Genomic DNA, 57,671 nt, shown 5'->3' on the forward strand with positions numbered 1-57,671 from the left:
ACCTTTCGGGATGGGCATGTCAACCGATGGCACTGAGTGTCTGAAACGTGTCTGTGCTGAGAACCGACGTCGGCGACCTCGGCCCGGAACGCCGCCGGTGTCATGTCCGTGTGCTGCTGGAAGAACTTGGAGAAGTTCGCGGCGTCCGGGAAGCCGACGGCCGCGCCGACGCGGCCGATCGGGAGATCGGTGTGGGCCAGGAGCCGCTTGGCCTCCAGGACGACCCGTTTGTCGATGAAGCCCTTGGGGGTCTCGCCGGTGGCGGCGCGGACCGCGCGGACGAGGGTGCGGCGGGAGTAGCCGAGGGAGTCGGCGTAGGCGCTGACGCTGTGGTTGGTGGCGAACTGCTTCTCCACGGCGTCCCGGAAGAGGGTGAAGGTGGTGTCCGACTGACCGCCGGCCGCCCGGGCCGAACTCGCCGCCAGATGGGCGAGACGGAGCAGGAACGCCGTCAGACTGTGGCGCAGGACCGCCGTGTGAAGACTCAGCGGAAGGGTCGTGGTGTCCTCGTACTCGTATCGCAACTGCGTCAGGGCCGAGCGCAGGGCGGCCAGTTGGGCGTCGTCCGGGCGCAGCAGGGGCGGGAGGTCGTAGCGGTACAGGCCGGTCGCCTCCACCGTGGCACGCGGCAGGAAGCCCGGCTGCATGGTCAGCACGGTTCCGCGGTACTCGCTGGCATTCGGGAAACGGTGGACCTGGCCCGGGCGGATCCACAGCACGTCCCCCGCCCTCGCCTCGTACTCGGCGAAGTCGATCATGTGGCGGACGGGGCCGTCGTCGAAGAGCATCACGACATGGAAGTCGATGCGATGGACGCGGTGCAGCGGGGCATCCGCGTGCCAGGTGCGGCCGGCTCCCATCGGGCCGACCTGCATGCCGACCCCGCACACACTCAGCTCGACCGGGAAGGGGAACGTTCTGATCACGTCCACGCCCCCGTCACCGTCGCCGCCTTGGATGGTTCTGTCCGCCATGTCCCTCTCACGCCGCCCGGCTGGTGCTGTCGGTGTCCCACTTTCACCACAGGCTGGCACACGAGGACCTACCACCGTAAAAGTCAGACTTTTAAGTTTGAACGCGTCAGGCCAGAAACACCGCTGCGAGTGAGGACTTCCTGAAGATGAGCACGCAGACACCGGACAGCTTCGAATGGACCGAACTCGACCGACGCGCCGTCGACACCGCGCGACTGCTGGCCGCCGACGCCGTACAGAAGGTCGGCAACGGCCACCCGGGCACCGCGATGGCGCTCGCGCCGGCCGCCTACACGATCTTTCAGAAGGTGATGCGCCACGATCCCGCGGACCCCGAGTGGACCGGCCGGGACCGTTTCGTCCTCTCCCCCGGCCACACCTCGCTGACCCTCTACACCCAGCTGTTCCTCTCCGGCTACGAGCTGGAGCTCGATGACCTCAAGGCCTTCAGGACCCACGGGTCCAAGACGCCCGGTCACCCCGAGTACGGCCACACGGCGGGCGTGGAGACCACCACCGGCCCGCTCGGCCAGGGCGTCGCCAACGCCGTCGGCATGGCGATGGCCGCCCGCTACGAGCGCGGTCTGTTCGACCCGGAGGCCCCCGAGGGCACCTCCCCCTTCGACCACACCATCTGGGCGATCGTCTCCGACGGCGACCTGGAGGAGGGCGTCTCCGCCGAGGCCTCCTCCCTCGCCGGGCACCAGAAGCTCGGCAACCTGGTCTTCCTCTACGACGACAACCACATCTCCATCGAGGGCGACACCGCGACCGCCTTCTCCGAGGACGTCCTGAAGCGGTACGAGGCCTACGGCTGGCACACCCAGCGCGTCGAGCCCGCCGAGGACGGCGACATCGACGTACCGGCCCTGTACGCGGCGCTCAGGGCCGCCCAGGCCGAGACCGGCCGGCCCTCCATCATCGCGATGCGCACGATCATCGCCTGGCCCGCGCCGAACGCGCGCAACACCGAGGCCGCCCACGGCTCCGCGCTCGGCGCCGACGAGGTCGCCGCCACCAAGCGCGTCCTCGGCTTCGACCCCGAGCGGTCCTTCCAGGTCGACGCCGACGTCCTCGCCCACACCCGCGAGGCCCTCGACCGCGGCGCCGAGGCGCACGCGGCCTGGGACAAGCAGCTCGACAAGTGGCGCGGCGCCGACCCGGAGCGCGCCGAGCTGTTCGACCGGGTCGTGGCCGGCCGGCTGCCCGAGGGCTGGGAGGAGGCCCTGCCGGTCTTCGAGGAGGGCAAGTCGGTCGCCACCCGCGCCGCCTCCGGCAAGGTGCTGCAGTCGCTGGGTGCCGTGCTGCCCGAGCTGTGGGGCGGCTCCGCCGACCTGGCCGGCTCGAACAACACCACCATCGACAAGACCAGCTCCTTCCTGCCGAAGGGCAACCCGCTGCCCGGGGCCGACCCGTACGGCCGTACCGTCCACTTCGGCATCCGCGAGTTCTCCATGGCCGCGGAGATGAACGGGATCGCCCTGCACGGCAACACCCGCGTCTACGGCGGCACCTTCCTGGTGTTCTCCGACTACATGCGCAACGCGGTGCGGATGTCGGCGCTGATGCAGCTGCCGGTGACCTACGTCTGGACGCACGACTCCGTCGGTCTCGGCGAGGACGGCCCCACGCACCAGCCGGTCGAGCACCTGGCCGCGCTGCGCGCCATCCCCGGTCTGAACGTGGTCCGCCCGGCCGACGCCAACGAGACCGCCGTCGCCTGGGCCGAGATCCTGAGGCGGCACGCCACCGACCCGGCCCCGCACGGACTCGCGCTCACCCGTCAGGGCGTGCCGACGTACGCCCCCAATCCCGATGCGGCGAAGGGCGGTTACGTCCTGAGGGAGTCCTCGAAGGGGACCCCGGACGTGATCCTCATCGCCACCGGCTCCGAGGTGCAGCTCGCCGTCGCCGCGCGGGAGCAGCTGGAGGCCGAGGGGATCGGCACCCGCGTGGTGTCGATGCCGTCGGTGGAGTGGTTCGAGGAGCAGCCCCGCGAGTACCGCGAGAGCGTGCTTCTGCCGTCGGTGAAGGCCCGCGTCGCGGTCGAGGCGGGCATCGGCCTGACGTGGTACCGCTTCACGGGTGACGCGGGACGCATCGTCTCCCTGGAGCACTTCGGCGCCTCCGCCGACGCGAAGACCCTGTTCGCCGAGTTCGGCTTCACCCCCGAGAACGTCGCCGCCACGGCCCGGGCTGTGTTCAATTCAACGACAGGCCCCGCCGCCGCCCGCGGTTGATCCGATCGCCAGAAAGAAGATGATCAGTACCATGACCGAAGCAACCGCCACCGCGGGAGCACTCGAGCGCCTCACCGACGAAGGCGTCTCCATCTGGCTCGACGACCTCTCGCGCGGGCGCATCGAGACCGGCAACCTCGCCGAACTCGTCCGCGACAAGCACGTCGTCGGCGTCACCACCAACCCCTCCATCTTCCAGGCCGCCATCGGCTCCGGCGAGGGCTACGAGGAGCAGCTCGCCGACCTGGCCGTGCGCGGCGTGACGGTCGAAGAGGCCGTACGGATGATGACCACCGCCGACGTCCGCGCCGCCGCCGACGTCCTGCGGCCCGTGTACGACGCGACCGGCGGCCGGGACGGCCGGGTCTCCATCGAGGTCGACCCTCGTCTGGCCCACGACACCAGGGCCACCGTCGCCGAGGCCAAGCAGCTCTCCTGGCTCGTCGACCGGCCCAACGTCATGATCAAGATCCCGGCGACCCGGGCCGGCCTCCCGGCGATCACCGAGGTCATCGGCCTCGGCATCAGCGTCAACGTCACGCTGATCTTCTCCCTGGAGCGCTACCGCGAGGTGATGGACGCCTACCTCGCCGGCCTGGAGAAGGCGCAGGCCAGGGGCCTCGACCTCGCGGCCATCCACTCGGTCGCCTCCTTCTTCGTCTCCCGGGTCGACTCCGAGATCGACAAGCGGCTGACCGGCCTGAGCTCCCCCGAGGCGACCACCCTCAAGGGCCGGGCCGCGCTGGCGAACGCGCGGCTGGCGTACCAGGCTTATGAAGAGGTGTTCGGCTCCGCCGGCGACCCGTCCCGGTCGTCGGACCGCTGGACCGCCCTCGCCGGCGCCGGCGCCAACCGGCAGCGCCCGCTGTGGGCCTCGACCGGCGTGAAGGACCCCGCGTACAAGGACACCCTGTACGTGGACGAGCTGGTCGCCCCGGGCACCGTGAACACGATGCCGGAGGCCACCCTCGACGCCACCGCCGACCACGGCGGGATCACCGGTGACACGGTGACCGGCGGCTACGCGCAGGCGCGCGCCGACCTGGCCGCCGTGGAGGCCCTCGGGATCTCGTACGAGGAGGTCGTGCAGCAGCTCGAGGACGAGGGTGTCGCCAAGTTCGAGACGGCCTGGCAGGACCTGCTGGAGGCCGTCGCCAAGTCCCTGGACAGCAAGTCCCCGGACAGCGAGGGAGTGGACGCGGAATGACCGAGATCCCTGCCACCGTCGACTGGGAGAACCCGCTGCGCGACCCGCGCGACCGGCGCCTCCCCCGTATCGCCGGCCCCTCCGGCCTGGTCATCTTCGGCGTCACCGGTGACCTCTCCCGCAAGAAGCTGATGCCGGCCGTCTACGACCTGGCCAACCGCGGTCTGCTGCCGCCCGGCTTCTCGCTCGTCGGGTTCGCCCGCCGGGACTGGGAGGACGAGGACTTCGCGCAGATCGTGCACGACTCCGTGCGCGAGCACGCGCGCACCGAGTTCCGTGAGGAGGTCTGGCAGCAGCTCGCCGAGGGCATGCGGTTCATCCCCGGCGACTTCGACGACGACACCGCCTTCAAGCAGCTGAAGTCGGCCGTCGAGGAGCTGGACGCCTCCCGCGGCACCGGGGGCAACTTCGCCTTCTACCTCTCCGTGCCGCCGAAGTTCTTCCCGAAGGTCGTCCAGCAGCTGAAGAAGCACGGCCTGGCGAACGCGCCCGAGGGCTCCTGGCGGCGCGCGGTCATCGAGAAGCCGTTCGGCCGCGACCTCGCGAGCGCCCGTGAGCTGAACGCGGTCGTGCACGACGTCTTCGAGCCGGACCAGGTCTTCCGCATCGACCACTACCTCGGCAAGGAGACCGTCCAGAACATCCTGGCGCTCCGTTTCGCCAACGAGATGTACGAGCCGATCTGGAACCGGTCCTTCGTCGACCACGTCCAGATCACGATGGCCGAGGACATCGGCATCGGCGGCCGCGCCGGCTACTACGACGGCATCGGCTCGGCCCGTGACGTCATCCAGAACCACCTGCTGCAGCTGATGGCGCTGACCGCCATGGAGGAGCCGGCCGCCTTCGACGCCGAGTCGCTGCTCACCGAGAAGCTGAAGGTCCTCAAGGCCGTGAAGCTGCCGGACAACCTCGGCGCCCACACGGTGCGCGGACAGTACGCCGAGGCCTGGCAGGGCGGCGAGAAGGTGCGCGGCTACCTGGAGGAGGACGGCATCGACGCGTCCTCCACGACCGACACCTACGCGGCCGTCAAGCTGAACATCGACAACCGGCGCTGGGCGGGCGTGCCGTTCTACCTGCGCACCGGCAAGCGGCTGGGCCGCCGGGTCACCGAGATCGCGGTCGTCTTCCAGCGCGCCCCGCACTCGCCCTTCGACTCCACCGCCACCGAGGAGCTCGGCGAGAACGCGATCGTCATCCGCGTCCAGCCCGACGAGGGCATGACGGTCCGGTTCGGCTCCAAGGTCCCGGGCACCTCGATGGAGATCCGGGACGTGTCGATGGACTTCGCCTACGGCGAGTCCTTCACCGAGTCCAGCCCGGAGGCGTACGAGCGGCTCATCCTGGACGTACTGCTCGGCGACGCCAACCTTTTCCCCCGCCACCAGGAAGTGGAAGAGTCCTGGAAGATCCTCGACCCGATCGAGGAGTACTGGGCGAAGAACGGCAAGCCCGCGCAGTACGCCTCGGGGACCTGGGGACCCGAGGAAGCCGACGAGATGCTCGCACGAGACGGACGGAGCTGGCGCAGGCCATGAAGATCGACCTGACCGACACCACGGCAAGCAAGATCAACAAGGCGCTGGTGCAGGGTCGCCGCGCCATCGGTACGCCTGCCGTGGGCATGGTCCTGACGATGGTGATCGTCACGGACGAGGAGAACGCCTACGACGCGATCAAGGCGGCCGAGGAGGCCTCGCACGAGCACCCCTCGCGCACCCTGGTCGTCATCAGGCGGCAGGCCCGCACCCCGCGCGACCGCGTCGCCTCCAAGCTCGACGCCGAGGTGCGCGTGGGCTCCGACGCGGGCACCGGTGAGACGGTCGTGCTGCGCACCTACGGCGAGGTGTCCGACCACGCCGACTCGGTCGTGCTGCCGCTGCTGCTGCCGGACGCGCCCGTCGTGGTGTGGTGGCCGGTGGACGCGCCCGAGGTGCCCTCGAAGGACCCGCTGGGCGCACTGGCGCAGCGCAGGATCACCGACCTGTACGCCGTGGAGAACCCCCTCGAGGCACTGGAGACCCGGGTCCGCTCCTACGCGCCCGGCGACACCGACCTCGCCTGGACCCGGCTGACGCCCTGGCGCTCGATGCTGGCCGCCGCCCTGGACCAGGCACGGGCGCAGATCATCTCGGGCGCGGTGGAGGCCGAGGCCGAGAACCCCGCCGCCGAGCTGCTGGCGCGCTGGCTGGAGGCGCGGCTGAACGTGCGGATCGACCGTGTCGTCACGGCCGGCCCGGTCGTCACCGCCGTGCGCCTGGGCACCACCGACGGCGAGATCGTCATCGACCGCCCCGAGGGCCCGCTGGCCACGCTGTCCCTGCCGGGCCAGCCCTCCCGCACCCTCGCCCTGAAGGTCCGCACCACCTCCGAGCTCATCGCCGAGGAGCTGCGCCGCCTCGACGCCGACGAGATGTACGCGATCGCCCTGCGCGGCGAGAGCGCGAAGGAGACCGTCTGACATGGCCGACACCCCAAGCCTCACCCGGCGTCCCGAGTGGACCGCCCTGGAGGACCACCGCGCCCAGGGCGAACCCGGGCTGCGGGAGCTGTTCGACACCGACCCCGGGCGTGCGGAGCGGTACGTCGTACACGTGGGCGATCTGCGCATCGACTACTCCAAGCACCTGATCACCGACGAGACCCTGGCCCTGCTGCGGGAACTGGCCACCGCCACCGACGTGTTCGGGCTGCGGGACGCCATGTTCCGCGGCGAGAGGATCAACACCACGGAGAACCGCGCCGTGCTGCACACCGCGCTGCGCGCCCCGCGCGACGCGGTGGTCGAGGTCGACGGCGAGAACGTCGTGCCGAAGGTGCACGCCGTGCTGGACAAGATGACCGGCTTCGCCGAGCGGGTCCGCTCCGGCGAGTGGACCGGCCACACCGGCAAGCGGATCCGCAACGTCGTCAACATCGGCATCGGCGGCTCGGACCTCGGCCCCGCGATGGCGTACGAGGCCCTGCGGGCCTTCACGGCACGGGAGCTGACCTTCCGCTTCGTGTCGAACGTGGACGGCGCCGACCTGCACGAGGCGGTGCGCGACCTGGACCCGGCGGAGACGCTGTTCATCGTCGCCTCCAAGACGTTCACCACGATCGAGACGATCACCAACGCCACCTCGGCCCGTTCCTGGCTGCTGGAGGGCCCGGACGGTCTGGGCGACGACAAGGCGGTCGCGAAGCACTTCGTCGCCCTGTCGACGAACGCCGGGAAGGTCACCGAGTTCGGCATCGACCCGGACAACATGTTCGAGTTCTGGGACTGGGTCGGCGGCCGCTACTCCTACGACTCGGCGATCGGCCTCTCCCTGATGATCGCCATCGGCCCGGACCGCTTCCGCGAGATGCTGGACGGCTTCCGGATCGTCGACGAGCACTTCCGGAGCGCCCCTGCCGAGGCCAACGCCCCGCTGATCCTGGGCCTGTTGGGCATCTGGTACGGCAACTTCCACGACGCCCAGTCGCACGCCGTGCTGCCGTACTCGCACTACCTCTCCAAGTTCACGGCGTATCTGCAGCAGCTGGACATGGAGTCCAACGGCAAGTCGGTGCAGCGTGACGGGCGTCCGGTGGAGTGGCAGACCGGACCGGTGGTGTGGGGCACGCCCGGCACCAACGGGCAGCACGCCTACTACCAGTTGATCCACCAGGGCACCAAGCTGATCCCGGCGGACCTGATCGGCTTCGCCCGCCCGGTGGACGAGCTCAGCGCCGAACTCAAGGCGCAGCACGACCTGTTGATGGCCAACCTGTTCGCGCAGGGCCAGGCGCTCGCCTTCGGCAAGACCGCCGACGAGGTGCGCGCGGAGGGTGTGCCCGAGGAGCAGGTCGCGCACCGCACCTTCCGGGGCAACCACCCCACCACGACCATCCTGGCCCGCGAGCTGACCCCGTCGGTCCTCGGCCAGCTGATCGCCCTCTACGAGCACAAGGTGTTCGTCCAGGGCGCGATCTGGAACATCGACTCCTTCGACCAGTGGGGCGTCGAGCTCGGCAAGGTGCTCGCCAAGCGCGTCGAACCCGCCCTGACCCAGGGCGCGGACGTCCCCGGCCTCGATCCCTCCACCACCGCACTCGTGGCCGCCTACCGCGACCTGAAGGAAGGCAACTGACATGCAGATCGGACTGATCGGTCTCGGCAAGATGGGCGGCAACATGCGCGAGCGGATCCGCCGCGCCGGCCACACCGTCATCGGCTACGACCGCAACCCCGACCTCTCCGACGCGACGAGCCTCGCCGAACTGGTCGACAAGCTGGAAGCTCCGCGCGTGGTCTGGGTGATGGTCCCGGCCGGCGCCGCCACCCAGTCCGTCGTCGACGAGCTCGGCACCCTCCTCTCCCCCGGCGACACGGTCGTCGACGGCGGCAACTCCCGCTGGACGGACGACGAGAAGCACGCCGAGGAGCTGGGCGCCAAGGGCATCGGCTTCGTCGACGCGGGTGTCTCCGGCGGTGTGTGGGGCCTGCAGAACGGCTACGCGCTGATGGTCGGCGGCGACAAGGAGCACGTCGAGCGGCTCCACCCGATCTTCGAGGCGCTCAAGCCGGAGGGCCCGTACGGCTATGTCCACGCGGGCAAGGTCGGCGCCGGGCACTTCTCCAAGATGGTCCACAACGGCATCGAGTACGCCATGATGCAGGCCTACGCCGAGGGCTGGGAGCTGCTGGAGAAGGTCGCCTCGGTGGACAGCGTCCGCGAGGTCTTCCGGTCCTGGCAGGAGGGCACGGTCATCCGTTCCTGGCTGCTGGACCTGGCGGTCAACGCCCTCGACGAGGACGAGCACCTCGACAAGCTCAAGGGCTTCGCGCAGGACTCCGGTGAGGGCCGCTGGACGGTGGAGGCGGCCGTCGACAACGCCGTCCCGCTGCCGACGATCACGGCCTCGCTCTTCGCGCGGTTCGCCTCCCGCCAGGACGACTCCCCGCAGATGAAGATGGTCGCGGCGCTGCGCAACCAGTTCGGCGGCCACGCCGTCGAGTCGAAGGAGTAGTCCGGCCGTGGGGGACCTTCTCCTGGTCCGCCACGGCGAGACGGAGTGGAGCCTTTCGGGACAGCACACCAGCTTCACCGACCTGCCCCTCACCCAGCACGGTGAGGAGCAGGCCAAGTCCCTCGCTCCACTCCTCTCGCAGCGGACCTACGCACTCGCCCTGACCAGCCCGCTCGGCCGCGCGATACGCACCGCCGAACTCGCGGGCATCCCCTCGCCCGAGGTCGAACCCGACCTGCACGAGTGGGACTACGGCGCCTACGAGGGCGTCACCACCGTCGAGATCCACCGCACCCGCCCGCACTGGGACCTGTGGCTGCACGGTGTCCCACCCGGCCCCGACGGCCACCCGGGCGAGTCCCCGGCCGAGGTGGGCGACCGCGCCGACCGGGTGCTGGCCCGGGTGGACGCCGCCCTCGCCAACCGCTCGGGGGACGTGATCCTCGTCGCGCACGCCCACTTCCTGCGCGTCCTGACCGCCCGCCGACTGGGCCTGCCGCCCGCCGAGGGACGGCTGTTCCAGCTCTCCACGGGCACGGTCAGCCGCCTGTCGACCGAGCACGGCCGCCCGGTCGTCGCCGAGTGGAACACCCGGCCATAGCCCTCCCGGCCCGGACCACGCCCGCTCCGCGCTCGCTCGACACCGCAGACGAGCAGACGCGTCGGTGCCGTGGCCCGGGCCGCTGCCGTGTGCGGGCGTTAGAGTCCCGCCCTGTGGAGATCAACGAACTGACGCCGGCCGAGCGGCGGGTGTGGCGGGCGTTCGCCACGGGGAAAGCGGTCGACTTCGGTACGGGGGACGACGAGGGCCCGGCCGAGGGCGTGCGGTGGGGACCCGAACGGACGCTGCGGGCGGCCGTGTTGCGGGCCCTGCTGCTCAACGGGCCCGAGGAGCCGGGTGAGATAGCCGCGCTGAAGGTGGACGGCGCCCGGATCACCGGCGTCCTCGACCTGCGGTACGGCACGAGCGACCACGCGGTCCGGCTGAGCCACTGCCACTTCGAGAAGGTCCCGCAGCTGTACGGCGCGCGACTGCGCCAGCTCAACCTGAGCGACTCGGTGCTGCCCGGGCTGTCCGCGGCGACGGTCCGGGTCGAGGGGGTGCTACGGCTCACGGACTGCCGGTTCCTGGGGCCGGTACGGCTGGGCGGGGCGCACATAGCGGGGGCGCTGTTCGTCGACCGGGGCGCGTTCGAGGCGGCCGGCGCCGAGGAGCCGGTGCTGCAGCTCAACCAGGTGACGATCGGGGACGACCTGTGGGCACCGGGTCTGCGGGCACACGGTCAGGTCCGGCTCACCGGAGCATCCGTGTCCGGCGCGGTGAACCTCCGCGACACCGAGTTCGACCACCCCTCGGGCACCGCCCTCGACGCACAGAACCTCACGGTGGGCAGCGACGTCCGGGCCGCGTGCCTCACCGCGCACGGGCGGGTGGACTTCCGGGGCTCCCGCATCCCCGGCTGCCTCGATCTGCTGCACGCCCGCCTCTCCCGGCCGGGCGGGACGGCCCTGCGAGCCAGCAGCAGCGTGATCGGCGAACTCTGGCTGCGCGGCGGTGACCGTGTCGACGGCGCGCTGAACCTGCGCCGGTCCCACATCGAACTCCTCACCCTCGAACCGGCGATGCTGCCCGGCGAGGTGTACGTCAGCGAGCTGACCTACACGGCCCTCACCCCGCACGTGCCCGCCGAGCACCGCCTGCCCATGCTCGAGCGCGACGGCGACGGCTATGTCCCCTACGCCTACGAGCAGTTGTCGGCCGCCTACCGCCGGGTCGGCGACGACCACGCCGCCCGGCTCGTGCTGCTCGCCAAGCAGCGCCGTCTGCGCTCGACCCGCGCCTGGTACGGCCGCGTCTGGGGCTACGTCCAGGACGCCACCGTCGGCTACGGCTTCCACCCGCTGCGCGCCGCCGTCTGGCTGCTGTCGCTGCTGGCCGTCGGCTCGCTCGCGTACGCCCTGCACCACCCGCGCCCGCTCAAGGCGTCGGAGGCCCCGCACTTCAACCCCGTCTTCTACACCCTCGACCTGCTCCTGCCGGTGATCTCCTTCGGCCAGGAGGACGCCTTCGCGCCGAGCGGCTGGTACCAGTATCTCGCCTACGTCCTGATCATCACCGGATGGATCCTGGCCACCACGGTCGTCACCGGCGTCACCCGGACCGTCAGCCGCCAGTGAGACGGCGGGCGGCGTGCTGGGCGGCGAGGCGGACGGGGGCGTTCGAGGCGCCGTACCCGCGATACCCGCCGTCCCGCTGGACGAGTTCGAAGAAGACGCGGCCGACGGTCCTGGTGTAGCAGTGCCGGAACTCGCCGTGCGCGTCACGGTCGTAGAGGATGCCGAGTTCGCGGTAGGTCGCCAACTCGCCGTCGGTGAGGTCGAATCGGGCGGCGAGGTCGTCGTAGTGGTTCGCCGGTATCGGCAGCAGCGCGCCACCGGCCGCGCGGAACCGGCGCGCGGCGGCCACCACGTCGTCGGTGGCGAGGGCGATGTGCTGGGCGTGGACGGTGTCGTCGGCGGGCGCCGGGCCGACGGACAGGGCGATACGGACGCTTCCGTCGGCGGCGGCGACGGCGCGGCTGCGCAGCAGTCCGTACGGGTCGGCGACGTCCACGCTCTCCTGCGCGGCCAGGCCGAGCACGCTGCGGTGGAAGAGGGCGGCCTGGTCGAAGTGGTGCCAGGGCTGGACGAGGGCGAGATGGTCGACGCCGGTCACGGCCGTGCCGGGTCCGGCGCCGGGGACGTCCTCGAAGTCGGCGCGCCAGTTGGGGAGTTCGGGGTGGTCCGTCGCGCAGAAGAAGAGTTCCGTGCCGTCGGGCGCCGCCACGGCCTCCAGCGGGGCGTCCTCAGCCGCCCGCCGGCGGGGCAGCACCGGTGCCAGCAGCGCCTCGGCGCGACGGGCCGCTGCGGCCGGGTCCGGTGACTCCAGGCCGATCGCGGCGAGTGTGGTGCCGTCGCGGCGGGCGGCGGGCCCGGTGTTGACCAGGACACGGGCCTCGCCCTGCTGCCACAGGTCGACCGGCTTGCCCCGGTGCCGTGCCGTGCGGGCGAAGCCGAGGGCGCCCAGCACCTCGGCGACCGGCTCGGCGTCGGGGGTGACCAGCTCGGCGAAGGCGACGCCGGTGGGGACGACCGGGGCGGGCAGCTCGGCGAGGCCCACCGTCTCCTGCAGGACGAGGAGGGAGCGGTGCGCGTCCACGGCGGTCGGGCCGGCCTCCGCCTGGCGGAAGACGTCGTTGAAGACCTCGAGGGAGAGGGGTCCGGCGTATCCGGTGCGCAGCACGTGCCGTACCAGCCCGGCGACGTCGAAGCCGCCCTGGCCGGGAAAGCAGCGGTGGTGGCGGCTCCACTGCAGCACGTCCATGGCGAGCAGTGGGGCGTCCGCGAGCTGGAGGAAGAAGATCTTCTCGCCGGGGATGTCCTCGATGCCCTTGGGGTCGCTGCCGCGCGAGAGGATGTGGAAGCTGTCGAGACAGGTGCCGAGCGAGGGGTGGCCCGCCGTCTCGACGACGTGCCAGGCATGGTCGTACGTGCTGATGCGCCGTCCCCAGGCCAGCGCCTCATAGGCGACGCGGATGCCGAACTCCCTTGCCAGATCGGCGAGTCGGGACAGCTGCTCGGCGGCCAGGGCGTCGTCGTCGACGGCCGACGGGGAGACGCTGGAGCAGACGAGCACCGTGTCGGCGCCGAGGCGCCGCATCAGCTCGAACTTGTGGCGGGCGCGCCGCAGATTCCGCGTGAACTCCTCCTCGGGCACGGCCTCGATGTCCCGCAGGGGCTGGTAGAGGTCGATGCCGAGTCCGAGGTCGGCGCAGCGGGCCCGGATCTCCTCGGGGGCGAGGGGGCTGGCGAGCAGGTCGTTCTCGAAGATCTCGACCCCGTCGAAGCCGGCCCGGGAGGCGGCGGTGAGCTTCTCCGTGAGGGATCCGCTCAGAGAGACGGTGGCGATGGACGTACGCACCTTCGACTACCTCACTTCACTTCGGGGCGGTGACGGCGCCCGCCAGTTCCCCGATGTCCGAGAGCATCCGGGCCGCGTCGGGTTCCCGGCCGGTGAACAGGCGGAACGCGTCCGCTGCCTGGAAGGCGGCCATCCCGCCGCCGTCCAAGGTGGCGCACCCGACGGCACGGGCCGCGCGCAGCAGCTCGGTCTCCAGCGGCCGGTAGACCACCTCGGCGACCCACAGCCCGGGACGCAGCAGCTCCGCGGCGAAGGGCAGGCCCGGGTGCGCGGCCATCCCGGTCGGTGTGGCGTGGACGATGCCGTCGGCGCGGGAGAGCAGGTCGGCGAGCCGGTCCGGCGTGGCGGCGGCGGCCCGTCCCGCGCCGAAGTGCCGGTTCAGCCCCGCCGCCAGATCCACCGCCCGCTCGGCGAGCGCGTCGACGACGGTGACCCGACCGGCGCCGAGGGTGAGCGTGGCGTGCGCGACGGCCGCGCCCGCGCCGCCCGCGCCCAGCTGCACGACCCGCTCCAGCGGCACGTCGGGCAGACCGCGGGCGAAGGACGCGGCGAACCCGGTGACGTCGGTGTTGTGCCCGGTCGCCCGTCCGTCCTCGAAGACGACGGTGTTGACCGCGCCCAGCGCCTCGGCCTGCGGGGCGAGGGCGTCCAGGTGCCCGATGACCAGCTGCTTGCAGGGGTGGGTGATGTTCAGCCCGTCGAAGCCGAGGTCGCGGGCGGCGCGCACCAGGTCGCCCACGGACCCCTGGGGCAGGCCCAGCTCGTCGATGTCGATGAGCCGGTACACATAGCGCAGGCCCTGGCGGTCCGCCTCCCGCTCGTGCAGCGCCGGGCTCAGCGAGGGCCCGATGCCGGCGCCGATCAGTCCGACGAGAAACGAGTCCTTGGCCACACGGACCTCCTGAGCCGATGGTTAATGTACGAACCAGTACGTTAGCTATATCAGCCGCCCGGCGCCCAGGGAAGGTCCCGGCGCCGACCACCCGGGCGCCTTCTAGAATCTGCGGCACCGGTCCCACCTCCGAAGGAACCCGATGACCAGCGTCGACGAACCGGCACGACCCGGCGGACGGATCCGTGACGCCGCCCGCACCCAGGCCGAGATCCTCGACGTGGCCACCCAGGAGTTCGCCCGGGCCGGCTACGACGGCGCCCGCGTCGACGAGATCGCCGCCCGCACCCGCACCACCAAGCGAATGATCTACTACTACTTCGGCGGCAAGGAGCAGCTCTTCACCGCCGTCCTGGAGCGGGCGTACGGCGTGATCCGCGAGGCCGAGCAGGCCCTGGACGTCGAGCATCTGGACCCGGTGGCGGCCATCCGGCGGCTGGCCGAGCTCACCTTCGACCACCACGAGCAGCACCCGGACTTCATCCGGCTGGTCAGCATCGAGAACATCCACGGCGCCGAGCACATCGCGGCCTCCGGGAAACTCGGCAGGATCGGCTCCCCGGCGCTCGACGTGATCCGCCGCATCCTGGCCGCCGGGAAGGAGTCCGGGCTGTTCACGGCGGACGTCGACGCCGTCGACCTGCACGCGATGATCAGCTCCTTCTGCTTCTTCCGGGTCTCCAACCGGCACACCTTCGGCGCCCTCTTCGGCCGCGACCTGGTGGACCCGGCACAGCGCGAGCACTACCGCGCCATGCTGGGCGACATGGTGATCGCCTACCTGACCGCGGAGCGCACGGCGGACTGAGGGTCACGGAACGCGACCCCTTGACAGGCGGGAAACGCGAGCGCAACATCCCACCCACCGCTACTAACTATCCAGTGGGTTAATTAGCCGCCTGATCCGGCTCCCCGCTCGCCCTCCCTTCCCCCTGCCCTTCCCCTGTCCCCTTCCCCTCTCCGTCTCCCCTTCTCCATTCGCTCCGCTTACGTTGGAGCCCCCCGAAGGAGCAACGCCGTGTCCGTCCCCGCCGAAGCCGTCGGGCAACCGAAAAAGGCCGCAGCAGCAGCCTGGATCGGCAGCGCCCTGGAGTACTACGACTTCTTCATCTACGGCAGCGCCGCCGCGCTGATCTTCCCGAAGGTCTTCTTCGACGCGTCCGACCCGGCCGACGCGACCCTGCTGTCGCTGGCCACCTTCGGCGTCGCGTACGCCGCGCGGCCCGTCGGCGCGCTCTTCCTCGGTCACTTCGGTGACCGGGCGGGCCGCAAGAGGATCATGGTCTTCACGCTGATCCTCATGGGTCTGTCGACGTTCCTGATCGGCTGCCTGCCCACCCGCGCCCAGGTGGGCTCGCTCGCGCCGGTCCTACTGGTCCTGTGCCGCGTCCTGCAGGGCGTCTCCGCCGCCGGCGAGCAGGCCAGTGCCAACTCGATGACCCTGGAACACGCTCCGCCGCACCGGCGCGGCTTCTTCACCAGCTTCACCCTCAGCGGCACCCAGGGCGGCCAGCTCATCGCCACCCTGGTCTTCATCCCGGTCGCCGCCCTGCCCGAGGACCAGCTGCTGTCGTGGGGCTGGCGCGTCCCGTTCTGGGCGAGCGTCGCGGTCGCCGCCGTCGGGTACGTCATCCGGCGCCGCCTCGAGGAGACTCCGGTGTTCGCCCGGCAGGCGGCGACCGAGGGCGTCGTGAGGATGCCGCTGCTCGTACTGCTGCGGGAGCACTCGGGGGATGTCCTGCGGGTGATCGGGGGCGCGCTCATCGCCTCGGTCTCCACGATCTTCACGGTGTGGGCGCTGGCCTACGCCACCAGCGACTCCGTCGGCATGTCCCGCTCGTCCATGTTGTGGGTGGGGGCGCTCGCCAACGCGGCCGCGCTCGCCGCGATCCCGCTCTGGGCGCGGCTGTCGGACCGGATCGGCCGCCGCCCTGTGTTCCTGGTCGGCGCGGTGGGCAGCGCGGTCACCATGTTCCTGTACCTGTGGGCGATCTCCAGGGGCGACTACCCGCTGGTGCTGTTCCTGGGCATCGTCGCCTTCGGCGTCGTCTACAGCGCGGCGAACGGTGTCTGGCCGTCCTTCTACGGCGAGATGTTCTCCACTCGCGTCCGGCTGTCCGGCATGGCCGTCGGCACCCAGATCGGCTTCGCCGTCGCCGGTTTCGCGGTGACCTTCGCGGCGGAGATCGCGGGCCCGGACGGCACCGACTGGTCCTCGGTCGCCCTCTTCACCGCGGCCCTGTGCGTCCCGCCGGTCATCGCGGCCCTCTCGGCCCGGGAGACCCACAAGGTCCCGACGGAGCAGCTCGGCGAGCGCGCGGCCCGGTCGGCGTCACAGCCGGAGACGGTCACGGCCTGAGCCCGCCCCGCCGAAGCGCCGCATGCGCCGGGATGCGTTCCCGGCGCATGCGGCGCACTCCTGTCCGGTCCCGGTCACGCGTTGGACCAGCCCCGCTCGCACAGAACCAGCCGGTACCCGTCCGGATCCTCGACGGTCACTCCCCACCGGTTCCAGTACGGATTGGGCGAGGCCACCCGCTTGCCGCCGTGCGCCTCCAAGCGGTCCACCAACTCCTCCGGCACCGGCCCGTCGACGTAGACGACCAGCAGGTCCTCCTCGGTGGGCCGGGGTTCCACCGGCCGGGCGGGCTCGTGCACCAGCTCCAGGTGCCATCCCGCGTCCGGCCACCCGACCATCAGCAGGTCGTGCTCACCGGGTTCCGAGCCGCCCTCGGTCCGCCACACCACGCTCAGCCCGAGCCCCTCGACCCAGAACCGCTCGGCGGCCGCGAGATCCCTCGAGGGCCGGGCGACACGAACATGGCTGCGTCCGTCGACGGGCATCATGACCTCTTCCTGAGCTGCGCTGTCTTCTCCGGTGAGCCTAGGCAGCCAGTGCGCCCCGGACCATCGGTCGTCCGCCCTGCGCCCGGAGCCCTAGGACCGCGTGACCGTCTCAGCCCTGGTCGGCACGCATCGGGATGCCGTAACCCCCTCAGCCCTCGTCGGCGCGTTTCGGGATGCCGTACGCGCGGTCCACCTTCAGGCGCACCACCAGCCGGCCGTCGCGGACCATCGCGGCGCGGTAGTCGTCCCAGTCGGGGTGCTCGCCCAGGACGTCCCGGTAGAGCCGGATCAGCTCCTCGACTGTGTCGTCCTGGGGATCCTTCGCGACGGGCGAGAGCTCCGCGGTGCCCTCGACGACCGTGTAGGCCCAGCGGTCCGGGCTGGAGACGTGGTACGAGGCGCGCGGGTCCCGGCGCAGATTGCGGGTCTTGGCGCGGTCGTCCGTGACCGAGATCCGGACGATGCCCTCTTCCGGGTAGTAGTGGTGGCTGACGTTCGACAGCTGGGGGCGGCCGTCGCGCTTGAGAGTGACCAGCACTCCGCCTCGGTGTTCGGAGAGCAGCTCGAGCAGTGTGTCCTGAGTCATACCGCACTCAACCCGTCCGGCGGATGCCCGCATTCCCAAAACGCTCCCTTACGGAGATCAATCCCGGTCAACAGGGGGACCCGGCCCCTGTTCCTGCGCAACGATGAGTTCTGGGGCCGGTGTGACGCGACACGCCGCACCGGGCCTCGACGAGCGCATTCGGAGGAGAGCGATGGCACAGCTGCGACAAGAGGTGGACCCGGAAGAGGCCGGGCTGGACGTGAAGGCACTGGACCGCCTTGACCAGCATCTCGCCCACTTCGTCGACGAGGGACGCCTGCCCGGCTACCTGGTGGCCGTGGCCCGCTCCGGACGTGTCGCCCACCTCACCACCCACGGCCGGCGCGACGTCGCGGCCGGGCTGCCTGTCGAGCCGGACACGCTGTGGCGGATCTACTCCATGACCAAGCCGGTCACCACCGTCGCCGCGCTGATCCTCGTCGAGGAGGGCCGGCTCTCACTGGACGACCCGCTCGCCCGGTACCTGCCGGCCTTCGCCGAGCCGCGGGTGTACGAGAGCGGCTCCGGGGCCGATGTCCGCACCCGACCGGCGTCCGGGCCGATCCTGATCCGCCACCTGCTGACCCACACCGCGGGCCTGACCTTCGGCTTCTACCACTCCCACCCCGTCGACGCCCTGTACCGCGCGGCCGGCCTGGAGTCGTCGGTGGTGCCGGGCACGAACCTCGCCGAGACGGTCGACGTGTACGCGGGTCTGCCGCTGCAGTTCGAGCCGGGCACGGAGTGGAACTACTCGGTGGCCACCAATGTGCTCGGCAGGGTCGTCGAGGTGGTCTCGGGGCAGCCGCTCGACGCGTTCTTCGCGGGGCGCGTCCTCGGCCCGCTCGGCATGACCGACGCCGGATTCCACGTCACCGACGAACAGGCGCCGCGGCTCGCCGAGTTGTACGGCGAGACCGAGGGTTGCGGCATCGAGCCGGTCCCGGGGCTGCCGTTGCGCGGACGCCCGCGTCTGCTGTCCGGCAGCGGCGGCATGGTGGCCTCGGCGCACGACATGCACCGCTTCATGGAGTTCCTGCGCCGTCGCGGCGAACTCGACGGCGTCCGTCTGCTGAAAGCCGAGACGGTCGACCTGATGACCGAGAACCATCTGCCCGGCGGCGCCGACCTGCGCGCCTTCGGCAGCCGTCCGGTCCACGACGAGCCGAACAACGAGGGCGTCGGCTTCGGACTCGGTGTCTCCGTCGTCATCGACCCGGACCGCACCCCGACCCCGTCGAGCCTCGGCACCTACGGCTGGAGCGGCGCCGCGTCGACGACCTTCTGGGTCGATCCGCGCCGCGAACTGACGGTGCAGTTCATGACCCAGGTCCGGCCGAAGACCCCGCTGGGGGTCATCCCGGACCTCAGGCGCCTGGTGCACGAGGCGGTCACCGGCTGAGCCCGCCTACTGGTCGACGCGCAGGCTGAACTCCAGCCCTTCCTCGGCCAGTTCACCGAGCCACCGCTCGGACCGGGCGGCCGTCTCCGCCGCCCGGTTCAGGCCCGCGGGCAGGGTGTGGTCGAGGATGTGGCGGACGCCCAGGGCCAGGGGACGGGAGACGCAGCGGGCCATCGCGCTCTCCTGGGCGTCGCCGACCAGGTCGAGGAGGTAACTCCCCGACCAGCTCCGCCCCTGTCCCGCCCGCACGTCCAGTGACACGGCGAGCACCACCCGGTCCCGGTCGGCGTCCGTGGTCGGGTAACGGTCGGCCAACTCCCGTGCCAGCGCGGCGATACGGGCGTCGTCCCCGCCCTTCAGCTCCTCGAAGACCGTCTCCCAGGCCCGCAGCCAGCCCGCCGGCCGCAGCGTGCCGCGCACGAAGGAACGCGCCTGCCAGGCGGCCGGCAGCCCGTACTGCTCGACGAAGGGGACGCTGTCCCGGTTCGGGTACACCTCGAAGGTCTCGCCGTCCAGGACGTGCGGCCGGGTGACCTCCCAGGGCCGGTCGGCGGTGACGGCCACTCCGTCCTCGAGGTAACGCGCGGGCGAGCGCAGGGCGTTGAGGACGCCGGCGGGTGCCCAGCTGAAGCGGTACCTGAAGTCGTTCGGGACGGCGGGGATGCCGCCGCAGTAGGAGGTGAAGGCGTACGAGGCCGCCGTGGCGTCGCCGACGGCCTCACGGGCGCGGGCGACGAGGCTGTGGGCGAAGAGGTGGTCGATGCCGGGGTCGAGCCCGGCCTCCGTGAGGACGACCAGGCCGGCCTTCTCGGCCTGGGGGACCTGCTCCAGGACGGTGTCTGAGACATAGCTGGAGCAGGCGAAGTGGGCGCCGCCGGCCACGCAGGCCGCCAGGACGCCGGTGTGCTCGGGTGCGGGCAGCATCGACACGACGACGTCGCCGGGCGCCAGTTCGGCGGTGAGCGCGGGGAGCGTGTAGGCGCGGGGTTCGGCGCGTCCGGTGAGGCCCAGCCGGCCGAGGGCGTCGGCGGCGCGTTCCTCGGTGCGGTGCCACAGCCGTACGCGTGGGGCGCTGTCGCAGAGCCGGGCCAGACCGCTGCCCGTGGACAGTCCGGCGCCGATCCAGTGGACGGTGCCGCTCGCCATGACGCGGTCAGCCACGGAACTCCCCTTCATCGATGCCGAGTTCACGGCAGGCCTGGTGGAACCGCTCCAGACAGCGGCCCCACGGCCCGCCGGCCCCGAACTCCAGCAGCTGCATCACCAGCGCCGCGGAGAAGTCGGTGCTGGACTCGCGCGGGAGCAGGGAGGGCAGGTTGTCGATGGCGATGAGGTCGAGCGGGGGTTCCTTGCGCAGGCGTCGGGCCGGCTCCGTCCAGTCGGTGGTGCGGTCGTAGACCGGCAGGACGTTGAGGGGCGAGCCGACGTCGCAGGTGACGTCGCAGAGGGTGCGCAGGCGGCGGGCCGGGTCGTCGAGGTCCTGCTCGCGCACGAAGGGCGGGACGGGGCTGGTGGCGAGGACGCAGTTCACCATGACGTCGTGGGCGAGCAGCGCCGGGCGGTCCAGGTCGCGGGTCTCGGCCAGGTCCCAGCAGGTCGGCTCGATCCCGGCCGTGTGGAGGGCGACGCGGGCTCCCCGGCCGCTGCGGCCCAGCGCACCGATCACCAGGGCCGTGAACTCCTCGTCCTCTTCGGCGCGTCGGAGCGTCTCGTCCAGCTCCTCCTTCGACGTGGGCGTGAGGGGGGCGACCAGTCTGCCCCGGTGCTGGAGCACGGCGAGGGCGGCGCCGAGGTAGCCGGCCCAGAAGCCGAAGGCGGCCAGCCGGCGGCCGTCGTCGTCCACCAGGTACTCGAGGTCGAGGAGTCGGCCTCCCCCGGCGGCGAACCGCCGCAGCAGGGTCTCCGCTCCCGGCTGCCGCTTGTAGGCGTGACCGAAGAAGATGTGACGGTGAGTCAGTTCCGCCGGTCCGTCCGGGAGTTCCTTGAGCCCCAGGATCACGGCGTCGCGGGGCGCCGACACCCACGTCCCCGAGGGCGCGACCGCGCAGCCCGCCGCCTCGTACTCCTCGATCGGGAAGATCCGCTGCGGGGACTCCTCCACCGTCAGCGTCACTCCGGCCTCGACGAGCCGACGGGCGTCGGACGGCACGATCGGTGTGCGTCGTTCGGTCGTGCGGTCCTCGTGGCGCAGCCACAGGTGGAGCTCTGTCATACGAGGTTGGCCTCCGGGCGCGGGGCGTCGGCCGCGAAACGGTCGGCGCTCAAGGGGCTGACGTCCACGAAGGGTACGCGGCCCAGGTACAGGTCGCGGATCACCTCGCCGACGGCAGGCCCCTGCAGGAAGCCGTGCCCGGAGAAGCCGGTGGCGTACAGGAAGCGGGAGACGGAAGCGGCCTCGCCGATCAGGGCGTTGTGGTCCGGGGTGATCTCGTACAGGCCCGCCCAGGTGCCGGTGCGGCGCAGGTCGAGCAGGGCCGGGGCGCGCTGTTCCATCGCGGCGGCCAGGCGGGGGATCCAGCGGTCGTGGGGGTCGGTGGCGAAGCCGGGCTGCTCGTCGGGGTCGGACATGCCCAGCAGGAGACCGGGGCCCTCGGCGTGGAAGTAGAGGCTGGTGGTGAAGTCGATCGTCATGGGAAGGCCGGGCTCCAGGCCCGCGACGGGTTCCGTGACGGCGATCTGGCGGCGCAGCGGCACCACCGGCAGCTGGACGCCGGCCATCGCGCCGACCGCCCGGGACCAGGGGCCTGCCGCGCAGATCACCGTGTCGGTGGCGATGCGGCCGAGGGTGGTGGACACGGCGGTGACGGTGGTGCCCTGCCGTTCGATGCCGGTGGCCTCGGTGTGGCGCAGGATGCGCACGCCGAGGGCGCGGGCGGCGGAGGCGTAGCCGTGGACGACGGCCTCGGGGGTGCAGTGGCCGTCGTCCGGGGAGAAGGCGGCGGCGAGCAGGCCGTCGGTGCTGATCAGCGGCGACAGCTTGCGGGCCTCCTTCGGGGTGATCAGGCGGCTGGGCACGCCGAGGGAGTTCTGCAGCCTCACGCCCGCCTCGAAGGAGGCGACCTCCTCCGGCGTCGACAGCAGGAACAGATAGCCGACCCGGTGCAGCCCGATGTCGTACCCGATCTCCTCCTGGAACCGGCCGAAGGCCTCCAGGCTGCGCGCGCCGAGCTGGATGTTGAGCTCGTCGGAGAACTGCGCCCGTACCCCGCCCGCGGCCTTCGAGGTGGAGCCGGAGGCGAGTTCGTCCCGTTCGACGAGGACGAGGTCACGGACCCCGGCGGCGGCGAGGTGGTAGGCGATGCTCACGCCCATCACCCCACCGCCGATGATCACGGCGTCGGCCCGCATCCGCACCGCGATCAGGACAGGTGGGCGACGGCGTCCAGGTGCGGCAGCACATGATCGAGCCGTTCCCGCTTGGTGCGCAGGTAGGTGATGTTGCTCTCGCACGGCTGGATCAGCAGCGGGACCGTTTCGGCGACCTTGATGCCGTGCTGCAGCAACGCCTCGCGCTTGCGCGGGTTGTTGGACATCAGACGGACCGAGTTCACGCCCAGGTCGTGCAGGATCTCCGCCGCGACGCCGTAGTCCCGGGCGTCCACCGGCAGTCCGAGCGCCAGGTTCGCCTCGACCGTGTCCAGGCCCTCCGCCTGCAGCGCCATCGCCCGCAGCTTGGCCAGCAGACCGATGCCGCGGCCCTCGTGGCCCCTCAAGTACACGACGATGCCGCTGCCTTCGGCGACGACGGCCTTCAGCGCGGAGGCCAGCTGGTCGCCGCACTCGCAGTGCTGGGAGCCGAACGCGTCACCGGTCAGGCACTCGGAATGCAGACGCGTGAGAACGTCGTCCGTGCCGATCTCGCCGTACACCAGGGCGACTTGTTCGTCACCGCGGTCGTGATCCATGTAGCCCACCGCCCGGAATTGCCCGTACACCGTGGGCAGCGGTGCATTCACGATCCGTTCCACACCCGTGCGCTGCGGGGACTTCTTGCCGAGGACGCCGATTTTATCTGTCATGATCTGATTCCTAAACAGAGACGAAAGGCCGTGAAGAAATGAGTGGTTCGGGCGCGCGTACGGCGGCGGACGGGCTGGTGCCGGCGGACACTACGGAAGAGGTACGGACCAGAGCGGCGGGTGTCTCAACGCAGGTCGCCGTCCTTCCGGTGGGCAGCTTCGAACAGCACGGTCCGTTCCTTCCGCTGGTGACCGACACGCTGGTCGCGTGTGCCGTGGCCCGGGAGATCGCCGCGGCGTACCCGGTGCACCTCCTCCCTCCGGTGACGATCTCCTGCTCGCACGAGCACGCGGCCTGGCCCGGTACCGTCAGCATCTCCTCGGTGACCCTCCACGCGGTGGTTCGGGACATTGCGGACTCGCTGCGCCGCTCCGGCGTCGACGTCCTGGTGGTCGTCAACGGGCACGGCGGCAACTACGTGCTGGGAAACGTCGTCCAGGAGGCCTCCGCGCGCGGCGAGCGCATGGCGCTGTTCCCGGCCGCCGAGGACTGGGAAGCGGCTCGGCAGCGGGCGGGGGTCACCACCTCGCTGCTGACCGACATGCACGCGGGAGAAATCGAGACCTCCATCCTTCTGCACGCTCACCCGGAATTCCTCCGGCCCGGTTATGAGACCTCCGATTTCGTCGCGGACGACCGTCGCCATCTGCTCACCCTCGGTATGGCCGGCTATACCGATTCGGGCGTCATCGGACGCCCTTCGCTCGGTTCCGCGGAAAAGGGGAAGGAACTGCTGGCGAGCCTCGCGGATTCCTTCGGCGCGTATTTCTCGCTGCTCACGTCGGCGGACGACCGCGGGTAGCCGGCACCGGCGTCGGTCCCGGCGCGCAGACCCTCGTACCAGCGGGCGACGAGGACGGCCGCGCCGGGCAGGGCGGCGACGAAGCTGAGCACGCCGTAGACCACGGCGACGGCCACCCCGCTGCTCGCGCCGAGTCCGGCCGCGCCGAACGCCCAGGCGGTGGCGCCCTCACGGGGCCCGAAACCGCCGACGTTCAGCGGGATTCCCATGGCGAGCAGCGCCAGCACGGCCAGCGGCAGCAGGACGGCGACGGAGGCACCGGAGCCGGCGACACGGGCGGCGAGCACGAACATGGCGAGGTGTCCGGCGAGGATGAGCAGCGAGGAGAGGGCGACTCCGGGCCCGTTGCGGCGGGAGAACAACCCCTCGCGGGCCTCGGCGAGCGTTGCGCGCAGGGCGCGGCCGCGGCGGGAGGGCGCCCGGTTCATCCGCAGGGCCAGGACGACGGCGAACGCGCCCACCACGGCGAGCGCGACCAGCGGGGCGAAGCTGCGCACCTCGGCCCGCACCGGGGACGGCAGGGTCAGCAGCACCGCGCCACCGACGACGGCCAGCGCGATCTGCCCGGCGACCCGTTCGAGCACCACGGTCCGTACACCGCGGCCGAGGTCACCGGCGTTCTTCCCGTGCCGCACCGCCCGGTGCACGTCCCCGAGGACACCGCCGGGCAGGGCGGCGTTCAGGAACAGGGCGCGGTAGTAGTCGGCGACGGCCGCTCCGAGCGGCAGCTCGATCCTGAGCCCCCGGGCCACCAGCGCCCAACGCCAGGCGCTGAGCACGGTGGTGACGGCGCCGATGACGAGGGACAGCACCAGCGTCGTCGCGTCGATCCGCCGCAGCCCGTCCAGCAGCACGCCGGTGCCCAGATGCCACAGCAGGGCGCCGAGGATGACGGCGCCGGCGACCGAGCCGAAGTGGGTGCGCACAGCACGGGAGTTGAGCCGGTTCAGGAGGCTCCGCCACCAGGGCGCTGCGGACGGGGTTCCGGTCCGCGCGGAGGAGACGATCACGCCGATGCGGTCCGCGGAGACGGCGAGTTCACCGGCCCGCGCCCGCAGGGCCGCGTCGCGCGCCGCGAGACAGTCCTCGCCGTCCTCCCACACCTCGACCACGACGGACGGCACGCCGCCGGCCGCGCCCGCCGGTGCCGGAAGGACCGGCCCCTCGGCGCGCGCGGTCCTCGGCGCCCCGGACACCACGTCCACGTCCCGCCCGGTCTTCGTCGCGCCGCGCACCACGAACGCCCGCACCGTCTCCACGCTCATGACGCCCCGCCCACCGGCCGGGACAGCGCCAGCAGGTCGCTGTGGTGGACGGTGACGTGGAGTTCGCCGGCCTCGCAGGCGGCCAGCCGGTCGCGCAGATACCGTTCTGCGCGCGATGCCAGCTCCGGGCGCTCCTCGACGGCCGCGCCGACCCAGCCGCGCAGCCACTGGGCGGTCAGCGCCGTCTCGCCGGGGCCGAGCCGCCAGGGGCTCGGGTTGACCCGTACCGTGGCGCCCCGCTCCGAGAAGGCCTCGCAGGCCACCGTGACCGCGTCCGGGCCGAGCAGCCCGTCGCGGCGCTGGTGGGCGTTGAAGGCCTCCATGATCTCCTCGTCCATCGGGTCGGGCGCGGAGAGTTCGACGCGGCCCGCGACCGAGAGGGTCAGCAGGGCCGGGGAGCCCGCGCCGGTGCAGGCGGCGGCGAGGGTGTCGATCTCCTCGCGGGTGAGGACGTCGAGCAGGGCCGAGGCGGTCACCAGGGAGGCGCCGGCGAGGGCGTCCGGGGTGAGCCGGGCGACGTCGCCGCGCCGGGTCTCGACGGTGACCCGGCTGCCGTCGGCGGCCGAGCGCGGGGAGGCGACGGCGGCGAAGTGCAGCAGATAGGGGTCGCGGTCGTGCAGGATCCAGTGCTGGGCGCCGTCGAGGCGGGGCGCGAGCCAGCGGCCCATCGAGCCGGTGCCGCAGCCCAGGTCGTGGATGACGTACCCGGCCTTGCCGGGCAGGTTGGCGAGCCGGATCCGCAGCGGGTCCAGCAGGTCGTGCGCCCGGGCCCCGGCGTCGGCGGGCTCCCGCAGTTCCAGCCACTCGGGCGCGTAGCGCGGCGGCTCGTCCGGCCCGGTCTCCCGCAACCGCACGGTGGCCCGCTCTCCGGCCCCCGGGACCGGCCCGGCACCGGGGATCACGCCCTGCGCGGCGGCGTCCGCCACGGAACCGGTCGCCGGCTCGTGGCGGTCCGTCGCGGCCGTCCGGTCCTCTGCGTTCGTGCGGGTGTCCGCCGCCTGCGTTGCCATCTGCTGCCCCCGAACCGTTTCCCTCGGACCCGGCTGTGCCGGGATCTTTCCGCCGGTCTGCGCCGGTGCGGTCCTGTTCATGCCGCCCTCCTGGGTTCGCTCGGCAGCCGGCCCAGTACTCCGGCGAGGCTGCGGGCCGTGGTCGCCCATCCGTCCAGGGCGGCCCGCCGGCCCCGGGCGGCGGCCTTCAGCCGGCGTCGTACGTCGGCCTCGCCGAACCAGCCGCGCAGTTCGGCGGCGAGAGCGGCGGGGTCCTCCGGCGGCACGAGGATGCCGGGCACCCCGCCGTCGGGGGCGCGGCCGACCGCCTCGGGCAGGCCGCCGACGTCCGTCGCGAGCACCGGGATGCCGCGTGCCAGGGCCTCGGTGACCGCCATGCCGTACGTCTCCGCGTAGGAGGTGAGCACCATCAGGTCGGCGGCGTGGTAGCTGGCGTCCAGCTCGGCACCGGCCCGCGGACCCGCCAGCTCGATACGGCCCTCCAGGCCGTTCTCCCTGATCAGCTGCCGCAGATGGGCGACGTACTCCGGGTCCTGCCCGAGTCCGCCGACGCACACGCAGCTCCACGGCAGGTCGGCCGCCGCGGCCAGCGCCTGCACCAGCCGGTGCTGCCCCTTGCGCGGGGTCACCGCGGCCACGCACAGCAGTCGCGAGACACCGTCGGTGCCGGAGGCGAGGGGCGCGATGTCGGCGCCGGGGGCGGCGACATGGACCCGCTCGGGGGCGAGCCCGTGGTGCGAGACGAGCCGGCGGACCGCCCAGTCGCTGGTGGCGACGACCGCGGGCACGGCCCGCAGCACGTCCCGCTCCTTGGCGTCCAGCTCGGCGGCCACCGCGGGCTCGAGGCCCGTCTCGTCGCCGAGCGGCAGATGTACCAGCACGGCGAGGTTCAGCCGCTCCGTTTCCGGTACGACGATCTCGGGCACCCCGCAGGCGACGATCCCGTCCAGCAGGACGACCGCCCCGTCGGGGAACTGGCGCAGGGTCCGTGCCAGTTCCGCGCGGGCCGCGGCCCCGGGCCGGGGCCACTCGCCGGCCACGGCGTGCTTGTGGACCTGCCAGCCGAAACCGGGCAGATCCAGGCTCACCCGCCGGTCGTAGGCGTTGCCGCCGCTCGGCGCGGCGGGGTCGTCGACGCCGCCCGGCATGACGAAGTGCACCAGGCGCAGGGACATGGGCAGGATCTCGGCCTTCTTGACGGCGGCGTTCTGCACGGGCACGTAGCCCAGCGCCGGGTTCCCCACCTTCTCCAAGGTCACGTCGGTCACAGGGCACGCTCGTAACTCGCCCAGGCGATGTGCGACTCGTGCAGGGTGACCGTGATCCCGGCGATGCCCTTGGCGCCCTCACCGAGCGCGCCCTTCTCGATGCGCTCGGCCAGCCGGTCGGCGATGACCTTGGCGAGGAACTCCGTGGAGGTGTTGGTCCCGGCGAACGCGGGTTCGTCGTCGAGGTTTCTGTAGTTCAGCTCGCTGACGACCGCGCCGAGTTCCTGGGTGGCCAGTCCGATGTCGACGACGATGTTGTCGTCGTCCAGCTGCTCGCGCCGGAAGGTGGCGTCCACCAGGAACGTCGCTCCGTGCAGGCGCTGCGCGGGTCCGAAGACCTCGCCGCGGAAGCTGTGGGCGATCATGATGTGATCGCGGACGGTGACACTGAACAACGGACGACCCTCCAGGTGCGGCGCGTCTGGTCCCCCGGCCATTGGCCGCCGGGGGATGCCGTGTAGTACGGCTCTTCGGTTCCCCGTGTTCAGTACCGGCTCACTCTTTTCTCAGGTCAGGCGGTCTTGCGTGGCCGAAAGTCGTCCCGGATTGAACGACTCCGTCAGGCTGTGTCCGCGTACCTGACCCGGTGGCACAGCGCCGGGATCTCCCCGGAAGCCAGCCTCGGCAGGACGTCCGGCAGTTCCTCGAAGGCGGACTCCCCCGTGACGAGGGCGTCCAGCGCCGGGTCGGCGAGCAGATCGAGGGCGAGCGCGAGCCGGTCGGTGTAGCTGCGGCTGGAGCGGCGGGCCGGGGAGACGGTGCCGACCTGGCTGCTGCGGATGACCAGGCGCCGGGAGTGGAAGGCCTCGCCGAGCGGGAGGGCCACCTGCCGGTCGCCGTACCAGCTCAGCTCCAGCACCGTGCCCTCGGCGGTGAGCAGTTCCAGGGCCCGGGCGAGCCCCTGCTCGGTGGCGCTGGCGTGCACGACCAGATCGCACTCGCCGAGGGCGTCGGCGGGCAGCGCGAAGCCGACGCCGAGCGCCTCGGCGATCTTGGCCCGGCCGGGATCGGCGTCCACCAACTGGACGCGCACGCCCGGGAAGCGGGCGAGCAGCGCGGCCACCGAGCAGCCGACCATGCCCCCGCCCACCACCGCGATCCGGTCCCCGACCAACGGCGCGGCGTCCCACAGCGCGTTCACGGCGGTCTCCACCGTCCCGGCGAGGACGGCCCGCTCGGCGGGCACGGTGTCCGGGACGACGGTCACGGCGGAGGCGGGGACGACGTACCGCGTCTGGTGCGGATACAGACAGAAGACCGTCCGCCCGACCAGGTCCGCCGCGCCCGCCTCCACGACGCCGACGCTGAGGTAGCCGTACTTCACGGGGGCGGGGAAGTCGCCCTCCTGGAACGGCGCCCGCATGGCCGCGTGCTGGCTTTGGGGAACACCTCCGCGGAAGACGAGCGTCTCGGTCCCCCGGCTGACCCCGGAGTAGAGCGAACGCACCAGCACCTCGCCCTCGCCGGGTTCGGGCAGGTGGACGTCTCGTATCTCGCCCTGTCCCGGACGGCTGAGCCAGAACGCGCGGGCGATCAGGTTCATCTGACGTCCTCCTGAACGATCGGGAAGTGGTTCACGTACCGAGGTGTGCACAGGCCGCGCACAGTACGCGGCGTTGATCGACTCTGTCATACGGCCGGAGGGTGTGCGGTGGCCCTGAACAACACTTACGACGCGAGGCTGGTCCAGCAGGAGACCGCTGTGGGAGCGGGCGTTCAGATCCTGTTGCTGGCCCTGCTCGGCACGGCGATCGGCATGGGGCCGGCGGGTTGGCTGACCGGCCTCGCCTTCGCCGTCGCCACCTGGGCGGTGCTCTCCCGGGCACTGCACCGCACCCGGCCGCGTTCCTTCGGCCCGGCCAACCGGGTGACCCTCGGCCGCGCGACCCTGGTGGGCGGAGTCACCGCCCTGGTCGCGGACTCCTTCGAGAGCTCCCCGCCGGTCACCGCCCTCGTCGGTCTCACGGCGGTCGCGCTGATCCTCGACGGCGTGGACGGCAAGGTCGCCCGTGCCACGAACACGTCCACGCCGCTGGGTGCGCGCTTCGACATGGAGGTGGACGCGTTCCTGATCCTCGTCCTCAGCGTGTACGTCTCCATGGAGTTCGGCCCGTGGGTCCTGCTGATCGGCGGCATGCGGTACGGCTTCGTGGCCGCTGCCCGCGTCTGGCCGTGGCTGAACGCCGAGCTCCCGCCGAGCATGGCCCGCAAGACGGTGGCCGCGATGCAGGGCATCTGCCTGCTGCTGTCCGCCTCGGGCTACCTGCCGGACACGGCGTCCCTGACGGTCGTCCTGATCGCCCTCGCCTCCCTGACCTGGTCCTTCGGCCGGGACGTCCGGTGGCTCCACCACAACTCCCGCGTCCAGGACGCGGAGGTCGCGGAAATCCTGGAACTGGCGGCGGAGGAACGACAGCCGGTGGCGTCCTGACCACCGGGATCGCGCCCTGACCGCCGGGCGCGCCCTCACCGCCGGGTGTCGCGTCCCGTCGTCGGACGCCGTGCCGCCGTTGCCGCTCGCGCCTCCGGGGCCAAGCCGCGTGCCGCCCGGCCGCGACCGGTCACCGCGGCACCGCAGCCGACGACGAGCCGCTGCTCATCGGTCTCTGGGCAACAACCCGGCCGCCGCGACCGGCACCACCCACGGCACCGCGCCTCGAACTCCCGCGTCGAGCAGCAGTCCCGTCGCCGAGCTGCCCACCAGCACGATGAGCCCGGACACCGAGGACAACGCCCCGGTGTAGAGCCCGAGCCGCCCCTCCCCCGCCAGGTCCGGCACCCAGGCGCAATCCGCAGGTAACGACCAGCATCTGGCCGAGGGTGAGCAGGACGACGAACCCGGCGGCGGGCGGCAGCCCCACGATGCCTGTGCGGCCGGCGCGCCTGGCGACCGCCACGACCGCGAAACCGGCCGCGATCCGCAGCAATCCGGCCACCATGGACCGCCGCAGCGAAAGCCGGCCTCCCGCTCACCGCGTCAGCTGCGCCGTCACCACCAGCACCTAACCGCCCCTCCTTGATCGTTCCGATTTGACAGAGCCTTGGAAGCTGTCTACAACCTAGCCACATGACATTCATTTTCAAAACGAGGGCGGCCCGGTAATGCGGGTCGCGTTCGTGGGCAAGGGCGGCAGCGGCAAGACCACCCTGTCCGCGCTCTTCTCTCGTCATCTGGCCCGCTCCGGCGCGCCGGTACTGGCCGTCGACGGCGACATCAACCAGCACCTGGCCGAGGCACTGGGACACGCCGGTCCCCTGGACGCCCCGGCCCTGGCAGCCCATCTGCCCGAGATCAAGGACTACCTGCGGGGTGACAACCCGCGCATCGCCTCCGCGCAGGCGATGGTGAAGACCACCCCGCCCGGCCGCGGTTCGCGTCTCCTGCGCCTCCTCGGCGACGACGAACTGCACGCGCGTCACGCCCGGCGCGTCGGTGACGTGTCGCTGATGGTGACGGGCGAGTTCGAGGAGAGCGATCTGGGCGTGGCCTGCTACCACTCCAAGCTCGGCGGGGTGGAGCTGTACCTCGGCCATCTGGTGGACGGTCCCGGCGAGTACGTCGTCGTCGACATGACCGCCGGCGCGGACGCGTTCGCCTCCGGGCTGTTCACGCGCTTCGACATCACGTTCCTGGTGGCGGAACCCACCCGCAAGGGCGTCTCCGTCTACCGCCAGTACCGGGACCACGCGCGGGAGTTCGGGATCCGGATCGCGGTGGTCGGCAACAAGGTGACGGGCGAGGACGACGTGCTGTTCCTCAAGGACCAGGTGGGTGAGGACCTGCTGACGTACCTGGTCCACTCGCCATGGGTGCGGTCGGCCGAACAGGGCGGGCAGCAAGGCGAGTTGGACGCCTTGGAGCCGCACAACCGGCACGCTCTGGAAGTACTGCGCGAGGCGGTCGACGCCCGCCCGAAGGACTGGGCGGCACTGCACCGCCATGCCGTGGAGTTCCATCTGCGCAACGCGCGCGCCTGGGCGGACAGGGCCACGGGCGAGGACCTCGCCACCCAGGTGGACCCGGACTTCGTACCGGGCCCGACCTCACTGGCCTGACGCAACTCCCCCGTGAGCAACCTCAACCATCGATCAGAACGGACACCCCCTTCCATGTCTCTCGACGTCTCCCCGAAGCTCCTCGCCGAAGCCGAGTCCGGTGACATCCGCGAGGAGGACTTCGTGGACACGGTCCGCACCTCACTCCCGTACGCCTACGACCTGATCGCCTCCCTCTCCGCCGAACTCAAGTCCGGCACGGCGCACTTCGCCGACAACCAGACCCCTCCCCCCTCCGAGCGCGAACGCGGCCAGCTCCTGCGCGCTCTCGCCAGCGACGCGATCCGCGGCAGCCTGGAACGCCACTTCGGCGTCGAACTCGCCTTCCAGAACTGCCACCGGGTGGCGGCCTTCCACCCGGGAGCCCGCACCGGTGAGACCTACGGCCGCTTCACGTCCCTCCGCTCCCAGATCCTGAACCAGTCCCCGGAGTTCAGGGACTGCTGACCCGCCCCGGCGCCTGGTCCGTCTCCTCGATGCCCGCCGCGTCGAGCAGCCGGACCATGTCCGCCCGCCCGGGCGTCGCCGAATCCATCGCCGCCGAACCAGTCATCGCCGGTGATCGTGCCGTCCGCGTTGTGGTGGAAAGACAAGCCCATCGTGTGCCCCCCCTTGGCGTCGTCGCGGTGTCGAAGTGCTGCTCACCCCGTCGAACGGCCCGCGGTCCCGCGCCGTGCCCCACCACCCGGAACCTCACCCGATCGCATGACTCGGCCGCGCGGCATTGACGCCTCAGGCCGCCTTCCGGGCCTGCCCCCGATGCGCCCGGATGATGTCCGCGTACCGGTACCCGGTGCCCTTGATGGTCCGTTTCTGGGTCCGGTAGTCCACGTGCACCAGCCCGAACCGCTTGTCGTAGCCGTACGCCCACTCGAAGTTGTCCAGCAGCGACCAGGCGAAGTACCCGGCCAGCGGGGCCCCCTTGCGGACGGCGGACGCGCAGGCGGCGAGGTGGCGCACCAGGTAGTCCTGGCGTTCGGGGTCGTCGACGGTGCCGTCCGGGCGTACGACGTCCGGGTATGCGGAGCCGTTCTCGGTGACGTAGATCTTCCGTGCCCCGTACTCCTCCGTCAGGCGGAGCAGCAGCGTCTCGATGCCGTGTGCGTCGATCTCCCAGTCCATGCCGGTGCGCGGGACGCCGAGGCGGCGGACCGAGCGGACGTGCGGCGCGGGGGCGGAGGGGTCGTCGGCGACGGTGGCCGGCATGTAGTAGTTCAGGCCGTGCCAGTCGAGTGGGGCGGCGATCCTGGCCAGGTCGCCCGCCCGCTCGGGGAGGTCGACGCCGTACACCGCGCGCATGTCGGCCGGGAAGCCCCGGCCGTACACCGGGTCCAGCCACCAGCGGTTGACGTGGCCGTCCTGCCGGCGCGCGGCCCGTACGTCCTCGTCACGGTCGGTGGCGGCGTGCACCGTGGACAGGTTGGTGACGAGGCCGACCTCGGCGGACGGGGCGGCGGCGCGGATCGCCTCGACGGCGAGGCCATGGCCCAGCAGCAGGTGGTAGGAGGCCCGGACGGCGGCCGTGAGGTCGGTCAGGCCGGGGGCCATCCTGCCCTCCAGGTGGCCGATCCACGCAGAGCACAGCGGTTCGTTGAGGGTGGCCCAGTGGGTGACCCGGTCGCCGAGGCGGGCGGCGACGACGGAGGCGTACTCGGCGAACGCCAGGGCCGTCTCCCGCTCCGGCCAGCCGCCCCGGTCCTGGAGGACCTGGGGCAGGTCCCAGTGGTAGAGGGTGACCGACGGGGTGATGCCCGCCTCCAGCAGTGCGTCGGTCAACTCGTCGTAGAAGGCCAGTCCCTTGGGGTTCGCCGGGCCGGACCCTCCGGGCACCACCCTCGGCCAGGCGATCGACAACCGGTAGGCGTTCGCGCCCAGTTGACGCATCAGGCCGATGTCCTCGCGCCAGCGGTGATAGTGGTCGCAGGCCACGTCTCCGTGGTCGTCGCCGTCGACCTTGCCGGGTGTGTGCGAGAAGGTGTCCCAGATCGACGGGGAGCGGCCGTCCTCGGCGACCGCTCCCTCGATCTGGTACGCCGATGTGGCCGTTCCCCACAGGAAGTCGTGCGGGAAGGCGGCGAGGTCGATGCGGTCGGACACGTAAGTCCCTTCGGACGCAGGAGAATCGGTCACTTGACGGCCCCGGCCGTCAGCCCGGCGACGAGATAGCGCTGCAGCAGCAGGAAGCCGGCGACCACGGGCACGCTGACGACCAGCGAGGCGGCCATGATCTGGTTCCAGTACACGTTGTTGAGCGTGGAGTAGCCCTGGAGGCCGACGGCGAGGGTGCGGGTGGTGTCGTTGGTCATGACGGAGGCGAAGAGGACCTCGCCCCAGGCGGTCATGAAGGCGTAGACGGCGACCGCGACGATGCCGGGGATCGCGGCCGGGACCACCACCCTCAGCAGCGCGCCGAGCGGGCCGCAGCCGTCCACCAGGGCGGCCTCGTCCAGGTCCTTCGGCACGGAGTCGAAGTACCCGATCAGCATCCAGATCGAGAACGGGAGGGAGAAGGTGAGATAGGTGAGGATCAGTCCGCCGCGGGAGCCGAACAGGGCGATGCCGGTGGCGTTTCCGATATTGACGTACAGCAGGAACAGCGGGAGCAGGAAGAGGATGCCCGGGAACATCTGTGTGGACAGCACGGTGACCGTGAAGACGCGCCTGCCGCGGAAGCTGTAGCGGCTGACCGCGTACGCGGCGAAGACCGCGATCACCACCGAGCAGACGGTCGCCGCTCCCGCCACGATCAGCGAGTTCACGAAGTAGCGAGCCAGCGGGACCGTCGACCAGATGTCGATGTACGGGCGGATCGTCAGACCGCTGGGCAGCCAGCGGAACTTGCCCGTGACGTCCGCGAGCGGCTTCAACGAGCTGGAGACCATGACGTAGACCGGCACCAGCACGAAACCGGTGAGCAGGGTGAGAAAGACCCGGCGCGACCAGAGGAACGAACTCGGGGGCGCCATGGGGGATCTAGACATCGCCTGTCCTCCGTCCGCGCGAGGTGAGCGTCAGGTAGACACCCGTGACGACCAGCAGGAACAGCAGCAGGAGCACGGACATCGCGGACCCGGTGCCGAAGTTCCAGGTGACGAAGGAGGCTTGGTAGATGTGCACGGAGATGAGGTCCGCCGCCTCCGGTGCCGACTTGCCGAACAGGACGTAGGGGGTGTTGAAGTCGTTGAACGTCCACAGGAACAGGACCAGTACCAGCACCTGGTTGACCGGGCGCAGGGACGGCAGCGTGATGCGGCGGATCTGCTGCCACATGCCGGCGCCGTCGAGGGCGGCGGCCTCGTACAACTCCCGTGGGATGTTCTGCAGTCCGGCCATGACGATGAGGAAGGCGAACGGCCAGCCCTTCCACACGGACACGGTCAGCAGCGCGTAGAAGCTGTTGTCGCCGATGAGCCAGAACGACGGCTTGCCGGTGAGGTGCAGCTGGTCGTGCAGGACGTGGTTCACCAGGCCGTTGTCGTGCTGGAACATGAACACCCAGGTGATGACGGCCGTGTAGACCGGCAGGGCGTACGGCACCAGGAACAGCGCCCGCAGCAGACCGCGGCCGGCGAAGGTGTCCTGCATGTACACCGCCGCCGCCGTGCCGATCAGCCAGCACAGGCCGACCGAGAGCAGGGTGAAGGCGACGGTGACGAAGAAGGAGTGCAGCAGGGCCTGGCCGACCGGGGCGTCGAAGTCCACGGAGACCTTGTAGTTGGACAGGCCCGCCCAGGGCGCGGTGCCCCAGTCGCGGATGTAGAACTGGGTGAGTTCCTTGAAGCTCATCACGATGCCGATGACCATCGGCACCAGGTGGACGAGGAGTTCGAGGACCAGGGCGGGCAGCAGGAGCAGGTACGGGAGCCCGGCGCGGCGGATCCGTCCGGTGCGGCGACGCGGTTCGCGCGCCGCACCGGCGGAACTCCCCCTCACCGGCTCCTTGAGGGCGGTGGTGGTCATCGGGCTCACTTCGCCGGCATCTGCTGCTGGGCCTTCTCCAGCGCGGACTTCACCGAGTCGGTGGTGATCGCGCGTCCGGCCGCCGCGTCGGCGAACAGGTCCTTGACCGCCGTACCGACCGCGGTCTCGAACTGCGACTCGTCGGCCACCTGCGGCAGCGCCGCGGCACTCTTGGCGAGGGTGTCCTTCAGCACCGCGTTCGACGGGGAGTTGAAGGTGGCGTCCTCCTGCGCGGCCTTCACCGGCGGGATGGAGCTGTAGGCGGTGTTGAGGATCTTCTGTTCCTCGTCACTGGTCATGAACTTCACGAACTTCGTGGCGCCGTCGAGATTGTGGCTGTTCTTGAAGACGGCCAGGTTGATGCCGGCCACCATCGAGTTGACCTGGGTCCCGGTGCCCGGGGTGCCGGACTGCACGGGGACGGGTGCGATGCCGTACGCGCTCGCGTCCATGCCCTGGGACTTGAGGTTGGCGGCGGCGGACTGCCACAGCAGCATGGCCTGCTTGCCCTTGGCGAAGTCGCTGACGGACTGGTTCTGCGCGTACTCGGCGTCGCCGGTCGGGATGACCTTGTCCTTGGCCATCAGGTCGACGTACTGCTTGACCGCCGTGACCACGCCGTCGTTCGTGAAGTCGGCCTTGCCGTCGGCGGTGAAGAAGTCCGCGCCGTGCTGCTTGGCGAAGACGAAGACGTGGTGGATGTTCTCCGACAGGTTCGAACCCTCCGCGCCCAGCGCGGACTTGCCCTTGGCCTGGATCTTCTTGCCGTCGGCGACCAGTTCCGCCCAGGTGGCCGGGGGCTTGGATATGCCCGCGTCGGCGAAGATCTGCTTGTTGTAGTAGAGGGCGTAGGCCATCGAGTACAGCGGTACGGCGGCCGGGTCCTTGCCCTCGGCGCCCGTGGAGCCGAGGGCCGAGTCGACGAAGCGGTCCTTGCCGCCGATCTTCGCGAAGTTCTTGGCGTCCCAGGGCAGCAGCGCGCCGGTGGCCTGCAGGGAGGCGCTCCAGGTGTTGCCGATGTTCAGGACGTCGGGGCCCTGGCCGGAGGTGGTCGCGGTGAGGATCCGGTTCAGCAGGTCGGACCAGGGCACGACCTCCAGCTTCACCTTGATCCCGGTCTGCTTCTGGAACTTGTCGAGTTCGGGCTGCAGGACCTTCTTGTCGACGGCGATGCTCGCGCCCTGGTTGGAGGCCCAGTACGTGAGCGTCCTGGGCGAGTCGTCGGACCCGCCGCCGCTGGACGAACCGCCTCCGCAGGCCGAGGCGGTAAGGGCGAGTGACAAGGTGACGGCGCCTACGGCCGCGGCTCGGATGCTGCGCATGGTTCCCGGTGTCCCTTCAGGGAATGCACTCATGGCTTAATTTAGGACGTGAGTTAAACCTCAAGGGATGCCCTCGTCAAGGGGTACGGCACAGCTTCCGGAACTCTGGTCGCACCTCTTGACGCGGTCGTTCGGGTAGTTGAAGCATTCACCGGCGAGAGAGCGCTCCCAGACCCCACCAGGTTCACTTCCTGAACAGGAGAGCCGCCCCATGTCCCTGCCCGCCATCGGCCGCAGAACCGTCCTCGGCGCCGCTGCCGCCACCGCCCCGGCGGTGTTCGGCCTGTCGTCACCCGCCTCGGCCGCCCCCAAGCCGCCCAGGAAGCCGCGCCTCCTCCCCGGCGGCGGCGACCTGGGCCCGAACGTCCTGGTCTTCGATCCGTCCACCCCCGGCATCCAGTCCAGGCTGGACGAGGTGTTCCGGCAGCAGGAGTCGGCGCAGTTCGGCACCGGCCGCTACGCCCTGCTGTTCAAGCCCGGCACCTACCACGGCCTCAACGCCCAACTCGGTTTCTACACCTCGATCGCCGGCCTCGGCCTGTCCCCCGACGACACCACCATCAACGGGGACGTCACGGTTGACGCCGGCTGGTTCAACGGCAACGCCACGCAGAACTTCTGGCGTTCGGCGGAGAACCTGGCCCTCGTCCCCGCGAACGGCACGAACCGGTGGGCCGTGGCTCAGGCGGCCCCCTTCCGTCGTATGCACGTCCGCGGCGGCCTCAACCTCTCGCCCACGGGCTACGGTTGGGCCAGCGGCGGCTACATCGCCGACAGTCGCGTCGACGGCCAGGTCGGGCCGTACTCGCAGCAGCAGTGGTACACCCGGGACAGCGCGATCGGCAGCTGGCTCAACGGCGTCTGGAACATGGTCTTCTCGGGCGTCGAGGGCGCCCCCGCGCAGAGCTTCCCGAACCCGCCGTACACGACCCTCGACACGACCCCGGTCTCCCGGGAGAAGCCCTTCCTGTACGTCGACGGCTCGGGGTTCCGGGTCTTCCTGCCGGCCAAGCGCACCAACGCCCGCGGTGTCACCTGGGGCAGCGGCACTCCGCGCGGCACCTCGCTGCCGTTGTCGCAGTTCTACGTCGCGAAGCCCGGCGTCTCCGCGGCCACCCTCAACCAGGCGCTCGCACAAGGACTGCACCTGCTGCTGACGCCGGGCATCTACCACCTCGACCGGGCCATCGAGGTGAACCGCGCCAACACCGTTGTCCTGGGCCTGGGGTACGCGACGCTCGTGCCGGACAACGGAGTCACGGCCCTGCGGGTCGCCGACGTCGACGGCGTGCGCCTGGCGGGCTTCCTGATCGACGCGGGGCCGGTCAACTCCGCGACGCTGCTGGAAGTCGGCCCGCAAGGCGCGTCCAGGGACCACTCCGCCAATCCGACCTCCGTCCAGGACGTGTTCGTCCGCATCGGCGGCGCGGGCGCCGGCAAGGCCACCACCAGCATCGTCGTCAACAGCCGCCACACCATCGTCGACCACACCTGGGTCTGGCGCGCCGACCACGGCGACGGCGTCGGCTGGGACACCAACCGGGCGGACTACGGCATCGTCGTCAACGGCGACGACGTGCTGTGCACCGGCCTGTTCGTCGAGCACTTCAACAAGTACGACGTCCAGTGGTACGGCCAGCGCGGCCGCACCATCTTCTTCCAGAACGAGAAGGCGTACGACGCCCCGAACCAGGCCGCGATCCAGAACGGCCCGGTCAAGGGCTACGCCGCCTACAAGGTCGGCGACGACGTCACCGCGCACGAGGGCTGGGGCCTGGGCAGTTACTGCTACTACAACGTCGACCCGACGATCGTGCAGCACAGCGGCTTCGCCGCGCCGAACCGTCCCGGAGTGCGCTTCCACGACCTGCTGGTGGTCTCCTTGGGCGGCAACGGCCAGTACGAGCACGTCATCAACGACACGGGCGCGCCGACGTCCGGTACCTCGACGACGCCGTCGACGGTGGTGTCGTACCCGTGAGCGAGGGGCGGCCCCGCCCGCGTACGGGAGGGGCCGCCCTGTCGGTCACCGGGCCGGCGTCACGGCCGGGGCCGGCGCGTAGCCCGTGGGGCGTGCCGTGAAGGTGCCCCGACCCTGCGTCCGGCTGCGCAACCGCGTCGCGTAGCCGAAGAGTTCGGCCAGCGGCACGATCGCCGTCACGACCGCCGAGCCACCGCGCACGGCCGAGCCCGACACGCGTCCGCGACGGGCGGCGAGGTCGCCGAGGACGCCGCCGACGGCGTCCTCGGGCACGGTCACCGCGACCTCGACGACCGGCTCCAGCAGGAGCATCACGCAGGCGCGGAGGGCCTCGCGCAGGCCCAGCCTGCCCGCCGTGCGGAAGGCGGTGTCCGAGGAGTCCTTCACATGGGTCGCCCCGTCGGTCAGGGTGACCCGCAGCCCGGTCACCGGATGCCCGCCGAGCGGACCCTCCGCGAGGGCGTCCCGGCAGCCGGCCTCGACCGCCCGGACGTATTCTTGCGGCACCCGGCCGCCGACGACCGCCGACCGGAACTCGAACCCGTCCCGGAGCGGCTCGACATCGAGGACGACATGCGCGAACTGCCCCGCCCCACCGTCCTGTTTGACGTGCCGGAAGACGAACCCGGACACCCCGCGCCCGACCGTCTCACGGTGACTGACCCTCGGACGGCCGACGTTGACCTCCAGACGCTGCACCAGCCGGAGCTTCTCCACCGCGACCTCCAGGTGCAGTTCGCCCATGCCGGACAGGACGGTCTGACCGGTCTCGGGATCCGTCCGTACGACCAGTGACGGGTCCTCCTCCGCCAGCCGTGCCAACGCCGGCGCCAGCCGGTCGGTATCCGTGGACCTGCGTGCCTCGACGGCCACCGAGACCACCGGCTCGGTGACGCCCGGGGGTTCGAGGACGAGCGGGGCGCCCGGGGCGCACAGCGTCGAACCGGCGCGGGCCGACTTCAGCCCGACCACGGCGACGATGTCCCCGGCGACCGCGCGGTCCACGCGCGCGTGGCGGTCGGCCTGCACGCGCAGGATGCGCCCGACGCGCTCGGTGCGGCGCGTGCCCGCGTCCCACACGGTGTCTCCCTTCTCGATCGTTCCGGAGTAGACGCGCAGATAGGTGAGCCGTCCCGTCGGGGTGGCGTTCACCTTGAACACCAGGCCCACGAACGGCGCTTGCGGATCGGCCGCGCGCTCCTGTGCCGCACCGTCGTGCGTGCCCCGTACGGCGGGCACGTCCAGCGGCGAGGGCAGGTATGCCACGACGGCGTCGAGCAGCGGTTCGATGCCTCGGTTGCGGTAGGCGGAGCCACAGAGCACCACCACGGCGTCGCCGCTCCGGGTGAGGTCCCGCAGGGCTCCGGCCAGGGTCCCGGCCGACAGCGTCTCCCGCTCGACGAACTCCTCCAGCGCCCCCGGGTGCAGCTCGGCCACGGCCTCCTCCAGCAGTCGGCGCCGCCGCAGCGCCTCCTCACGCAGATCCTCGGGCACCGGCACGGCCCCCGCCGTGTCGCCGCCGTCGGACCAGACGAGCGCGCGCAGGCGCAACAGGTCGACGACGCCGGTGAAGCCGTCCTCGGCGCCGACGGGCAGCTGGACGACCAACGGCGCCGGATGGAGCCGTTCCCGGATGGAGGCGACAGCGGTGTCGAGGTCGGCGCCCGCGCGGTCCATCTTGTTGACGAACGCGATCCTCGGCACACCGTGCCGGTCGGCCTGCCGCCACACCGACTCGCTCTGCGGCTCCACGCCGGCCACGGCGTCGAACACCGCGATCGCCCCGTCGAGCACTCGCAGGGAACGCTCGACCTCGTCGGCGAAGTCCACGTGCCCCGGCGTGTCGATCAGGTTGATCCGGTGGCCGTCCCAGGCGCAGCTGACGGCCGCGGCGAAGATGGTGATGCCACGGTCGCGCTCCTGCGGGTCGAAATCGGTGACGGTGGTGCCGTCATGGACCTCTCCCCGCCGGTGGATGGTGCCGGTGGCGTAGAGGATCCGCTCGGTCACGGTGGTCTTGCCCGCGTCGACGTGGGCGAGGATGCCGAGGTTGCGGACGGCGGTGAGAGGGTTGACGTCGTTGCGCACGGCCCGTTGGCCTTTCTGGTGTCCGGAAGAAGGGCGGCGCGATTCCCGGACGGAACGTCAGACGTTCGTCACGGGCATCCGGTACCGGCCGCGCAGCGGGCACCGGACGGACGGGGACACCAGGATCACCTCGAACCGCGAGCGGGGAACGACGACAGCGGTGCGGTACTGCACGGCCGGTCTCCCCTCGTCGCTGGTCCTGCGCGTCCCTGCGACGCGCGGTGCGTGGCGAGTGTAGGGAACCAGGACGCGGCCGGGCACCGGGTTTTCCCCCGTGGCCGAGCACGGTGATCACTCGTCCGGGTGACTTGGGAACTTCTTTACCGGGTGGGCGAGTTCATCTGTCGAACGGTTGGAACGGTTGGAATGGTTCGGCCGGTGAGCGAAGGAGAGACGTCCGGATGGTGTTCAAACGGCTGCTGGGGGCCCTCGGGGTGGGCGGCCCCTCGGTGGACACGGTGCTGGACGGCGGAGCCGTGGTGCCTGGCGGGGTGCTGTCCGGGCTGGTGCACCTCCAGGGCGGTGACGCGGCCGTGGAGATCGAGCGCATCGCCGTCGAACTGGTCGCCCGGGTGGAGGCCGAGCACGAGGAGGGCGAGAGCGAGGGCTTCGTCGCCTTCGAGCGGTTCACGGTGGGCGGCGGGTTCCGGCTCGGCGAGCAGGAACGGCGCAGTGTGCCGTTCGAGGTCACGCTGCCGTGGGAGACACCGATCAGCGAGCTGTACGGCCAGCCGCTGGGCATAGTCCTCGGCGTGCGCACCGAGCTGGCGGTGGCCGGGGCGAGGGGCAAGGGCGACCTCGACCCGCTGACCGTCCGCCCGCTGCCCGTGCAGGAAGCGGTCCTGGAGGCGTTGGGACAGCTGGGCTTCGGGTTCCGGTCGGCCGATCTGGAGTACGGCCGCATCGGCGGTACGGGACAACTGCTGCCCTTCTACCAGGAGATCGAGCTGACTCCCGCGCCGCAGTACGCGCACGCGGTGAACGAGATCGAGGTGACCTTCCTGGCCGGCCCCTCGGGTGTGGAGGTCGTCCTGGAGGCGGACAAGCGCGGTGGGTTCCTCGCCGCCGGACATGACGCCCTGACCCGCTTCACCGTCGGTCACGAGGTGCCGGGGCGGGACTGGAACGCCGAGGTCGACGGCTGGATCCGCCAGCTGCTCGACCACCGCTCCGCATTCGGCCCGGACTCGGCGTACGGGCACGCGGACGCGTATGACGGCGGTCACGACCACGGACACGGTCATGGAGACCGGTACGGGCATGGTCATGCAGACCGGTACGGGCATGGCGGGCACGGCTCCGGGCCGGGCGTCGGCACCGCGGTGGCCGCGGGCGCGGCGGGACTGGCGGTCGGTGTCGTCGGCGGCATGGTGGCGGCCGAAGTCGTCGACGAGATCGGGGACTTCTTCGAGGGGGACGACGAGGAGGAGGACTGAACCCGCTGGTCCGGGGGCGCGTGACCATTCCGAGAACGGTCGGAACTTATCCCCCCGGCCATTAGTTTCCACGTTGCTGTAGCAGCCGAAGAGGCACCGGACGGACCGGGCCTCACCGAACGTCTGGAGTTCTCATGGCCCTGTGGGACCGCATCAAGGAATCCGCGTCGACGATGCAGACCCAGCTCGTGGCGAAGAAGAACGACCTGAAGAGCGGCGCCTTCCGTGACGCCAGCATGGCGATGTGCGCCCTGGTCGCCGCCGCCGACGGCACCATCGACCCGGCCGAGCGGCAGCGCGTGGCCCAGCTGATCGCCACCAACGAGGTCCTGCAGAACTTCCCCGCCGACGACCTGCGCCGCCGCTTCGAGGAGAACCTCGACAAGCTCACCGCGGACTTCGCCTTCGGCAAGGTCAGCGTGCTGCAGGAGATCGCCAAGGCGAAGAAGAAGCCCGCCGAGGCCCGCGCCGTCATCCAGATCGGCATCGTCATCGGTGGCGCCGACGGCGACTTCGACAAGACCGAGCAGGCCGTCGTCCGGGAGGCCTGCTTCACCCTGGACCTGCCCCCGCACGAGTTCGACCTCTGATCCGCCCACGCGAGGGGCCCGGCCGACGGCATCCCGCCGGGCCGGGCCCCGCTGGTTTGCAGTCGCCTTCTTTGCAGTGGCCTTCTTTGCAGTGGCCTGTCTTGCAGTCGACTTGGCAGCCGCCATCGTTTCCGTGCACATGGTGCACACCGCCCGTCCGGCGGATCTCATGCTCGGCCGTGGAGCCGACAATGGACCGGGCGCTCCGTCGTGACCCGCGGGACGCGCCGGTACAGGATCGCCGAGTGGGAACTCGTGTCGGGTCACGCGCGTTGTCCTGATACCGACCGATCCATGAGGAGCCATCCCTTGTCCGCCACACCGACGGACTCCCCGGGACACAGTCCCGGACCATCCCGCCACACCGAGCCTGATCGCGGCACCCGGCGGGGTGGTGTTCGATGAGTGCCGCCAACGCCGTCCTGGGCCTGCTGGCCGTGTTCGTGCTCACCGCCGGGACCGGCTACTTCGTCGCCCAGGAGTTCGCCTACGTCTCGGCCGACCGCCTCGCCCTCGCCCGTGAGGCGGAGGCCGGTGACCGCGGTGCCGCCCGGGCGCTGAAGGTGCTGGAGCGGCTGTCGTTCATGCTCTCCGGTGCCCAGCTGGGCATCACCGTGACCGGGCTGGTCGTCGGTTTCATCGCCGAGCCGTCCGTGTCCGCGCTGATCAGGCCCGCCCTGACCGGCATCGGCGTACCGGACGCGGCGGTCACGGGCATCTCCGTGGTGCTCGCCTTCGTAGGTGCCACGGTCGTGCAGATGGTGCTCGGTGAGCTGGCCCCGAAGAACCTCGCGATCGCCGTGCCGGAGCGGCTGGCGAAGGCGCTGGCCTCCTCGACGCTGGCGTACCTGAAGGTCGTCGGTCCCGTGGTGCGCGTCTTCGACCAGACGGCGAACCGGCTGCTGCGCAAGGCCAACTTCGAACCGGTCGAGGAGCTGCACCACGGTGCCACCCTGGAGGAGCTCGGCCATCTGATCGGCGAGTCCCACGAGCAGGGACAGCTGCCCAAGGACACCGCCGCGCTGCTGGATCACGCCCTTGAATTCTCCGAGCGCACCCTGGACGAAGTGATGGTGCCGCGCGCGGACGTCGTCTTCGTCCGCAGGGACGCGAGCACCGCCGAGGCGGTGGGCCTGATCGCCCGGCACGGCCACTCCAATTACCCCGTACTCGGTGATCACCCCGACGACATCGCCGGTGTCCTCGGCGTACGCGAACTGATGCGGCTTCCCGCCGACCGGCCGACCGGTACCACGGCGGGCACGATCACAGCGGGCGCATCCACCGCGGGCACGATCACAGCGGGCGCGCTGGCCCGGCGCCCGCTGCTGCTGCCCGACACCCTTCCGCTGCCGGAGGCCGTGGAGCAGATGCGCCGGGCGGACGACGAGTTCGCCGTCGTCCTGGACGAGCACGGCGGGGTGGCGGGCATCGTCACCTACGAGGACATCGCCGAGGAAATGGTCGGCGACATCGCGGACGAGTCCGACACGGTCACCGCGCTCGCGGTGGCGGACGGCGACGGCTGGCTGGTCGACGCCGGACGGCGGCTCGACGAGGTGGCCGAGGCGACCGGCGTCGCGTTGCCCGAGGAGGACGACTTCGACACCGTGGCCGGGCTGATCGTGGACCGACTGGGCCGCTTCCCGGCGATCGGCGACCGGCTCCCCGTCGAGCTGCCCGACGGCGGACGGGCCGTCCTCGAGGTACGGAGCCTGGACCGACACGTGCCGGAACGGGTGCGTCTGGAACGGGGCCGTGTGGAGCAGGGCCATGGGGAGCCGGGCCGTATGGAGCAGATCCGTGTCGAGCGGCAGGCTCCGGCCGATGTCGTCGGCGGACATGAGGAGGGGCAGTCATGAGTTTCCCGATGGCGCTCTTCGTCACGGTCCTGCTGCTGATCGGCAGCGGTTTCTTCGTCGCCGCCGAATTCGCGCTGGTCGCCGCCAAGCGGCACCGCATGGAGAGGGCGGCGGCCGCGGGACAGCGCGGTGCGCAGGCGGCCCTGTCCGGCATGCGGGAGCTGTCCCTGATGCTGGCGGGCGCCCAGCTCGGCATCACCGTCTGCACCCTGGGTCTGGGCTCCGTCTCCAAGCCCGCGATCTCGCACGCCCTCGACCCGCTGCTGCACGGCCTGGGAATCCCCGGCGCGGTCAGCTACGGCGTCGCGTTCGCCGTCGCCATGATCGTCGTGGTGTTCCTGCACATGGTGGTCGGCGAGATGGCTCCCAAGTCCTGGGCCATCGCCCACCCGGAGGACTCCGCGATGCTCCTGGCGCCGCCCTTCCGGGCGATGGTCAAGGCCGTACGTCCGCTGATCGTGCTGCTCAACACCGTCAGCAACGCGCTGGTACGGCTGTGCCGGGTCACTCCGCGTGAGGAGCTGGCCTCGGTCCACAACCGGGAGCAGCTCACCCATCTCGTGGTGGAGTCCGAGCGGCTGGGCCTGATCCGCAGGGAGGACTCCGAGCTGATCACGCGCTCGCTGACCGAGTCCGAGACACCGGTCGGCGACCTCCAGGTCCCCGCCGCGCGGATCACCTCGGTGGACGGCATGGCCGATGCCGAGGAGGTGCTCCGGGTGGCGGCCGGCAGTGACCGCACCCGGCTGCTGGTCCTCGACGGCGACACGGTCCTCGGCTCCGTCCACGCCCGCGACGCCCTGGTGGCCCGCGCGCGGGGCCGTGCCGCGAACGCCCGTCAGCTGGCACGTCCGGTGCCCGAGCTGATCATGGACACCACGGTCGCCGACGCGATCGACGTCCTGCGCGACCGTCGTGCCTCCCTGGCGGCGGTCCGTGACGAGAAGGGCCACCTGACCGGCATGGTCACCCTGGACGACCTGCTGTCCCGCTTCCTGCGGCAGCAGGCTCCCGCGGGGTCCGCCGACGGTCACGTCCGCGGCTGACCGGCGGGCCGTGAAACAGCTCGTGCGGGCCGAGACTGGGCTCGACCCGCACGAGGGAGATGCACTGAGTGTCCGAGGGGGGACTTGAACCCCCACGCCCGATAAAGGGCACTAGCACCTCAAGCTAGCGCGTCTGCCATTCCGCCACCCGGACCAGGTGTCTGCCGCTTGACCGGAGGTGTTCCCCGGGGCGACACGCACAACAATACCAAGGTTTCGGAGTGGCCTTCACCTGCATATCCGTCCCGTGGGCCGGGTGCCGTCCCCGGGCGGGGACGGCGCCCGGCCGCCGGTCAGGGCATGAGGTGGTAGTCCGGGAAGTTCCCGGGCAGCCGCTCCCCCGCCGGCCCCTGCGTCACGGCGCGCACCAGGAGTTCGCCGCCGACGAACGCCCCGCGCCAGGACGCCCCGAAGCCGCCGAAGAGCTCGTCCCGGTCGCCTCGGGAGCGCGGTTTTCCGTGGCCGACCTTGAACGCGCGGATCTGCGGCGCCAGCCGGTCGAAGGTGGCCCGGTCGTCGGTGGAGAGGGTGGCCACCAGCGCCCCGTTGGAGGCGTTCATCGCGGCCAGCAGCTCCGCCTCCGTGTCGACCAGGACGATGGTGTCGACCGGACCGAACGGCTCCGCGTGGTGCAGCGGGGACGAGGGTGGCGGGTTCAGGAGGGTGACCGGCTGGACGTACGCCGAGGTGTCCTGGCCGGACAGGAAGCGGGCGTCGGCCTCGCTGCCGCGGTGCAGCGGGATGGCGCCGCGGTCGATGGCCTCGGTGACCTGGTCACGCAGTTCCTTGGCCTTGGCGGCGTTGACGAGCGGGCCGAAGTCCAGCTCCGGGCAGGGATCCTCGGGCCGCTCGACGGCGAGCGGGTGGCCGACCCTGAGCGTGCGGACCGCGGGCAGGTACGCCGCCAGGAAGTCGTCGAACAGCTGCCGCTGGACGACGAAGCGCGGGTACGCCGTACAGCGCTGCTTGCCGTAGTCGAAGAGCTTCGGGATCACGGCCGCGAGCGCGTCCCAGTCCGAGTGGTTCCAGATGCCCCAGGTGTTGAGTCCTTCTTGTTCGAGTACGTGCCGCTTGCCGAGGTCGGCCACGGCCGTGGCCACCGCCGCGCCGGTGTCGCGGCCGCCGACGAAGGAGACGCAGCCGATCTCGGGCGCCCGTACGAGCGCCTGGGACAGCTCGCCCCCGCTGCCGCTGACGAGGGTGACGGGAATCCCCTCGCGGGCGGCGAGCGCGCAGGCCAGGGTGAGACAGGCGAGGCCGCCGTCGGTCGGGGTCTTGGCGATCACCGCGTTGCCCGCCAGTGCCTGGACCAGCATGGCGTGAACGAGCACGCTCATCGGATAGTTCCAGCTCGCGATGTTGGACACCGGGCCGTCCAGCGGGGCCCGGCCGGCCAGCATCGGCTCGATGCCGTCGACGTACCAGCGCACGCCGTCGATCGCGCGGTCGACGTCGGCCTGGGCCAGCCGCCAGGGCTTGCCGATCTCCCAGACGAGCAGCAGGGCGAGCAGTTCGCGGTGTTCGGTGAGGGCGTCGAGGGTGGCCGCGACGCGGGCGCGGCGTTCGTCGAGGGGGACGTAGCGCCAGGCCCGGTGTTCGTCGAGCGCCGCGCGCACGGCCCGGTGGGCGGTGTCGCCGTCCAGGCGGGGCGGGCCGGCGATGGGGCTGCCGTCGACGGGGCTGGTGGCGGGCAGCGCCCGGCCGTCGGCCTGCCAGGCGCCGTTCCAGAGGTTGAGGACGCGGTCGTCCCGGAAGGCCTCGGGGGCCACGGCCAGGCAGCGTTGCCAGGCGTCGGTCCAGGACGTGCCTGATTTGAGGGTGAGGGTGGTTGCCATCGGGTTGCTCCGCTCTCGGTGCACAGTCGGGGGCGGGAATGCGTGGCTCAGCTCAACTATGAGGGACCGGAGGCCGGTCTTCGAGGCGGGCGACGACGAGTTTCGCCGTCTCGGTCGGTGTGCTTCCCACACCGACCCCGACTGCCTCCAGCGCCTCCTTCTTCGCCCGCGCGGTGCCGGAGGAGCCGGACACGATGGCTCCCGCGTGCCCCATCGTCCTGCCCTCGGGGGCGGTGAACCCGGCGATGTAGCCGACGACGGGCTTGGTGACGTGTTCGCGGATGTACGCGGCCGCGCGTTCCTCCGCGTCGCCGCCGATCTCGCCGATGAGCACGACGAGTTCGGTGTCGGGGTCGTCCTGGAAGGCGGCGAGGCAGTCGATGTGTGTCGTGCCCACCACCGGGTCGCCGCCGATGCCGACGCAGGTCGAGAAGCCGATGTCCCGCAGTTCGTACATGAGCTGGTAGGTCAGCGTGCCGGACTTGGAGACCAGGCCGATGCGACCGGGTTTGGTGATGTCGGACGGGATGATGCCCGCGTTGGACTGGCCCGGCGTGATCAGGCCGGGGCAGTTGGGGCCGATGATCCGCGTGCCCTTCGACTTCGCGTACGCGGCGAAGGCGACGGAGTCGTGGACCGGGATGCCCTCGGTGATGACGACCGCGAGGCCGATGCCCGCGTCGGCGGCCTCGACGACGGCCGCTTTGGCGAAGGCCGGTGGGACGAACACGACGGTGACGTCGGCGCCGGTGGCGTGGACGCCCTCGGCGACGGAGCCGAAGACGGGGACGGCCCGCTCGTCGAAGTCGACGGTGCGGCCCGCCTTGCGGGGGTTGACGCCGCCGACGACGTTCGTTCCTGCGGCGAGCATGCGCCGGGTGTGCTTCATGCCCTCGCCGCCGGTCATGCCCTGGACGAGGACCTTGCTCTCCTTGGTGAGGTAGATGGCCATGTCGGGCTCCTTCAGCCGGCGCTGGCGAGTCGGGCGGCACGACGCGCGGCGCCGTCCATGGTGGTTGCCTGCTGCACCAGAGGATGCGCGCGTTCGTCGAGGATGGCTCGGCCCCGGGTCGCGTTGTTGCCGTCGAGCCGCACGACCAGCGGCTTGGTCAACCGCACGCTGTCCAGGGCCTGTACGATCCCGTCGGCCACCGCGTCGCAGGCGGTGATGCCGCCGAAGACGTTGACGAGGACCGACTTCACGTCCGGGTCCGAGAGGATCACGGACAGACCGTCGGCCATGATCCCGGCGGACGCCCCGCCGCCGATGTCGAGGAAGTTGGCGGGCCGGGCACCGCACCCTGCGACCACGTCGAGGGTCGACATGACGAGTCCCGCGCCGTTGCCGATGATGCCGACCTCGCCGTCGAGCTTGACGTAGTTGAGGCCCTTCGCGGCGGCCGCCGCCTCCAGCGCGTCGCCGTACTCCACATCTTCGGCGCCCCAACGGGTCTGCCGGAAGCGGGCGTTGTCGTCGAGGGTGACCTTGCCGTCGAGGGCGAGGATCTGCCCCCGCGTGGTGCGCACGAGCGGGTTCACCTCGACGAGCAGCGCGTCCTCGCGGACGAGCACCTCCCACAGCCGTACGAGGACGTCGACCGTCTGCGGCGGCAGCCCCGCCGCCTCGGCGATCTCGTCCGCCTTCGCCGAGGTGACACCCTCGGCCGGATCGACGGGAATGCGGGCGACGGCATCCGGGCGACTGGCCGCGACCTCCTCGATCTCCATGCCGCCCTCGGCGGAGGCGACGGCGAGGAAACCGCCCGCCGCGCGGTCGAGGACGTACGAGACGTAGAACTCGCTGTCGATGTCCACGGGTTGGGCCAGCATCACCGTGCCGACGGTGTGGCCCTTGATGTCCATCCCGAGAATCTGACGTGCTGTCAACTCGGCTGCGGCCGGGTCCGCGGCGAACTTCACCCCGCCCGCCTTGCCGCGCCCACCTGTCTTCACCTGCGCTTTGACCACCACTCGGCCACCGATCCTGCGCGCGATCCCGCGTGCCTGTTTGGGCGAGTCGGTGACCTCGGCCCTCGGCACCACGATGCCGTGTTCCTCGAAGAGTTGCCTTGCCTGGTGCTCGAACAGGTCCATTCCGGCTCCTGACTCAAAAGTGCCGCACGCCCCCTGGACACCACCCACCGGATGCGGGATAACAAGGTTCATACAGTATTCGTCGACTGTATGCAATGTACCGCGAGAGCGTTCCAACCCCCTACGAAGGGACAGGACTTCGCCATGCCCGACGACACCCAGGACGTGATTTCCGGCGGTCACCTCGTCGCCAAGGCGCTCAAGGCCGAAGGGGTCGACCGCATCTACACGTTGTGCGGCGGCCACATCATCGACATCTACGACGGTTGCGTCGACGAGGGCATCGAGGTCGTCGACGTCCGCCACGAGCAGGTCGCCGCCCACGCCGCCGACGGTTACGCCCGCATCACCGGCAGGCCCGGCTGCGCCGTCGTCACCGCCGGTCCGGGCACGACCGACGCCGTCACCGGTGTCGCCAACGCCTTCCGCGCGGAGTCCCCCATGCTGCTGATCGGCGGTCAGGGGGCGCTCACCCAGCACAAGATGGGGTCACTACAGGACCTGCCGCACGTCGACATGATGACGCCGATCACCAAGTTCGCGGCGGCGGTGCCGGACACGGCCCGCGCGGCGGACATGGTGTCGATGGCGTTCCGCGAGTGCTACCACGGCGCGCCCGGCCCCTCGTTCCTGGAGATCCCGCGCGACGTCCTCGACGCCAAGGTGCCGGTGTCGAAGGCACGCGTGCCGAAGGCCGGCGCCTACCGGGCCTCGACGCGCTCGGCCGGCGACCCCGAGGCCATCGAGAAGCTCGCGGACCTGCTGGTGCACGCCGAGAAGCCGGCCATCCTGCTGGGCAGCCAGGTGTGGACGACCCGCGGCACCGAGGCCGCCGTCGAGCTGGTACGGACCCTCAACATCCCGGCGTACATGAACGGCGCCGGCCGCGGCACCCTCCCGCCGGGCGACCCGCACCACTTCCAGCTCTCGCGCCGCTACGCCTTCTCCAACGCCGATGTCATCGTCATCGTGGGCACGCCCTTCGACTTCCGCATGGGCTACGGCAAGCGACTCTCGCCGGACGCGACCGTCGTGCAGATCGACCTCGACTACCGCACGGTCGGCAAGAACCGCGACATCGGCCTCGGGATCGTCGGCGACGCGGGGCTGGTGCTGAAGTCGGTGTCCGAAGCGGCCTCGGGACGCCTCGACGGCGGCGCCGCCAAACGCAAGGAATGGCTCGACGAGCTGCGCGCCGCCGAGCAGACCGCCCTCGAGAAGCGGCTGCCGAGCCTGAGGTCCGACGCCTCGCCGATCCACCCGTACCGCCTGGTCAGCGAGATCAACGACTTCCTCACCGAGGACTCGATCTACATCGGCGACGGCGGCGACATCGTCACCTTCTCCGGGCAGGTCGTGCAGCCCAAGTCACCGGGCCACTGGATGGATCCGGGGCCGCTGGGCACCCTCGGCGTCGGTGTCCCCTTCGTGCTCGCGGCCAAGCAGGCGCGGCCCGACAAAGAGGTGGTGGCCCTCTTCGGTGACGGCGCCTTCTCCCTCACCGGCTGGGACTTCGAGACCCTCGTCCGCTACGACCTCCCCTTCGTCGGCATCGTCGGCAACAACTCCTCGATGAACCAGATCCGTTACGGCCAGGCCCAGAAGTACGGCCTGGAGCGCGAGCGGGTCGGCAACACCCTCGGCGACGTCCACTACGACAAGTTCGCCCAGATGCTGGGTGGTCACGGCGAGGAGGTGCGCGACCCCGCCGACATCGGCCCCGCCCTGCGCCGCGCCCGTGAGTCGGGCAAGCCGTCGCTGATCAACGTCTGGGTCGACCCCGACGCGTACGCCCCCGGAACCATGAACCAGACGATGTACAAGTGAGGTGAACGCCCGTGACCACCAAGGCACTTGAGGGCATCCGCGTCCTCGACATGACCCATGTCCAGTCCGGGCCCTCCGCGACCCAGCTGCTGGCCTGGCTCGGCGCCGACGTCGTGAAGCTGGAGGCGCCGAGCGGTGACATCACCCGCAAGCAGCTGCGCGATCTGCCGGACGTCGACTCCCTCTACTTCACGATGCTCAACTGCAACAAGCGGAGCATCACCCTCAACACCAAGACCGAGCGCGGCAAGCAGATCCTCACCGAGCTGATCCGGCGCTCGGACGTCATGGTCGAGAACTTCGGACCGGGCGCGGTCGACCGCATGGGCTTCACCTGGGACCGCATCCAGGAGATCAATCCGCGGATCGTCTATGCCTCCATCAAGGGGTTCGGGGACGGCCCGTACACCAACTTCAAGGCGTACGAGGTCGTCGCGCAGGCCATGGGCGGGTCGATGTCGACCACCGGTTTCGAGGACGGGCCGCCGCTGGCGACGGGGGCCCAGATCGGGGACTCGGGCACGGGTGTCCACGCCGTGGCGGGGATACTCGCTGCGCTGTTCCAGCGCGAGCACACCGGGCGCGGTCAGCGGGTGAACGTGGCCATGCAGCACGCTGTGCTCAACCTCTGCCGGGTGAAGCTGCGCGATCAGCAGCGCCTGGCCCACGGCCCGCTCGCCGAATATCCCAACGACGACTTCGGCACCGAGGTTCCCCGCTCGGGAAACGCCTCCGGCGGCGGTCAGCCCGGCTGGGCGGTCAAGTGCGCGCCGGGCGGCCCGAACGACTACGTCTACGTCATCGTGCAGCCCGTCGGCTGGCAGCCCATCAGCGAACTCATCGGCCGGCCGGAGCTGGCGGACGATCCCGAGTGGTCGACCCCGGAGGCCCGTCTGCCCAAGCTAAACAAGATGTTCCAGCTGATCGAGGAGTGGTCCTCGACGCTGCCCAAGTGGGAGGTGCTGGAGCGGCTCAACGCCCACAACATCCCGTGCGGGCCGATCCTGTCCACTAAGGAGATCATCGAGGACGACTCGCTGGTCGCCAACGAGATGGTGGTCACCGTCCCGCACCCCGAGCGCGGCGAGTTCACCACCGTGGGCAGCCCGTTGAAGCTGTCCGACTCCCCCGTCGAGGTGACCAGTTCACCGTTGCTCGGCGAGCACAACGAAGAGGTCTACGTCGGCGAGCTCGGCCTCGGCGACGAGGAACTGCGCCTGCTCAAGTCGAACGGAGTGATCTGACGTGATGGCGGAAGACCGGGAGCTGCGGGTTTGCTCGCTCCTCGACACCGTGCGCGCCGAGGGGCGGACCGCGCTGACCGCGCCCGAGGGCAAGGTGCTCGCCGACGCGTACGGGATCGCCGTACCGGGCGAGGAGCTGGCCACCGACGTGGACGAGGCGGTCGCGTACGCGGCGCGTTTCGGCGGGCCCGTGGTGATGAAGATCGTCTCGCCGGACATCCTCCACAAGACCGACGCCGGCGGTGTGGTCGTCGGCGTCGAGGGCGCCGCGGACGTACGGGCGGCGTTCCACGAGATCGTCGACAACGCGCGCGCGTACGACGCGAACGCGCGGATCGAGGGTGTGCAGGTCCAGGAGCTGCTGCCCGAGGGGCAGGAGGTCATCGTCGGCGCGGTGACGGATCCGACCTTCGGGAAGGTCGTCGCCTTCGGGCTCGGCGGCGTTCTCGTCGAGGTCCTGGGAGACGTCACGTTCAGGCTGGCGCCGGTGAGTGCCGACGAGGCGCTGTCCATGCTGGACTCGATCCGGTCCGCGGAGATCCTGCGCGGGGTCCGCGGCCGGGTGGGCGTGGACCGGTGGGCGGTCGCGGAGCAGATCCGACGGGTGTCCCAACTGGTCGCGGACTTCCCGGAGATCGCGGAGGTCGACCTCAACCCGGTGATCGCGACTCCGGAGGGCGCGGTCGCCGCCGACATCCGGGTGATCCTCGCCGAGAAGCAGCCGCCACCGCGCAGGAGGTACACGCGCGAGGAGATCCTCACCTCCATGCGCCGGCTGATGCAGCCGTCGTCGGTCGCCGTGATCGGCGCCTCCAACGAGCAGGGCAAGATCGGCAATTCGGTCATGCGCAACCTCGTCGACGGCGGCTTCGCCGGGGAGATCCATCCGGTGAACCCCAAGGCCGATGACATTCTGGGCCGCAAGGCGTACAAGAGTGTCACCGACGTTCCCGGTGAGGTGGATGTGGCGGTCTTCGCGATCCCCGCCAAGTTCGTGGCCTCGGCCCTGGAGGAGGTGGGACGCAAGAAGATCCCCAACGCCGTGCTGATCCCCTCCGGCTTCGCGGAGACCGGCGAGCACGAGCTCCAGGCGGAGATCGTGTCGATCGCCGAGCGGCACGGCGTCCGCCTCCTCGGCCCCAACATCTACGGCTACTACTCGACCTGGCAGGACCTGTGCGCCACGTTCTGCACGCCGTACGACGTCAAGGGCGGGGTGGCGCTGACCTCCCAGTCCGGGGGCATCGGCATGGCCATCCTGGGCTTCGCCCGCACCACCAAGACGGGCGTGTCGGCGATCGTAGGCCTCGGCAACAAGTCCGACCTGGACGAGGACGACCTGCTGACCTGGTTCGGCGAGGACCCGCACACCGAGTGCATCGCGATGCACCTGGAGGACCTCAAGGACGGCCGCGCCTTCGTGGAGGCCGCGCGGGCGACCGTACCGAGGAAGCCGGTCGTGGTCCTGAAGGCGGGCCGTACGGCGGCTGGCGCGAAGGCGGCCGGGTCGCACACCGGGGCCCTCGCGGGCGACGACGCCGTGTACGACGACATCCTGCGGCAGGCCGGCGTGATCCGGGCGCCCGGGCTGAACGACATGCTCGAGTACGCGCGCGCGTTGCCGGTGCTTCCCACTCCCCGGGGCGACAACGTCGTGATCATCACCGGGGCCGGCGGCAGCGGTGTGCTGCTGTCCGACGCGGTGACCGACAACGGCCTGTCCCTGATGGAGATCCCGCCGGACCTGGACGAGGCCTTCCGGAGGTTCATCCCGCCGTTCGGCGCCGCGGGCAACCCGGTCGACATCACGGGCGGGGAACCGCCGTCGACGTACGAGGCGACGATCCGGCTGGGCCTGGAGGATCCGCGCGTCCACGCGCTCGTCCTCGGCTACTGGCACACGATCGTCACTCCCCCGATGGTCTTCGCGAAGCTCACCGCGCGCGTGGTGGCCGAGTTCCGCGAGCGCGGGATCGTCAAGCCGGTGGTGGCCTCCCTCGCGGGTGACGTCGAGGTCGAGGAGGCCTGCCAGTACCTCTACGAGCGCGGGGTCGTGGCGTATCCGTACACGACCGAGAAGCCGGTGGCCGTGCTCGGGGCGAAGTACCGCTGGGCGCGGGCCGCGGGTTTGCTGGGGGGCGGTTCATGAGGTGACCCACGCGCGGGGCCGGCCGACAGTGCGGTCGGCCGGCCCCGGGACCCGTGCGCACACGAAAGGCATTGGACAGGGGGCGCTGGCCAGAACTTTCGACGCAAGGGGCACTCAACGATGACAACGACCGACTGTACGGCGTCCGTCCCCTACAGGGAGGTGACGGACCGCAACGGCCGCGTCTACCGGATCGGCGAGACGGATGTCGATCTGATGGGGCGGACCCGCAGGTGGATGGTCGTCCTGCCCTGGGTGGGCATGATGGGCATCAGCTCCGCCGAGTACGCGTTCACCTCGGCGGAGGACACGCTCCACGAGGCGCATCTGTGGAGCAGCGGACACATCTTCTGGCTGATGGGCGTCTGGGTGTTCTTCCAGGCGGCCGTGGCCTTCCCCGCCGGACGACTGCGCGAGAGCGGCCGGCTGCCCGCGCGTACGGCGATGATGATCGGCGCCGTCGGCACCATGCTCGGCTATCTGTCGCTGGCGTACGCGCCGAACGTGGCCGTCGCCTACTTCGGTTTCGGGATGTGCAGCGGCATCGGCGCCGGCCTGGTCTACGCGACCTGCGTGAACATGGTCGGCAAGTGGTATCCGGAGCGCAAGGGCGGCAAGACGGGCTTCGTCAACGGCGGTTTCGCCTACGGGTCCGTGCCCTTCGTCTTCCTGTTCACCTCCTACATGGACCTCGGCAACTACCGGACGGTGCTCGCCTGTGCGGGCATCGGACTGTGCCTGCTGGTGGCGTCGGCCGGCTGGTTCTTCGAGGACCCGCCGAAGAACTGGTGGCCGCCGCACGTGGACCCGCTGAGGCAGACCGACGACCCGAAGATCCGCCGGGCGCTGGAGAAGAACCCGCCGGCGGTCAAGCAGTACACCCCTAAGGAGGCCGCCCGTACGCCCGTCCTGTGGATGATGTGGTTCTGTCTGCTGTGCACGGCCGGCATCAATATCTTCGGCATCGCCTTCCAGGTGCCCTTCGGCAAGGACATGGGCTTCGCGGGCGGGATCGTGGCCACGGCGATGTCCCTGAAGGCCATCGTCAACGGCACCGGGCGCGGGGTCATCGGCTGGATCTCCGACCGCTGCGGCCGGCGCAACACGCTGGTCATCGTGTGCGTCGTGCTGGGCACCGCGCAGTTCGGCGTGCTGGTGTCCGGCCAGATGGGCAGCATGCCGTTCTTCCTGTTCTGCTCCATGGTCTCCGGCTTCGGCGGCGGGGCGATCTTCCCGCTGTTCGCGGCCATGACGGCCGACTACTTCGGCGAGAACAACAACGCCACCAACTACGGAATGGTCTACAGCTCGAAGCTGGTCTCCGGACTCGTGGGCTCCGGTCTGGGCGCCGTCGTCGTCGGTGAGTGGGACTACCACGGCGCGTTCGTCCTGGCCGGCTCCATCGGCCTGGCCTCCGCGGTACTGGCGCTCTTCCTCAAGGCCCCGGGCCGGCCCAGTGCCCGGCGCATCGTCCCCAACCCGCACCCGCTCGGCGAGGAGATGGCATAAGCATGACAGCAGATCCGCTCTCGGCCGACACGGCAGCCGCACACCGTCCCTACCGTGAGGTGACCGACGCCAACGGCCGTGTGTACCGCGTCGGCGAGACCGACCGGGACATCCTCGGCCACTCCCGCAAGCTCATGGTGTACCTCCCGTGGATCGCCATGATGGCCATCAGCGTCTCCGAATACGCGTACGGCTCCGCGGAGGACACTCTGTCCCACGCGCACGGCTGGACGCAGTCCAACACCTTCTGGATCCTCAGCGTCTGGGTGTTCTTCCAGGCGGGCATCGCCTTCCCCGCGGGCTGGATGCGCGAGAAGGGCATCCTGACGGCGCGCGGGGCCATGTCCATCGGTTCCGGCATGTGCCTGGTCGGCTTCCTCGCCCTGTCGCACCTGAGCAACGTGTGGCTGGCCATCCTCGGCTTCGGCGTGGTGGGCGGCCTGGGCTCCGGCCTGGTCTACGCGACCTGCATCAACATGGTCGGCAAGTGGTTCCCCGAGCGCCGGGGTGCCCGGACCGGCTTCGTCAACGGCGGCTTCGCCTACGGGTCGCTACCGTTCATCTTCATCTTCAACTACGCCTTCGACACCGGGAACTACCACCGTGTGCTGGACCTGATCGGCTGCTACGTCATGATCGTGGTCGCCGGATGCGCGATGTTCTTCAAGGACCCGCCGAAGAACTGGTGGCCCGCGGACATCGACCCGCTGACGTTCGCCGGAAACCGCAAGAACGCCGCGAGTCTGGCCAAGAACCCTCCGGCGGTACGGCAGTTCACGCCGAAGGAGGCCATCAGGACGGGCATGCTGCCGCTGATGTGGGTGGCCATCGTGATGACCGCCGGTGTGTCGATCTTCGGGATCTCCTTCCAGGTCGACTACGCCAAGCAGGTCGGCTTCGGCCCGCTCGTCGCGGCGTCCTCCATGGGTGTCATGGCGGTCATCAACGGCGTCGGCCGCGGTGTCGTGGGCTGGCTGTCCGACAAGTGGGGCCGCAAGTCGACCCTGGTGTTCGTCATCGTCGTGCTGGGCCTCGCCCAGTTCGGCGTGATCCTGGCCGGGGAGATGAAGAGCGAGTGGCTGTTCCTGTTCTTCGCCTTCCTCTCCGGCTTCGGCGGCGGCGCCTTCTACCCGATGTTCGCGGCGCTGACCCCGGACTACTTCGGGGAGAACTACAACGCCACCAACTACGGCCTGGTCT

46 protein-coding genes, 1 tRNA gene and 2 pseudogenes (1 of these 49 running past the window's edge) are annotated in these 57,671 nt (G+C 70.9%); 25 read left to right on the plus strand and 24 right to left on the minus strand.

The features are described 5' to 3' along the window. The coding region (locus tag ACWCQ1_RS10695; RefSeq protein ID WP_451026278.1) for an AraC family transcriptional regulator at positions 1 to 974 on the minus strand (974 nt) is incomplete at its 3' end. A 146-nt stretch (positions 975 to 1,120) separates the two neighbouring features. Between ACWCQ1_RS10695 and tkt the strand changes: the two genes are divergently transcribed. The 8 genes from tkt to ACWCQ1_RS10735 all read left to right on the plus strand — a co-directional run bounded on the left by tkt (position 1,121) and on the right by ACWCQ1_RS10735 (position 11,597). Further along, positions 1,121 to 3,214: a transketolase gene (gene tkt / locus ACWCQ1_RS10700; RefSeq protein WP_358596047.1), complete on the plus strand. Its 2,094-nt coding sequence runs from the start codon at positions 1,121 to 1,123 to the stop codon at positions 3,212 to 3,214. Positions 3,215 to 3,236: 22 nt separating this feature from the next. Then, a complete protein-coding gene (tal, locus tag ACWCQ1_RS10705; RefSeq protein ID WP_358596732.1) occupies positions 3,237 to 4,421 on the plus strand; it encodes a transaldolase in 1,185 nt (394 codons plus the stop codon). Then, entirely contained in the window at positions 4,418 to 5,962 is a 1,545-nt protein-coding gene (gene zwf / locus ACWCQ1_RS10710) for a glucose-6-phosphate dehydrogenase (protein ID WP_207929664.1), read from the plus strand. Before tal ends, zwf begins: the two co-directional genes overlap by 4 nt. Beyond that, positions 5,959 to 6,885, plus strand: coding sequence for a glucose-6-phosphate dehydrogenase assembly protein OpcA (gene opcA, locus ACWCQ1_RS10715; RefSeq protein WP_133041968.1), 927 nt, complete (start codon positions 5,959 to 5,961; stop codon positions 6,883 to 6,885). Before zwf ends, opcA begins: the two co-directional genes overlap by 4 nt. Before the next feature lies 1 nt (position 6,886). Further along, positions 6,887 to 8,539: a glucose-6-phosphate isomerase gene (pgi, locus tag ACWCQ1_RS10720; RefSeq protein WP_358596051.1), complete on the plus strand. Its 1,653-nt coding sequence runs from the start codon at positions 6,887 to 6,889 to the stop codon at positions 8,537 to 8,539. A gap of 1 nt (position 8,540) precedes the next feature. Further along, positions 8,541 to 9,419, plus strand: coding sequence for a phosphogluconate dehydrogenase (NAD(+)-dependent, decarboxylating) (gnd, locus tag ACWCQ1_RS10725; protein ID WP_133041966.1), 879 nt, complete (start codon positions 8,541 to 8,543; stop codon positions 9,417 to 9,419). Between the two features lie 7 nt (positions 9,420 to 9,426). Further along, entirely contained in the window at positions 9,427 to 10,020 is a 594-nt protein-coding gene (locus ACWCQ1_RS10730; RefSeq protein ID WP_133041965.1) for a histidine phosphatase family protein, read from the plus strand. Between the two features lie 113 nt (positions 10,021 to 10,133). Next, a complete protein-coding gene (locus tag ACWCQ1_RS10735; protein ID WP_358596056.1) occupies positions 10,134 to 11,597 on the plus strand; it encodes a membrane-associated oxidoreductase in 1,464 nt (487 codons plus the stop codon). Here the strand turns inward: ACWCQ1_RS10735 and ACWCQ1_RS10740 are convergent. Both ACWCQ1_RS10740 and ACWCQ1_RS10745 read right to left on the minus strand, forming a co-directional pair. Beyond that, the gene (locus tag ACWCQ1_RS10740; RefSeq protein ID WP_451026279.1) at positions 11,584 to 13,380 is read right to left on the minus strand and encodes a bifunctional sugar phosphate isomerase/epimerase/4-hydroxyphenylpyruvate dioxygenase family protein; all 1,797 of its coding nucleotides are present in this window, start codon (positions 13,378 to 13,380) and stop codon (positions 11,584 to 11,586) included. The two genes, ACWCQ1_RS10735 and ACWCQ1_RS10740, sit on opposite strands and share 14 nt — an antisense overlap. A 16-nt stretch (positions 13,381 to 13,396) precedes the next feature. Continuing rightward, a complete protein-coding gene (locus tag ACWCQ1_RS10745; RefSeq protein ID WP_133041962.1) occupies positions 13,397 to 14,272 on the minus strand; it encodes a shikimate dehydrogenase in 876 nt (291 codons plus the stop codon). Between the two features lie 142 nt (positions 14,273 to 14,414). Here ACWCQ1_RS10745 and ACWCQ1_RS10750 point away from each other — a divergent pair, with 142 nt between their 5' ends. After that, a complete protein-coding gene (locus ACWCQ1_RS10750; RefSeq protein ID WP_133041961.1) occupies positions 14,415 to 15,080 on the plus strand; it encodes a TetR family transcriptional regulator in 666 nt (221 codons plus the stop codon). A 210-nt stretch (positions 15,081 to 15,290) separates the two neighbouring features. Continuing rightward, positions 15,291 to 16,631, plus strand: coding sequence for an MFS transporter (locus tag ACWCQ1_RS10755; RefSeq protein WP_451026280.1), 1,341 nt, complete (start codon positions 15,291 to 15,293; stop codon positions 16,629 to 16,631). Between the two features lie 74 nt (positions 16,632 to 16,705). Here the strand turns inward: ACWCQ1_RS10755 and ACWCQ1_RS10760 are convergent, their stop codons facing one another. Beyond that, entirely contained in the window at positions 16,706 to 17,116 is a 411-nt protein-coding gene (locus ACWCQ1_RS10760) for a VOC family protein (protein WP_358596734.1), read from the minus strand. A 151-nt stretch (positions 17,117 to 17,267) separates the two neighbouring features. Continuing rightward, on the minus strand, positions 17,268 to 17,705 hold the full coding sequence (locus ACWCQ1_RS10765) for a PPOX class F420-dependent oxidoreductase (RefSeq protein ID WP_133041959.1): 438 nt from the start codon (positions 17,703 to 17,705) through the stop codon (positions 17,268 to 17,270). A 172-nt stretch (positions 17,706 to 17,877) separates the two neighbouring features. Here ACWCQ1_RS10765 and ACWCQ1_RS10770 point away from each other — a divergent pair, with 172 nt between their 5' ends. Beyond that, a complete protein-coding gene (locus ACWCQ1_RS10770; RefSeq protein ID WP_358596068.1) occupies positions 17,878 to 19,107 on the plus strand; it encodes a serine hydrolase domain-containing protein in 1,230 nt (409 codons plus the stop codon). 6 nt (positions 19,108 to 19,113) lie between these two features. Here the strand turns inward: ACWCQ1_RS10770 and ACWCQ1_RS10775 are convergent, their stop codons facing one another. From ACWCQ1_RS10775 to ribA, 4 genes are read right to left on the minus strand one after another with little or no spacing between them, the layout of a single operon-like run. Beyond that, positions 19,114 to 20,268 (minus strand): saccharopine dehydrogenase family protein, encoded by a 1,155-nt coding sequence (locus tag ACWCQ1_RS10775; RefSeq protein WP_451026281.1) that lies wholly within the window; start codon positions 20,266 to 20,268, stop codon positions 19,114 to 19,116. Continuing rightward, a complete protein-coding gene (locus tag ACWCQ1_RS10780; RefSeq protein ID WP_451026282.1) occupies positions 20,261 to 21,319 on the minus strand; it encodes a saccharopine dehydrogenase in 1,059 nt (352 codons plus the stop codon). The genes ACWCQ1_RS10775 and ACWCQ1_RS10780 overlap by 8 nt, the downstream gene beginning before the upstream one ends. Beyond that, on the minus strand, positions 21,316 to 22,455 hold the full coding sequence (locus ACWCQ1_RS10785; RefSeq protein ID WP_451026283.1) for an NAD(P)/FAD-dependent oxidoreductase: 1,140 nt from the start codon (positions 22,453 to 22,455) through the stop codon (positions 21,316 to 21,318). Before ACWCQ1_RS10785 ends, ACWCQ1_RS10780 begins: the two co-directional genes overlap by 4 nt. 11 nt (positions 22,456 to 22,466) lie before the next feature. Beyond that, positions 22,467 to 23,126, minus strand: coding sequence for a GTP cyclohydrolase II (ribA, locus tag ACWCQ1_RS10790; protein ID WP_208776788.1), 660 nt, complete (start codon positions 23,124 to 23,126; stop codon positions 22,467 to 22,469). Between the two features lie 38 nt (positions 23,127 to 23,164). Between ribA and ACWCQ1_RS10795 the strand changes: the two genes are divergently transcribed. Continuing rightward, the gene (locus ACWCQ1_RS10795) at positions 23,165 to 23,929 is read left to right on the plus strand and encodes a creatininase family protein (protein ID WP_358596080.1); all 765 of its coding nucleotides are present in this window, start codon (positions 23,165 to 23,167) and stop codon (positions 23,927 to 23,929) included. 122 nt (positions 23,930 to 24,051) lie between these two features. Here ACWCQ1_RS10795 and ACWCQ1_RS10800 read toward each other — a convergent pair. From ACWCQ1_RS10800 to ACWCQ1_RS10820, 5 genes and pseudogenes are all read right to left on the minus strand, one after another. Beyond that, a pseudogene (locus ACWCQ1_RS10800) lies at positions 24,052 to 25,194 on the minus strand (lysylphosphatidylglycerol synthase transmembrane domain-containing protein); the annotation flags it as partial. After that, positions 25,191 to 26,285 (minus strand): class I SAM-dependent methyltransferase, encoded by a 1,095-nt coding sequence (locus ACWCQ1_RS10805; RefSeq protein WP_358596083.1) that lies wholly within the window; start codon positions 26,283 to 26,285, stop codon positions 25,191 to 25,193. The gene ACWCQ1_RS10805 and the pseudogene ACWCQ1_RS10800, both read right to left, overlap by 4 nt. Then, positions 26,282 to 27,472, minus strand: coding sequence for a glycosyltransferase family 4 protein (locus ACWCQ1_RS10810; protein ID WP_358596086.1), 1,191 nt, complete (start codon positions 27,470 to 27,472; stop codon positions 26,282 to 26,284). The genes ACWCQ1_RS10805 and ACWCQ1_RS10810 overlap by 4 nt, the downstream gene beginning before the upstream one ends. Beyond that, complete coding sequence (locus tag ACWCQ1_RS10815; RefSeq protein WP_133041950.1) at positions 27,469 to 27,867, minus strand: 6-pyruvoyl trahydropterin synthase family protein; 399 nt, start codon at positions 27,865 to 27,867, stop codon at positions 27,469 to 27,471. Before ACWCQ1_RS10815 ends, ACWCQ1_RS10810 begins: the two co-directional genes overlap by 4 nt. Before the next feature lie 164 nt (positions 27,868 to 28,031). After that, positions 28,032 to 29,015 carry a zinc-dependent alcohol dehydrogenase gene (locus ACWCQ1_RS10820; protein WP_358596089.1) on the minus strand — a complete coding sequence of 328 codons (984 nt, stop codon included), beginning with the start codon at positions 29,013 to 29,015 and terminating at the stop codon, positions 28,032 to 28,034. Positions 29,016 to 29,123: 108 nt separating this feature from the next. Here ACWCQ1_RS10820 and ACWCQ1_RS10825 point away from each other — a divergent pair, with 108 nt between their 5' ends. Continuing rightward, complete coding sequence (locus ACWCQ1_RS10825; RefSeq protein ID WP_358596091.1) at positions 29,124 to 29,903, plus strand: CDP-alcohol phosphatidyltransferase family protein; 780 nt, start codon at positions 29,124 to 29,126, stop codon at positions 29,901 to 29,903. 165 nt (positions 29,904 to 30,068) lie between these two features. On the opposite strand, the pseudogene ACWCQ1_RS10830 reads toward ACWCQ1_RS10825, so the two are convergent. Then, positions 30,069 to 30,474 (minus strand): annotated as a pseudogene (locus tag ACWCQ1_RS10830) (MFS transporter); the annotation flags it as partial. Positions 30,475 to 30,574: 100 nt separating this feature from the next. On the opposite strand from ACWCQ1_RS10830, the gene ACWCQ1_RS10835 reads away from it, so the two are divergent. Next, on the plus strand, positions 30,575 to 31,528 hold the full coding sequence (locus tag ACWCQ1_RS10835) for an ATP-binding protein (protein WP_451026284.1): 954 nt from the start codon (positions 30,575 to 30,577) through the stop codon (positions 31,526 to 31,528). 54 nt (positions 31,529 to 31,582) lie between these two features. Beyond that, on the plus strand, positions 31,583 to 31,975 hold the full coding sequence (locus ACWCQ1_RS10840) for an SCO5389 family protein (RefSeq protein WP_358596095.1): 393 nt from the start codon (positions 31,583 to 31,585) through the stop codon (positions 31,973 to 31,975). Between the two features lie 285 nt (positions 31,976 to 32,260). On the opposite strand, the gene ACWCQ1_RS10845 is transcribed toward ACWCQ1_RS10840, so the two are convergent. From ACWCQ1_RS10845 to ACWCQ1_RS10860, 4 genes are read right to left on the minus strand one after another with little or no spacing between them, the layout of a single operon-like run. Next, entirely contained in the window at positions 32,261 to 33,625 is a 1,365-nt protein-coding gene (locus ACWCQ1_RS10845; protein WP_358596097.1) for a GH1 family beta-glucosidase, read from the minus strand. Between the two features lie 29 nt (positions 33,626 to 33,654). After that, on the minus strand, positions 33,655 to 34,494 hold the full coding sequence (locus ACWCQ1_RS10850) for a carbohydrate ABC transporter permease (protein WP_133042146.1): 840 nt from the start codon (positions 34,492 to 34,494) through the stop codon (positions 33,655 to 33,657). Positions 34,495 to 34,501: 7 nt separating this feature from the next. Further along, positions 34,502 to 35,488, minus strand: a complete 987-nt coding sequence (locus ACWCQ1_RS10855) for a carbohydrate ABC transporter permease (protein ID WP_358596099.1) — start codon at positions 35,486 to 35,488, stop codon at positions 34,502 to 34,504. Between the two features lie 5 nt (positions 35,489 to 35,493). Beyond that, positions 35,494 to 36,810 carry an ABC transporter substrate-binding protein gene (locus tag ACWCQ1_RS10860; RefSeq protein WP_451026285.1) on the minus strand — a complete coding sequence of 439 codons (1,317 nt, stop codon included), beginning with the start codon at positions 36,808 to 36,810 and terminating at the stop codon, positions 35,494 to 35,496. A 211-nt stretch (positions 36,811 to 37,021) separates the two neighbouring features. Between ACWCQ1_RS10860 and ACWCQ1_RS10865 the strand changes: the two genes are divergently transcribed. Next, entirely contained in the window at positions 37,022 to 38,791 is a 1,770-nt protein-coding gene (locus ACWCQ1_RS10865; RefSeq protein ID WP_358596104.1) for a coagulation factor 5/8 type domain-containing protein, read from the plus strand. A gap of 45 nt (positions 38,792 to 38,836) precedes the next feature. On the opposite strand, the gene fusA is transcribed toward ACWCQ1_RS10865, so the two are convergent. Continuing rightward, positions 38,837 to 40,879 (minus strand): elongation factor G, encoded by a 2,043-nt coding sequence (fusA, locus tag ACWCQ1_RS10870; protein WP_451026286.1) that lies wholly within the window; start codon positions 40,877 to 40,879, stop codon positions 38,837 to 38,839. A 401-nt stretch (positions 40,880 to 41,280) separates the two neighbouring features. On the opposite strand from fusA, the gene ACWCQ1_RS10875 reads away from it, so the two are divergent. The 4 genes from ACWCQ1_RS10875 (at position 41,281) to ACWCQ1_RS10890 (ending at position 45,813) form a co-directional block, all read left to right on the plus strand. Continuing rightward, positions 41,281 to 42,315 (plus strand): sporulation protein, encoded by a 1,035-nt coding sequence (locus tag ACWCQ1_RS10875; protein ID WP_451026287.1) that lies wholly within the window; start codon positions 41,281 to 41,283, stop codon positions 42,313 to 42,315. Between the two features lie 134 nt (positions 42,316 to 42,449). Continuing rightward, positions 42,450 to 42,905: a tellurite resistance TerB family protein gene (locus ACWCQ1_RS10880; protein ID WP_133041939.1), complete on the plus strand. Its 456-nt coding sequence runs from the start codon at positions 42,450 to 42,452 to the stop codon at positions 42,903 to 42,905. 401 nt (positions 42,906 to 43,306) lie between these two features. Further along, positions 43,307 to 44,767 carry a hemolysin family protein gene (locus ACWCQ1_RS10885; protein ID WP_451026288.1) on the plus strand — a complete coding sequence of 487 codons (1,461 nt, stop codon included), beginning with the start codon at positions 43,307 to 43,309 and terminating at the stop codon, positions 44,765 to 44,767. Next, positions 44,764 to 45,813, plus strand: a complete 1,050-nt coding sequence (locus ACWCQ1_RS10890) for a hemolysin family protein (protein WP_451026289.1) — start codon at positions 44,764 to 44,766, stop codon at positions 45,811 to 45,813. The genes ACWCQ1_RS10885 and ACWCQ1_RS10890 overlap by 4 nt, the downstream gene beginning before the upstream one ends. Positions 45,814 to 45,882: 69 nt before the next feature. Here ACWCQ1_RS10890 and ACWCQ1_RS10895 read toward each other — a convergent pair. The 4 genes from ACWCQ1_RS10895 to sucC all read right to left on the minus strand — a co-directional run bounded on the left by ACWCQ1_RS10895 (position 45,883) and on the right by sucC (position 49,742). Then, positions 45,883 to 45,967: transfer RNA gene (locus ACWCQ1_RS10895), tRNA-Leu, on the minus strand. 139 nt (positions 45,968 to 46,106) lie between these two features. Continuing rightward, positions 46,107 to 47,648, minus strand: coding sequence for an aldehyde dehydrogenase family protein (locus ACWCQ1_RS10900; protein WP_358596119.1), 1,542 nt, complete (start codon positions 47,646 to 47,648; stop codon positions 46,107 to 46,109). Positions 47,649 to 47,700: 52 nt separating this feature from the next. Then, on the minus strand, positions 47,701 to 48,600 hold the full coding sequence (gene sucD / locus ACWCQ1_RS10905) for a succinate--CoA ligase subunit alpha (RefSeq protein ID WP_358596122.1): 900 nt from the start codon (positions 48,598 to 48,600) through the stop codon (positions 47,701 to 47,703). An 11-nt stretch (positions 48,601 to 48,611) separates the two neighbouring features. After that, positions 48,612 to 49,742, minus strand: coding sequence for an ADP-forming succinate--CoA ligase subunit beta (gene sucC / locus ACWCQ1_RS10910; RefSeq protein ID WP_358596125.1), 1,131 nt, complete (start codon positions 49,740 to 49,742; stop codon positions 48,612 to 48,614). A 144-nt stretch (positions 49,743 to 49,886) separates the two neighbouring features. Here sucC and ACWCQ1_RS10915 point away from each other — a divergent pair, with 144 nt between their 5' ends. The 5 genes from ACWCQ1_RS10915 to ACWCQ1_RS10935 all read left to right on the plus strand — a co-directional run. Further along, positions 49,887 to 51,569 carry a thiamine pyrophosphate-binding protein gene (locus tag ACWCQ1_RS10915; RefSeq protein WP_358596128.1) on the plus strand — a complete coding sequence of 561 codons (1,683 nt, stop codon included), beginning with the start codon at positions 49,887 to 49,889 and terminating at the stop codon, positions 51,567 to 51,569. Positions 51,570 to 51,580: 11 nt separating this feature from the next. Then, positions 51,581 to 52,813 carry a formyl-CoA transferase gene (gene frc, locus ACWCQ1_RS10920; protein ID WP_133041932.1) on the plus strand — a complete coding sequence of 411 codons (1,233 nt, stop codon included), beginning with the start codon at positions 51,581 to 51,583 and terminating at the stop codon, positions 52,811 to 52,813. A 4-nt stretch (positions 52,814 to 52,817) separates the two neighbouring features. Next, entirely contained in the window at positions 52,818 to 54,962 is a 2,145-nt protein-coding gene (locus ACWCQ1_RS10925; protein WP_451026403.1) for an acetate--CoA ligase family protein, read from the plus strand. 120 nt (positions 54,963 to 55,082) lie between these two features. Next, positions 55,083 to 56,471 carry an OFA family MFS transporter gene (locus ACWCQ1_RS10930; RefSeq protein WP_451026290.1) on the plus strand — a complete coding sequence of 463 codons (1,389 nt, stop codon included), beginning with the start codon at positions 55,083 to 55,085 and terminating at the stop codon, positions 56,469 to 56,471. A gap of 2 nt (positions 56,472 to 56,473) precedes the next feature. Next, positions 56,474 to 57,671, plus strand: partial view of an OFA family MFS transporter gene (locus ACWCQ1_RS10935; RefSeq protein WP_451026291.1) — the 5' portion only. It continues 194 nt past the right edge of the window; the window shows 1,198 of its 1,392 coding nt (coding positions 1–1,198); it begins with the start codon at positions 56,474 to 56,476; its stop codon lies off the right edge, out of view.

This window comes from Streptomyces sp. NPDC002144, assembly GCF_053593695.1.

Excerpts from the sequence above, each read along its gene's own strand:
- tkt (WP_358596047.1), top strand. The coding sequence starts at position 1,121 with ATGAGCACGCAGACACCGGACAGCTTCGAATGGACCGAACTCGACCGA.
- zwf (WP_207929664.1), top strand. The coding sequence starts at position 4,418 with ATGACCGAGATCCCTGCCACCGTCGACTGGGAGAACCCGCTGCGCGAC.
- opcA (WP_133041968.1), top strand. The coding sequence starts at position 5,959 with ATGAAGATCGACCTGACCGACACCACGGCAAGCAAGATCAACAAGGCG.
- pgi (WP_358596051.1), top strand. The coding sequence starts at position 6,887 with ATGGCCGACACCCCAAGCCTCACCCGGCGTCCCGAGTGGACCGCCCTG.
- gnd (WP_133041966.1), top strand. The coding sequence starts at position 8,541 with ATGCAGATCGGACTGATCGGTCTCGGCAAGATGGGCGGCAACATGCGC.
- ACWCQ1_RS10750 (WP_133041961.1), top strand. The coding sequence starts at position 14,415 with ATGACCAGCGTCGACGAACCGGCACGACCCGGCGGACGGATCCGTGAC.
- ACWCQ1_RS10760 (WP_358596734.1), bottom strand. The coding sequence starts at position 17,116 with ATGCCCGTCGACGGACGCAGCCATGTTCGTGTCGCCCGGCCCTCGAGG.
- ACWCQ1_RS10765 (WP_133041959.1), bottom strand. The coding sequence starts at position 17,705 with ATGACTCAGGACACACTGCTCGAGCTGCTCTCCGAACACCGAGGCGGA.
- ACWCQ1_RS10770 (WP_358596068.1), top strand. The coding sequence starts at position 17,878 with ATGGCACAGCTGCGACAAGAGGTGGACCCGGAAGAGGCCGGGCTGGAC.
- ACWCQ1_RS10780 (WP_451026282.1), bottom strand. The coding sequence starts at position 21,319 with ATGACAGAGCTCCACCTGTGGCTGCGCCACGAGGACCGCACGACCGAA.
- ACWCQ1_RS10785 (WP_451026283.1), bottom strand. The coding sequence starts at position 22,455 with ATGCGGGCCGACGCCGTGATCATCGGCGGTGGGGTGATGGGCGTGAGC.
- ribA (WP_208776788.1), bottom strand. The coding sequence starts at position 23,126 with ATGACAGATAAAATCGGCGTCCTCGGCAAGAAGTCCCCGCAGCGCACG.
- ACWCQ1_RS10795 (WP_358596080.1), top strand. The coding sequence starts at position 23,165 with ATGAGTGGTTCGGGCGCGCGTACGGCGGCGGACGGGCTGGTGCCGGCG.
- ACWCQ1_RS10805 (WP_358596083.1), bottom strand. The coding sequence starts at position 26,285 with ATGAACAGGACCGCACCGGCGCAGACCGGCGGAAAGATCCCGGCACAG.
- ACWCQ1_RS10820 (WP_358596089.1), bottom strand. The coding sequence starts at position 29,015 with ATGAACCTGATCGCCCGCGCGTTCTGGCTCAGCCGTCCGGGACAGGGC.
- ACWCQ1_RS10835 (WP_451026284.1), top strand. The coding sequence starts at position 30,575 with ATGCGGGTCGCGTTCGTGGGCAAGGGCGGCAGCGGCAAGACCACCCTG.
- ACWCQ1_RS10840 (WP_358596095.1), top strand. The coding sequence starts at position 31,583 with ATGTCTCTCGACGTCTCCCCGAAGCTCCTCGCCGAAGCCGAGTCCGGT.
- ACWCQ1_RS10850 (WP_133042146.1), bottom strand. The coding sequence starts at position 34,494 with ATGGCGCCCCCGAGTTCGTTCCTCTGGTCGCGCCGGGTCTTTCTCACC.
- ACWCQ1_RS10855 (WP_358596099.1), bottom strand. The coding sequence starts at position 35,488 with ATGACCACCACCGCCCTCAAGGAGCCGGTGAGGGGGAGTTCCGCCGGT.
- ACWCQ1_RS10860 (WP_451026285.1), bottom strand. The coding sequence starts at position 36,810 with ATGCGCAGCATCCGAGCCGCGGCCGTAGGCGCCGTCACCTTGTCACTC.
- ACWCQ1_RS10865 (WP_358596104.1), top strand. The coding sequence starts at position 37,022 with ATGTCCCTGCCCGCCATCGGCCGCAGAACCGTCCTCGGCGCCGCTGCC.
- ACWCQ1_RS10875 (WP_451026287.1), top strand. The coding sequence starts at position 41,281 with ATGGTGTTCAAACGGCTGCTGGGGGCCCTCGGGGTGGGCGGCCCCTCG.
- ACWCQ1_RS10880 (WP_133041939.1), top strand. The coding sequence starts at position 42,450 with ATGGCCCTGTGGGACCGCATCAAGGAATCCGCGTCGACGATGCAGACC.
- ACWCQ1_RS10885 (WP_451026288.1), top strand. The coding sequence starts at position 43,307 with ATGAGTGCCGCCAACGCCGTCCTGGGCCTGCTGGCCGTGTTCGTGCTC.
- ACWCQ1_RS10890 (WP_451026289.1), top strand. The coding sequence starts at position 44,764 with ATGAGTTTCCCGATGGCGCTCTTCGTCACGGTCCTGCTGCTGATCGGC.
- ACWCQ1_RS10900 (WP_358596119.1), bottom strand. The coding sequence starts at position 47,648 with ATGGCAACCACCCTCACCCTCAAATCAGGCACGTCCTGGACCGACGCC.
- sucD (WP_358596122.1), bottom strand. The coding sequence starts at position 48,600 with ATGGCCATCTACCTCACCAAGGAGAGCAAGGTCCTCGTCCAGGGCATG.
- sucC (WP_358596125.1), bottom strand. The coding sequence starts at position 49,742 with ATGGACCTGTTCGAGCACCAGGCAAGGCAACTCTTCGAGGAACACGGC.
- ACWCQ1_RS10915 (WP_358596128.1), top strand. The coding sequence starts at position 49,887 with ATGCCCGACGACACCCAGGACGTGATTTCCGGCGGTCACCTCGTCGCC.
- ACWCQ1_RS10925 (WP_451026403.1), top strand. The coding sequence starts at position 52,818 with ATGGCGGAAGACCGGGAGCTGCGGGTTTGCTCGCTCCTCGACACCGTG.
- ACWCQ1_RS10930 (WP_451026290.1), top strand. The coding sequence starts at position 55,083 with ATGACAACGACCGACTGTACGGCGTCCGTCCCCTACAGGGAGGTGACG.